Origin of the sequence: uncultured Roseovarius sp. (assembly GCF_947489715.1) — a bacterium.
Lineage (GTDB): Bacteria > Pseudomonadota > Alphaproteobacteria > Rhodobacterales > Rhodobacteraceae > Roseovarius.
The window spans coordinates 224651-282321 of record NZ_CANLER010000003.1; the positions used below are offsets into that span (position 1 = coordinate 224651).

Sequence of the window (57671 nt, forward strand, 5' to 3'; positions counted from 1 at the left end):
CAATATCAAGCGGGCGCGGCATTTGATCGAGTCCTTTTCAGAACTTCATATAGGCCTTCCGCAAGGAAACCAGCGGGTGACGGTCGGACATCTGAAACTTGATCAGAAATTCCCGGGCAATCATGTCGCGGTCCTGTTGGTTGTCAGGCAGATCATAGGATTCGGGCACGCGGACCCAGCCGTTATTGTTACGGTCAAAGACGGCGGCAGCGCCCTCTTCATAGCCCATATGAACGTCTTCCAGCCAGTTCAGATCGTCCCATCCCATGGTTTCCATGTATTTGGTCAGGAAGGGGGTGATCCGGTCATAGTCGGGCACAAGGTTCACATCATAGCGATACCCGATATGCTGACCGATTTCTTTTTCGCGTTCAGACGCAAGCCCGTCCGCATCTTTCAGGAACTGATCGACATCCTTGATTTCGGAGCCGCGGTACTGTGTTCCAGCCATTTTCAATTCTCCTTTCCGGGGGTGCCGGGGTGAACCCCGGCCTACGGTTTGGGTAGGGCGGGGTTCACCCCGCCGCGCCCTTACAGGTGGTGATAATCTTCGACGCCGACCGTGTGGCTGGTGCCCGCAAGGGGAACACCCGCCATCGCCGAGGCTTCCATCGTGAGTGCGGCGAGATCCTCGGGCTCCAACGAGTGGAGATAGGTCTTGCCGCAGGCACGGGCAAAAAGCTGTGCCTCGATGGTGAGCGTGTGCAGGAAGTTATACACACGTTCCGCCGCCGCATCCGGGTCGAGACGCTTGCGCAGTTCCGGGTCTTGCGTGGCCACGCCAACCGGGCAACGGCCCGTGTGACAGTGATAGCAATAGCCGGGCTCTGCCAGGATCTCTTCCTGATAGTTGGCTTCGGGGATGTCCTTGTTGCAGTTCAGCGCCATCATCACCGAGTGGCCGATCGCAATCGCGTCTGCACCCAGGGCAATCGCCTTGGCCACGTCGGCACCGTTCCGGATACCGCCCGCATAGACCAGGCTGATTTCGCCACGCTTGCCAAGATCGTCAATCGCCTTGCGCGCCTGACGGATCGCGGCCATGCCCGGTACACCGGTATCTTCGGTCGCAAGGTGCGGACCAGCACCGGTGCCGCCTTCCATGCCGTCGATATAGATGCTGTCCGGGTCACATTTCACCGCCATCCGAACGTCGTCATAGACACGGCTTGCGCCCAGCTTCAGCTGGATCGGGATCTGCCAGTCCGTCGCTTCACGGATTTCCTGGATTTTCAGCGCCAGATCGTCCGGTCCCAGCCAGTCGGGGTGACGGGCAGGTGAACGCTGGTCGATACCGGCAGGAAGTGACCGCATCTCGGCAACCTGGTCGGTCACTTTCTGACCCATCAGGTGACCGCCAAGGCCAACTTTACAGCCCTGACCGATGAAGAACTCGCATCCATCCGCCAGGATCAGGTGGTTCGGGTTGAAGCCATAGCGCGACTGAATGCACTGGTAGAACCACTTGGAGCTATAGCGACGCTCATCCGGGATCATGCCGCCCTCGCCCGAGCACGTCGCCGTACCGGCCATGGTCGCACCACGCGCCAGCGCGGTTTTCGCCTCATAGGACAGCGCCCCGAAAGACATGCCTGTCACATAGACCGGGATATCCAGTACCAGCGGGTTCTTGGCGCGCGGGCCAATCACCGTTTGGGTCTCGCATTTCTCGCGGTAGCCTTCGATCACGAAACGCGTCAGCGTGCCGGGCAGGAAGGTCAGGTCATCCCAGTGCGGGATTTTCTTGAACAGAGAGAACCCCCGCATCCGGTAGCGGCCAAGTTCGGACTTGATGTGGATGTCATCCATCACCGCAGGCGGGAAGATGAAGCTGTCACCGATACGGTTGGTATCGCGCGCCAGCGGTTTTTTCTTGGGCAGATCGCCGTCAGCCATTGTTTTATTCCTTTCGCTAGCTTTAGAGAATGAGCTTCTTCTCGTTGGGTTCCAGGTTGTCGTAATTCCAGAGCATTTTGCCCGCGACGACCTTGGTGAAATGATCAACGCCCTTGTCCGGCATCATCCCGTACTGCGTCAGCTTGCGCGTCAGCCAGGCCTTGTCGAGATCGGTCAGTTCCGCCTCGACCGCGTCCACACCATAGGATTTGGTTTCGCCACCGACAAAGATCGTGCCGTCATACATACTGTCGCCCAGGTTCTTGCCCGCATTGCCACAGATGATCATCCGCCCACGCTGCATCATGAAGCCCGTCAGCGCGCCGACATCACCACCAACGATGATCGTGCCGCCCTTCTGGTCGATGCCCGTCCGCGAACCTACCGAGCCACGGCACACCAGATCGCCACCGCGCATCGCGGCGCCAAAGGTGGAACCGGCGTTTTTCTCAACCAGCACGGTGCCCGACATCATGTTCTCGCCGCAGGACCAGCCCACGCGACCCGTGATGCGCACATTCGGCCCGTCGATCAGACCCACGCCGAAATATCCGGTCGAGCCTTCGATGATCAGGTTGAGCTTGCTCAGGATGCCCACGCCAAGCGAGTGCTTGCCGCGCGGGTTTTGCAGAACGATGGTACCGTAGCCTTCGGCCATTTTGGCGCGAATGGCCTGGTTGACCTCGGTATTGGTCATATCGTCAGTGTCAATCTCGGTACGCTTGTTGAAATCGACATCCGGCGCCCAAGGGTAGGTAAACCGCTCTTCGGCATCGGGGTCAAACTCGACATAAAGCGATTTGCCCGTCAGCTGTTCGGTGCGCATGCCCAGGGCGGTCACCCGCTCTTCCTGGGTCATGTTCTTGAGTTCTGCGTCGCTTACGCTTGCCATACCCGGACCTCCTCGTCGTAGGGATCAGTTGTGTCGATTTCTTGCGGCAGGATTGCGCGGATCGCCACCTCTTCCGAGGCCATCGCGATCAGGTCGTCCGATTCGTAGAGAACCAGCGGTTTGGCGGCCATCGTATCCTTGGCCATGCCCAGCTGATCCTTGGTCGCGACCAAATAGGTGAACACGCCATCGATCTCTTGGATGGACTGGCGCAGGCTGTCTTCTAGCGACACGCCATTGGCCAGGTTATGCGCAGTATAGACCGCCAGCAGTTCGCTGTCGCAGTTCGACATGAACCGGTGGCCCTTGCGTTCCATCTCGCGGCGCATGATCCAGTAGTTGGTGATCTGGCCGTTATGGACAACGCTGACATCATTATAGGGGAACGCCCAGTAGGGGTGCGCCGATTTGATGTCCACGTCGGATTCCGTTGCCATCCGGGTGTGACCGATGCCATGCGTGCCGTTGAAATCGTTCAGGCCATAAGCCTCGGCCACGACCGACGCATCGCCCAAGTCCTTGATCAACTCAAGACCGTTGCCCATCGACAGGATCTCGACACCCTCGGTTTCCTCGATATGGCTCGCCATCTCGCCGGTGTCGCCACTATGGGTCAGCACGTAGCGCAGCGAATACTCGCGCGGAGCTTCTTTGGTCTTGATCTTGGCACCATGCTCTTCGAGAATGGTTTCAACCTCGGTAATCCGGTCAGCGATGACCTGATGGATACCGCGACCGCGTTCCATATCCTCGGCTTCGGCCACTTTGAGGCGCATCACATAATCGCCCTCAACGGGCTCGCCATAGACCGCGTAACCGGTACTGTCCGGTCCCCGGTGCTTGAGGGCCTGGAGCATGGCGGTCATTTCAAACCCGACATTGGCGCTCTTGCCCTTGTGTATCAATCCAGCAATTCCACACATCTGGATATGCCTCCTTAGGTTGGCTAGGAAAATTCAGAAAAGGCGGCAGGCATAGGGCACCTGCCGCCAGTTTTTGGAATGCCTCAGGGAAGACATTCCATATACGTGTCGTTGTCCCAATCGGTGACGGTCGCCATGAAGCGGGCGTATTCGTCATATTTGTACTCATGGAACAGACGGTACATTTCACCTGGCAGACCGCGTTGGACCACCTCACTATTTTCAAGATGATCAAGGGCTTCACCCAGCGACATCGGCAGCTTCTTGACCTGCTTACCGGCCTTGATCGCCTCGTAGATGTTGCGCTCTTCGGGCTCACCCGGATCCAGCTTGTTGTCGATGCCGTCATCCATGGCCGCCAGCAGGGTCGATCCCATCAGATACGGGTTCACCATGGAGTCGACCGAGCGGTATTCGAACCGTCCGGGGGCCGACACACGCAGACCGGTTGTCCGGTTCTGGAAACCCCAGTCGGCAAAGATCGGCGCCCAGAAGCCCGTATCCCAAAGCCGGCGATAAGAGTTCACGGTCGAAGACCCGATCGCCGTCAGCGCCTGCAGGTGGTGGACCACGCCGCCGATCGCCTCAAGCCCTTCTTTGCCGGGCATCTGCGGATCGTCGTCGTCAGGCATAAAGGTGTTCTCACCACCACGCACATACATGTAGTTCTCGCGCATACCCGGCAGATCATCCGGATCATTGCCGCATTTGACGAATTCATCCTCACCACCGCGCCACAGGCTCATGTTGTGGTGACAGCCTGACGCCGACACACCCATGAACGGCTTGGTCATGAAGCAGGCAAAAATCCCTTCTTCACGCGCCACCTGGGCACAGATCTGGCGATAGGTGGTCAGACGGTCCGCGTTGCGCAGAACATCGTCGAACATCCAGTTCAGTTCCAGCTGACCGGGGGCATCCTCGTGGTCGCCCTGGATCATGTCCAGACCCATCTGGCGGGCATATTTGATCACCTTCATCGACACCGGACGCAAGGATTCAAACTGGTCGATGTGATAGCAGTAAGGCTTCGAATAGCCGTCCTTGGGCTTGCCGTTCTCGTCGAACTTCAGCCACATCATTTCCGGCTCCGTGCCGATCCGCAGCGACCGACCGTGCTTTTCCTTGAACTGGTCATGCATGCGGCGCAGGTTGCCGCGACCATCCGAGGTCAGATATCCACCCGGATTTTCCTTTTCCTCGCGGTTGCGGAAGAGCGTGCAGTAAAAACGACCGATTTGCGGCGCCCAGGGCAGCTGCATGAAGGTTTCAGGCTCGGGGATACCGACCAGTTCGGCGGCTTCCGGACCGTAGCCCAGATAGTTGCCGGCGCGGTCAGTGAACAGGTTCACCGTGGCGCCATAGACCAACTGGAAGCCCTTCTTGGCGATGGATTCCCAGTGATCGGCGGGAATACCTTTGCCCATGATCTTGCCGGTCACGGATACGAATTGCAGATAGAGATATTCGATGCCCTTGGCATCAATCATCTCTCGCACTTGTTTGATCTTTTCGGCGCGGCCGGGGGCTTCGACGAATTTTTCGAGATCTGTTGCCACTGTTTTAGTCTCCCTGAGGTTGCCGCCTTGGCCGGGTCTTGTGCCCGGCTTCGGTGGGGTGGTTCAGCCCGGTCGTTTCGGGCCGTTCAAGACCGGGCTCACATCACCAAAGGCGGACCGGTCAAATTGAATTGGTTTAAGAAAGTGCGGGTGATTGGTCGGGGTCGCGTCAATATTGGCGGATTGCACGTGACGGGTGAAAACCTGGATGGAAAAGATCCGGGCAGCGCTGCGGCTATCTCTCGAAGATGCGCCAAGCTTCCATGCAACGAGCCCACGGTGTATACCGGTATCAGTGATCACGAAATCAGCTTGATCTCTAAGCGTCATCTGAACAGGCTCCCTGGGTCTTTGATAGGTGGCTTGATGTGCAAATCGAGGCGGTGCAGCAGTTGTTAACGAAATCCTTCCCTTTGCCAAGCCAAAAGTCAACCACTTTTGGTCCAATGATTGCAAAAAGGCCAATAAACGCCCTTAATTGGTATATATTTGGTTCATCTATAGGGTGCTGCAAATGAACGCGCCACTTGATCAGAAATTAGGCGCCTCGGACATTGCCGCCCTGCTAAGGCGCGAAATTTCCAAGGGAATTCTGCAACTTCACGACAGGTTGCCCCCCGAAAGGGTATTGGCAGACACCTATGGCACGGCCCGCGGCACGGTCCGAAAGGCGCTCAATCTGCTCGAGCAAGAGGGCTATGTCGAGATCCGCGCAGGCAGCGGTACATATGTGGTTCACATGCCAACCGATTCGTATTCTGACGCGATTGATAACGCGACGCCGCTGGAATTGATGGACACGCGATTCGCGCTCGAACCGCATATCTGCCGGCTTGCCGTGCTGCATGGACGACGCGCCGATTTCGACAAGATGGAAGCACTGTGCGTCCGGATGGAGGCGCTGGCCGACGACCCGGTTTCCTTCTCCGAGGTCGATACCGAGTTTCACCGGGCGCTGACGAACTCCACCCGCAACGGGCTGCTGATCTGGATCATCGACCAGATCGCCCATGTCCGCAGCCAGGATGACTGGACCCGGATGCGGCATCTGACGCTGGATGCCCGCACGATCAACCAGTACAACGCCCAGCACCGGCAGATCCTGAACGCGATCCGCACCCGAGAGCCCGAGCGCGCCGCGAATATCATGAAGGAACATCTGGAAACCGCGCGCCTGTCCCTGACCCGCGCGGCGGAAACCTGAGGCACGGAATCTGCGACCCCGCGTAGCTTGGGTGAAACCCACGCACCGCGCCCCGTTCGGCCCCCCGCTCCCGCTGGAACACCGCGCGCCCTGTTAACCACGCCCGCGCCGGTATCAAATACCGACGTAATACCGACGTTTTACCGACACGATACAGACAGCGGTTTTCCCTTGTTAACCAGCCTCTTACGGGGTGATTCGCGGCCCCCGGCCCGGATCACCGCCCAGATCGTTTCTGATTTGACAGGATTTGGGGCGCTGGCGCTCTAATGCGTTTTGGCAGTCATCTGCAACCAGTTCATGTAAAGCCGTTCCGCCATGTCGTTGAACGCGCCCATGCGGGCTGAACAATCCTGGTCGAATTTCTCGACCGCGCCCTTGCCCATGGCCTTTTCCAAGGCCCCCGCATAGGCGGGAATATCGGCCCAGTTGCGCACGGTATCGCCCTCAAGCTCCACATGAAATTGCATCGACACGGCGCGGGTGCCCCACTTCATCGCCTGCACCGGACAGGCCGGTGAGGTCGCCAGGCATTGCGCGCCCGCAGGCATCTGTTTGACCTCGGCCGAATGCCATTGCAGCGTCTCGAATTTTTCCGGCAGCCCGTCGAACAGCACGCCCGTGGCCCCCGCTTCGGTCAACTGCACTTCCATCACGCCGATCTCTGGCGTTTCCGAAGGGCCGACACTGCCGCCCAGCGCCTCGGCCAGGAGTTGATGGCCCAGGCAGAGGCCCAAAAACGGCAGGCCCATTTCCTCTACCGCCTTGCGAATGAACGCTTTTTCGTCTTTCAACCAGGGGTGTTCATCCTCTTGCCAGACATCCATCGGTCCGCCCATGACCCAAAGCGCGTCATAGCCTTCAAGGTCCGGCAGGGCCTCGCCCTCGTCCAGTTCAACGGCGTCCCAGGTATGGCCGTCCTCTTTCAGGAAATCGCGAAAGATACCCGGGTGCTCGACGCTCTCATGTTGCAAAACCAGTATGTGCATGGGGCCCTCCATTTTTCGCCGACCCTAAGCCGCAATCGGCGCGCGGCGCAAGTTCTGTCACCGACTTGCCGAGGGCGGTTGCCTGAAATGCAGCGTGTAGGCGCGCGAGAAATGCGAGGAGTTGGCAAAGCCCGTCGCCAGCGCGATCTCGGTCAGCGAAAGCGGCGAATGTCTGAGTAAACTCTGCGCCTTATCCAGGCGCAGCTCGCGGTAATATCCCATCGTTGACCGGCCCAGTTTTTCGCGGAAAAGCCGGTTCAGCTGGCGCGGCGATATGCCCGCCGCCCCGGCCAGATCATCCAGCGAAATCGTCTCGGCCACGTGGCTTTCCATCGCGTCCACCGCATCAAGAATCGCCGCGTTGGTCGATCCGACCCGTTCCACCAACCCCCCCCGCTGCGGCCCGATCGAAGGCCGGATTTCAGTATGCATAAACCAGTCACTGACCAGCCGCGCAAAAGGCGCACCGTGATGACGGGCAATCAGCGCGTGCATCAGATCAAGCGGCGCCGTGCCGCCCGCACAAGTCACCCGGTCACGGTCGATCACATAAAGGCTGCGTTCGACCATCAGATGCGGTGAAATTTCTGCCAGCGCCTCGGCATGTTCCCAATGCACGGTCATGCGCCGCCCATTCATCAGCCCGGCGCGCGCCAAGATCAGCGGCCCACCCGATACGCCTCCCAACCGCGTGCCACTGCGCGCCATGCGAACAAGCCAGGGAATGATCGGGCGTTCATTGTAATATGCCGGGTTGCCACCGGCGACGATGAAAAGATAGTCAAGCTTGAGGTCGTCACCGATGGTTGCCTGCGGCATCACCATCGCCGCGCCGGAACTGGGAACGGGGTCCTGGGTGACGCCAATATTCACCACATCATAGAGCGTGCGGCGCCCTAGCAAATTGGCAGCACGCATCGGTTCAACCGTTGATGAATAGGACAAGAGCGCGAATCCCTTCAGCGCCAGAACGCCAATACGGCGGGTTTCAGCTATTGTACCAATTGTGTCCATTTTAGAAATCTAACCGTCTATTTCAGAGAAGTCGATTCGGAAGTTAACGGCGATGCTATTCCGATTGGAGTTTCGGGGATCTGTCACCAATGCGCTATTCAGCCTTCAAGATATTCACCCAGGGCCTGACCGGCAACAAGGGCTGGAAACCGGTCTGGCGCGAGCCTGATCCGAAGCCGGAATATGATGTGATCATTGTCGGCGCGGGCGGGCACGGCCTGTCGACAGCGTACTATCTGGCCAAGGAATACGGCATCACCAACGTGGCGGTTCTGGAAAAAGGCTGGCTGGGTTCAGGCAATATCGGACGGAACACTACGATCATCCGCTCGAATTACATGCTGCCGGGGAATGAACCCTTCTACGAAATGTCCATGAAGTTGTGGGAAAACCTGGAGCAGGATTTCAACTACAACGCCATGATCAGCCAGCGGTCGATCCTGAACCTGATCCATTCCGACGCGCAGCGCGATGCCTTCATCCGGCGCGGCAATGCGATGTACCTGGCCGGGGCCGACGCCGAATACGCCAGCGCCGAACAGCTGCGCCAGGAGCTGCCGTTCCTGGATTTCGACAATGCGCGTTTCCCAATCAAGGGCGGGCTTTACCAGCGGCGCGGTGGCACGGTGCGCCACGATGCGGTCGCCTGGGGCTATGCGCGCGGCGCCGACAGCCGCGGCGTCGACATCATCCAGAATTGCGAAGTTACCGGGTTCGACATCCAAAACGGCACCTGTCGCGGCGTCGAAACCAGCCGGGGGCCAATCCGGGCCAAGAAGGTCGCGGTCTGTGTCGCCGGATCGTCGGGGCGGGTGATGGCCAAGGCGGGCATGCGCCTGCCGATCGAAAGCCACGTTTTGCAGGCCTTCGTCACCGAAGGGCTGAAGCCGGTTATTCCCGGCGTCATCACCTTTGGCGCGGGTCACTTTTACGTCAGCCAGTCCGACAAGGGTGGGCTGGTCTTTGGTGGCGATATCGACGGCTACAACACCTACGCGCAGCGCGGCAATCTACCTGTGGTCGAGGATGTGGCCGAGGGCGGCATGGCGATCATGCCGATCATCGGACGCGCTCGCCTGCTGCGCAGTTGGGGCGGCATCATGGACATGTCGATGGACGGATCGCCCTTTATCGACAAGACCGATATTGGCGGGCTCTATTTCAACGGCGGCTGGTGTTACGGCGGCTTCAAGGCAACGCCGGCCAGCGGATTCTGCTACGCACACTTGCTTGCCAAGGACACGCCGCATCCGGTGGCAACCGAGATGCGCCTGGACCGGTTCAAGCGCGGCCATATCATCGACGAAAAAGGTCAGGGCAATCAGCCCAACCTGCATTGATCGGAGGGACAGGACATGATCATCAACCATCCGCTGCTTGGCCCCCGCGACGCCGCTGAGTTTATCTATCTGGGCGATGCAAGCCTGATCGACAGACCCGATTGGCAGGACGAAGATGCCGACGAAAAATTCTATGAATACGGGTATTTGCGCGACAACCCCGCCGGTGAACACCAAGAGCTTTGGTATCACGAACAGGGGGATCGTTCGTGGCTCCTGGTCACGCGCAACACGCTGACCCATGAGATTTCCAAGGTGGAGCTGGCCCGCGACATGGCCCGTGCGCGGGGGCGCAGCAAATGACACAAGTGAACCGATTGACAGGCGGCCAGGTCGACCGCTCTCAGACGCTGAACTTCACTTTCAACGGCAAGGCGATGCAGGGCCATCCCGGCGACACGCTGGCCTCGGCGCTTCTGGCCAACGGTCAGCGTCTGGTGGGACGGTCGTTCAAATATCACCGCCCGCGCGGCATTCTGACCAGCGGCTCGGAAGAACCGAACGCACTGGTGCAATTGCGCAGCGGCGCCCATCAGGAGCCGAACACCCGCGCCACGGTGACCGAGCTGTTCGACGGGTTGACCGCCACCAGCCAGAACCATCGCGGATCGCTCGAACATGACTTGATGGCGGTGACCGATCTGATGGCGCCGTTCCTCAGCGCGGGCTTCTACTACAAGACATTCATGTGGCCCAAGGCGTTCTGGGAAAAACTGTATGAACCGGCAATCCGCAAATCCGCCGGTCTCGGTCGACTGTCGATGCAGGACGATCCCGACAGCTATGACAAAGGCTTTTTGCATTGCGATCTGCTGGTCATCGGTGCGGGTCCTGCGGGCCTTAGCGCGGCACTGGCTGCCGGACGCAGCGGCGCACGCGTCATTCTGGCGGATGAGGATTTCGCCCCCGGCGGACGCCTGAATGCCGAGACGCTGGAAGTCGACGGGATGAGCGGCGCGGACTGGGCCGCCGCGGCAATCGCCGAACTAAGCGCCATGGACAACGTGCGCCTGATGACCCGCACAACCGTTTATGGTGCCTACGACCACGGCATCTATGGCGCGCTGGAACGCCGCACCGACCACCTTGCCACATCCGATGGCAAGCCCCGGCAAGTGCTGTGGCGGATCTACTCGAAACGTGCAGTTCTGGCGGCAGGCTCGACCGAACGCCCGATCGCCTTTGGCAACAACGACCGCCCCGGCATCATGCTTGCGGGCGCGGTGCGGACCTATGTGAACCGCTACGGCGTGACACCCGGCCAGCAGGTTGCGGTCTTCACCAATAACGATGACGGCTGGCGCACCGCCGCCGATCTGGCTGCTAATGGCGTCGCGGTGACCAACATCATCGACACCCGCGACGCGCCCGCGGTCTGCGACGTGCCCGGTGCGCGGCACATCCGCAACGCGGCGGTGATGGACACGGTGGGCCGTAAGGGCCTGAAATCGGTCACACTGACCAGCGGTCAGGTCATCCCTGCGGATTGTCTGGCTGTCTCGGGCGGATGGAACCCGAACGTGCACCTGACCTGCCACCAACGTGGCCGCCCGACCTGGCGTGAAGATATCCACGCCTTCGTGCCCGGCGGCGATCTACCCCCCGGCATGGCCGTGGCCGGTGCCGCGAACGGATCGCTGACCCTTGCCGCCGCGCTGGCCGAAGGCCGGAACGTGGCCAATGCGCAGATCAAGGATCTGGGCTTCACCGCCTCTCGCAAGGCCGCCCCCAAGGCCGAGGATGAACCAAGCGACGGCATGGCAATCTGGCATATTCCGGAAAGCAAGAATCGCGCCTGGGTCGATCAGCAAAACGATGTGACCGTTAAGGACATCAAGCAAAGCTACCGCGAAGGCTTCCGCTCGGTCGAGCATCTGAAACGTTACACCACGCTGGGCATGGCCACCGATCAGGGCAAGACCGCCAACATCCCGGCGCTGGCGATCATGGCCGAATGCACCGGCAAATCGCTTCAGGATACCGGCACAACGATCTTCCGTCCGCCTTATACGCCGATACCCATGGGCGCCTTGGCGGGACGGGCGCGCGGCAAGGATTTCCGCCCCTTCCGCCTGACGCCAAGCCACGACTGGGCCTCGAAAAACGGCGCCACTTTTGTCGAAGTGGGCAATTGGCTGCGGGCGCAGTGGTTTGCCCGCCCCGGCGAACAAGGCTGGCGCGACAGCGTCGACCGCGAGGTCGAGATGACCCGCGGCTCGGTCGGCATCTGCGATGTGACCACGCTGGGCAAGATCGACATCCAGGGCAAGGACGCCGCTGATTTCCTCAACTTCGTCTACGCCAACGCCTTTGGCAAACTGCCCGTCGGCAAGGTCCGGTATGGCCTGATGCTGCGCGAGGATGGTATCTGTTATGACGATGGCACCACCGCGCGGATGAGCGAGAACCATTTCGTGATGACCACCACCACCGCCAACGCGGTGCTGGTCTTCCGCCGGATGGAATTTGTTCGCCAGTGCCTCTGCCCGGACATGGACGTGCATCTGATTTCGACCACTGATGGCTGGGCACAGTTCGCCGTAGCCGGACCCAACGCGCGCAACCTCCTGCGCAAGGTGGTGGACGAGGCGCATGACATCTCGAACGAAGGGTTCCCCTTCATGGCCTGTGGCGAGGTCACGGTTTGCGGCGGCACGCCTGCCCGGCTGTTCCGGATCTCCTTCTCAGGCGAGCTGGCCTACGAGGTCGCCGTGCCCGCGCGCTACGGTAACTCGATGATCGAAGCGCTGATGAAAGCGGGAGAGGAGTTTGATGCCGTGCCCTACGGGACCGAGGCGCTTGGCGTCATGCGGATCGAAAAGGGACACGCGGCGGGCAACGAACTGAACGGGCAGACAACCGCGCTGAACCTTGGGCTCGGCGGCATGGTTTCGTCCAAGAAGGACTGCATCGGCAAGACGCTGGCTGCCCGTCCCGAGATGAACCGCGACGATGCGATCCGCCTGGTCGGCTTCCGGCCCGTGGATCGGAGTGTGAAACTGATCGCCGGGTCGCATTTCATCAACAAGGGTGACGATGCGACCATGGCCAACGATCAGGGCTGGATGACCTCGGTCGCCTATTCGCCCAGCCTGGGGCATTCAATCGGGCTTGGTTTCATCAAGGAAGGCCATAACCGCAAGGGCGAGATCGTCCGCGCCGTCAGCCCGATCCACGACACCGAGATGGAGGTCGAGATCGTCTCGGCGCATTTCATCGACCCCGAAGGAGAACGTCTCCGTGCTTGAGTTCAATCTTGTCTCCGCCCCGCCGCTGGCGGGCTACGATCAACGCTTCGACGGCGTGAACCTCACGGCGCCCACAGATCTGGCGATCGTCTCGCTAGCCCTGCCGCTTGGCGGCGAAGCCGCAGCCGAAAAATCCGTGAAAGCCGCCTATGGCGCGGCCTTGCCCGGTATCGGCAAATCGGCGCTGTCCAAGGATGGCAGCGCACGGCTGGTACGCCTATCGCCGGACGCGGCATTCGTGATCTTCACCCATACGACGCCCGATGCCGAGCCCTTCGTGGCGAAGAAAATCAAAGGCGCGGCCTACACAACCGACCAGACGGATGTGTGGACCGGGCTTGAAATTGCTGGCCCCCGCGCCCGCACCGCACTGGAACGCATCTGCCCGATCGACCTGCATCCCGCCAGTTTCGCAACCGGCGACGCGGCCCGCACCACGATGGAACATCTGGGCACGCTGATTATCCGCACCGGCGATGACGCCTTTCTGCTGCTGTCGGGCAGCTCTTCGGCCAAATCGTTCCTGCACGCCATTGAAACCTCGATCCACAACACCGCTTAACCGCTTGAACCCAATCCCCACGATGCCGGAGAAGGAAATTCGCGATGTATCTTGAAACTCTGGAAACAACACGATCCCCTACTCCTGCCGTGATGCATTGCCGTCGCAGCCTGTCGGGCGATTTTGTGTTCCTGTCACAGGATGACCGTGTGGCCTATGCCGCCGAGGCCTGTATCGACGTATTGCGCTCGGCCAATCGTCTGACTGGCGAGGACGGCTATAGCTGGACGCATTACACCGGCGAAGAATGCCTTGAGGATGGCCCGATCTGTGGACCTGATCAGACCCTGGTACTGGTGGGTGGCGTTGAAAACCCGTGGCGCCCGTCCGAAGAATACCTGCGTGATCTGCGCGCCTGTATTCGCAATGCGGCACGTGTCTGCGTGGTTGGATCAGCCGTTTTCGTACCGCTGACCGCCGGTGTTCTGGGCACCAAGCAGTTATCGGTGCATCCGAATTTCCGACCCGGCGTACGCGAGACCGGCCGCATGCTGGAATTGTCTGAAAGTGCGACCTGCCATCACAAGGCACTAAGCAGCGCGGTCAGCCCAACCGCGGCAATCCGCATGATGGTCGAACTGGTCGGCGCGCGCGACGGTGAGTTCACCCGCGCCACGCTGGCGAAATATCTGGGCCTCAGCGATCCCGACGAAGACACCGGAATGGCTGAACATTGGCGTTACAAGCGTCTGGCGCAGGGCAACCTGGTGATCAGCGAAGCGCTGAAGATCATGCAGGACCACCTGGAAGACACGCTGAGCGTGGGCCAGATTGCCGATATCCTGGACGTATCGCCACGCAAGCTGGAACGCGGTTTCCGCGATCTGCTGGATCAGACGCCGCTGAAGGTTTACCGCGACCTGCGGCTGGACCGGGCGCGCAGCCTGCTGGCGCAGACATCCCTGCCGCTTAACGAAGTTTCGGTCGCCTGCGGGTTTTCCAATGTCACGCTGATGAAAAAATGGTTCATCGAAAAATACGGAGAGCTTCCCGGACAGGTCCGTCAGCACGCCTTTGGTGGCATGCTTCGCGCGTGATTTGACCCTGATGGGCCGGCTTGCCATGCTGTAGCTTATGATACGTGGCTTACTTCTTGATCTGGCGGGCGTGCTCTATGATGGTGGGCGGGCGATCGACGGCTCGGTCGACGCCATTGCACGGCTTGTTGACGCGGGATTGCCCATTCGCGTCATTACCAATTCCACCCGCAAACCAAGACGACTGTTGTTGCAGCGCCTGGCAGAAATGGGCTTTGAGATCGACGCCGATCAGCTTTTTACCCCTGCCAGTGCCGCGCGCGCCGTTCTGGCGGAAAGCGGGCGGGCCGCACATTTACTGATTCATCCCGATCTGGTCGAGGATTTCGCCGATATACCCCAAAGCGGGGCAGAAATATCAGTCGTTGTCGGGGATGCGGCAGAATATTTCACGTATGACGCAATGAATGCTGCCTTTCGCGCCCTGGACGCCGGCGCAAACCTGCTGGCACTGGCCAATAACCGCAGCTTCAGCGATGCCGACGGGGCGCTCAGCATCGACATGGGTGCCTATGTAGCGGCGCTCGAATATGCCAGTGGTCAGACCGCGACCGTGCTGGGCAAGCCCGCTCCGGGATTTTTCAAAGCAGCTCTTGCAAGCATGGGTATTTCAGCCGCCGAAGCGGTGATGATCGGTGACGATGCCGAAGCGGATGTGGCCGGCGCCCTTTCTGCCGGTTTCGGTCAGGCGATTCTGGTTCGAACTGGCAAATATCGCGACGGTGATGAGAGCAACGTGACCCCTGCCCCCGATTTCATTGCCGCTGATCTGGTTGAAGCGGTTGAGCGGGTTTTAGCGGGCAGGAGTTGACGGCAGATCGCCATATCTCAAAATAAAACCCCCGGAAAGTTACCTGTCCCGGGGTTTTGTTTTATCTTTACAAGGTGTTACCCGGCATGCCGCGTCTCATCCCGGAAATCGGTTTCTTCGGTCACGGTAAAGCGTCCGCCCTTGATTTTCTGAATCTTACCCTCGCGCAGAAGCTGGCCAAAAGAGCGCAGACCGTCCTCACGGGCGAAATTCTCTTTCTCCACCTCTTGGATCTTATGCATCAGCATCGGCCGCGAGAATTGTTCCCGGCCTTCAACATCCGAAATGTAGGCTGCCGCAGCCTCCAACAGGTCAGGCAGTTGGGTTGCGCCCATCTGGCGGGCATAATCGCTGAAATTGCTACCACTTTCGACACCGGTGTTTTTAGTGTCTTCGACCAATTCCGTCGCCGAGACACGGCGCGGGCGGATCGGCGCGCGTTCCATGTCAACGCGCTGCTCGGCAACCAGTTTCAACGGTGCCGGTCGTCCTTCGACCGGGCGTTGTGAACGGGTCCCCTCGCTGGCACTGGGACGACGCGGGCGCACCACGCTGGCAAGATCGCTGCGATAGGGTGTATCGTCGACGTTCTTTTGCAGATCCGCGCCGGCCTTCTTTTCGGCCCGGGTGGCGGCAACCGCCGCACGCAGATGCTGAATAGCGCTGCGACGCTGATTGGATTCTGGCTTTTCAAGCTGGCTATCGGCTTCGTCAAAAATCCGTTCGATATCGGACTGATCGCCCGCGCTTTCCAGTTTGTGCCGACCGTCGCGTGAAGCTGCATGATGCTCTATCTCTTCTGAAGCATCATCGGAATTTTCCTCAGCAACATCAGGAGCATGCATCTCTTCTTCATCTGCAACTGCCAGGTCAGCTTCAACCTCGGCAAGCGCACGCTGCAAATCTTCTTCCTGTTCAGGGCTCAGGACCTGCTCAGCATCCGCCATCTCAACATCGGCATCACCGTCCGTGTCATCGTCGGCCCATGCCGTTTCGACAAAGTCTTCGGCCTGGTCATCTTCCGACAGACCATCAGCGATGGCGGCATCGAAATCTTCGCGAGTGACCTTGAGCACACGGGCATTCAACTGCGCGCGTGTCTCATCATCGTCGCTCATCTCCGACACGTTCTCCGCGTCATCCGAGATTTCAACCGTTTCATCCTCGACCATTGCATCCGGCAAATCGAAATCAACCATTTCTTCGGCGACTTCGTTTTGCGTTTCGATTTCGGTCAGGTCTTCTGCTTCAGATGTTTCTCCGTCGGTAATCGAATCCGCCAGCAATTGCGACAGCGTGTCTTCGAAATCGTCTTCGTCGTCTGTCGCGGTCGCCGCAGCCTTCGAGCTGGCTTCTTCCTCATCAATCTGTTGCGCACGTTTGCTGGCCAGCGATGCAAGCAATTCCACATCGGACATGCCGGTCTCGACAGGCTCAGCCTGCTCAATCTCAGCCGCGTCATCTTCGGCCAGGGCGGCATCCAATTCAGCAGCGGCTTCGTTCAGGAAATCCTGTGCATGCTCGTCTTCGCTGTAATCGTCCTGCTCGTAAGGCTGATCTTTCTGCGACACGACCGAACGAATTCGGCTCAGCCGGTCTGCAACAGAATCGGCATCTGGCACCGAGACCGGAGCGTCCACCATCTCGGTTTCGTAATGATCTGCTACGTCAGGCTCTGGTGAATTCTCAAAGAATGCCTCAGCCGTTTCGACATAGTCATCGATTGCAGCTTCGTCTTCCACGGCAATCTCGGCGGCGAAATTTTCGGCGGCGGCCTCAACCGCAACCTCTTCTTCGACAGCCTCTGATAGCTCTTCGTCGATAAACTGCTCAACCGGGGTATCATCTTCAGAGTGAATTTCTTCGGTGACGGTCTCTTCAACCGACGCGTCCGATGTCGCTTCAACCGTCTCAGCAGGCTCTTGCGCGATCGGTTCTTCCGGCATTTCTTCGACAACCGTTTCAGCGGCCTGCTCTTCCGCAACAAACGATTCAGTCTGCGCTGTAACAACGGGGGCTTCCAAAAGATCGTCCGCCGCAGGCGTGTCTTCAACCGTTGCGACAGGCTCTTCTTCAATGGCTTCTTCGGCCGCTTCAATGACCTCTTCGGCCACGTCTTCGTCGGCAGGCGCTACTTCGGATGCAACCTCGGTCGTTTCCGCAGGCACGCCCACTTCTTCTGTGGTGGCTTCCTCGACAGGTGCCTCTTCGGACGAAACATCCTCGTCCTGCAACGCCGCGGAAATTGCGGGGGCAAGCTCCTCGACATCATTCTCAGATGTATCAGCAGCCACATCATCGGCAGCATCAACCACCTCTTCAGGCTGGGTTTCTTCTACGCTGGGCGCCTCTGCCTCAGCGTGTTGATCCTCAGCGGCCATATCCGTTGCTGCGACAGCAGCCAGCGCGGCTGGTGCGTCGCCTGCGCGCAGGACGATCTTGCCCTGCTCTTCGTGCGCCTCAACCCGGCGGGCGATTTCGCGTTCCGCGATCCGCGCCAGCATGTCGGCATCCGGTGTCGGCGGTTCGGCCCCGAAGTAACGATCATCCGCAGCCAGATCGCGGAAATATTCTGCAATCGCCTTCATCGTATCGAATGAGTCATCAAACCCTTCCAGCGTACACGAGAAGGTTCCGTAAGAGACCGTTAGAATTTTACTTGTATTAACCATTTTAATCGCTCGCTTTGCTTTGCCTGCAAAGTCCGTGTTTACCATGCCCGAGAGGACGAAAGACGCCCGATTCTTGGAACTTTAACGTACCATTTTGTGGCGAGAATGTGTTCTCTTCCATAACTTGACGTTAATCCGGGGAAAAAATGATCGTTCAACAATCCCAGTCTGTGACGCTAATTGGTGGCGCAAAGGTAGACAATCAAAGGCTTAGACGCGCTTTGGCACTGGCGCCACACCTGGTTGCGGCAGATGGTGGCGCAGATACCGCGCTGCTCGAAGGCCTGATGCCGGATGCCGTAATTGGCGATTTTGATTCGATGAGCGAATCAGCCAGGGACTGCATCCCATCCGACCGTCTGCATGAGATTTCCGAGCAGGACAGCACCGATTTCGATAAATGCCTGAGCAACATCCATGCCCCGCTGATCATCGGTGTGGGTTTTTCCGGGGCGCGCCAGGATCATCAACTGGCCGCGTATAATACACTGGTGCGGCATCCCGATCAGCGCTGCATTCTTCTGGGCCGTGACGAGCTGGTGTTTCTTTGCCCGCCGTCGCTGCGTTTGGATTTGCCTGTCGGGACGCGAGTATCACTGTTTCCGATGGGTGCGGTCGAGGGTGTGTCAGACGGGTTGAAATGGCCCATCGCCGGGCTGAACTTTGCGCCGGACGGGCGCGTCGGCACATCGAACCTATCAACCGGCACTGTACATCTGAACCTGACCGCGCCAAAAATGCTGGTCATTTTGCCAGCGATGGCGTTGGAAGCGGTCGCCGAAGCCCTGCAACAGGTTGTCGGCAGTTGGGCGTGACAGGCATATCAAAGCTCTTGATGATTATTCTCTACCCCAATTGGCATCAAAGCCCACACAGATCGGACGCAAGGTAGAAGATAGCGATGCGCGATCACCGTGAACGACATCCAGATCCGCAAACAAGCGTTCGGGCATCAACAAGCTGCGTTAACTAAACGGCCAGCTATCGGGCACTTTGTCGGGGCCTTTGTTATCTTCCAGAATCTTCCGATAATTCTCCATCGAATGATCCATACCGAAATTGGCTTCGGGCGGTTCAAGGAATTTGGCTTGACCCAAATGGCTGAAATTCGGCGCCATCGCGCATACCGTGTCATCCACCCGGCAGACCGACAGGCATTTGCCATCGTGTTGCACCCGCCGACTGCCTTTCTTGGGCCGGGGCGAGGCAAAACCGATACCGTGCACATTATAGCTTTTCGACAGGATCTGCGTGGCCGCTGCGCCCAAAGAGTGACCGATGATCAGACGCGGCCGGCGGTTCCCCAACCAGTTGAACACCATACGGGAATAAACCAGAAAGCCCTGATGCCAGCGCGTACCACTGGCACCACGTTCTGTTGTGCTATCCGCCAATCGAAATTTCTTGTGCCCCACATTGAAGACCCTCAGATTGAAATGCACGAAATCCAATACGGAATTGCTGCCGGGCAGAAGCAGGATACCGTTGTCGGTCAAATGCGCCTGCACCCCCGATTTATCCAGACTATCAACAACCCGGGGTGACTTTAGCTCACTGACTTTGTAACTCGCCTGCGCCAAGGTGGCGGCGTCGCGCATCCTGATCCGTGTCATTGGAAAATCCTCCTGAAAATATACAGGCAGTTTTCCACGGTCATGCCGCGCTGCAAAGTCATTTAAACCTGACCCTGCGCGGCAGTGCCTAAGGAGCGGGCGTTGGCCGGCGCTGCAGGGCGCGTTCGCGCACAAAGACATAAAGGCCCGAGCCCACGATCAGGGCAATCCCGACAAAGGTCAGCGCATCGGGCAGATCGCCGAATATGTAGAAACCAAAGAAGGTGGCGCCGACGATCTCGATATATTGCAGCGGTGCCAGAACCGAGGCGGGTGCCAGCGACAGCGCGAAACTGATGCAGACATGGCTGATTGTGGCGACAATCCCGAGCGCCGCCAGCAGTTTCAATTCGCGTGCCTCCGGCCAGACCGGATCAAGCGGGCCGACGCCACTGCCATTAAACGCCCAGAGCACCGGCACAGCGATTACCAACGCCGCCAGACCGGTATATACCTGCAATGTGATCGGGTGCATCTGCGTTGCCATACGGCGTGTCAGGATCATGTAGAAGGCAAAACAAAGCGCCGTGACCAGCGGCAGAAACGCCACGCCGCCAAGCTCCTGAAAACTGGGCTGAATGATCAAAAGCGCCCCGCCAAAGCCCACGGCACAGGCAATATAGCGGCGCGGGCCGACCTGTTCGCCCAACAGCCATCCGCCCAGCAACGTCAGGATGAACGGTTCGACAAAAAAGATCGCGATGGCATCGGCAATCGGCATGTAGCGCACGGCAGTAAAGAAAAACGCGGTGGCCACCATCAACAGAACCGATCGCGCCAGATGCAATCCGATCTCGGCCCGTCCGGGCCGGTGCATCCATCCCATCAGCGCCGCCAACGGCAACAAAAGCGCGCTTTGAACCGCAAACCGTGTGGCCGCGATCTGCCCCACGGCGACCGCATCACCGATCAGCTTGGCAAAACTGTCCATAAGCGGGGCAATCAATGAAAACCCCACCATCAGAAGAATGCCGAATAAGGTGCGATCCTTGCCCATGACGCGACGCTAGGGGCGCATCATGAAATTGGCAATCCGCCTTCGGCCAGAAGACGTCAGAAACAGTCAGCAGGCGTCAGCGCGCGGTTGGGCGCCTTGCATCCATCGCCAGTCTCTCAAAGGGATCGGGGCGACCGGCAAATGCCTTGGGTTCGCGCTCGGCAGGGACAAGCTTTGCCATGAAAAGCTGGATTTTCTCGCCCATGCCCAATTTCTGCTCGGTATCATCCGGGGTGAAAAGCGTGGCCGACTGAAACGCGTCCTTGCGTCTCGGCGCCCGGGTAACAGGGCGTGTCTTGGCAGCACCATCATCCGTTTCACCGGATTTATGACGCCGACCGGGCAGCGCAAATTTGAAACCACGTTTTGGTTCTTTCGGCTCAGGTGCGGCAGTCGCATCAACTGCGGCAGCCGCGTCATCGCTTTCATCCTTGGCCTTACGCCCAAGCCCCGGCAGGGACAGCTTGAAGCCGCGCTTGGGTGCCTCAGCCTCGGACGTCTGCTCCACCGGCGCTACCAACGCTGGCTCGTCCTGGAAACTCGTCGCGTTTTGCACGTCAGCCATAACCTCTTCATCGCTCTTTTTGGCGCCCGGCAACCCAAGACCCAAACGCGCTAGCCCGCCGGTGATCACATTCTTGGTTTTCCGGACGGCAAACATCTGCAAGGCAACAATCGCGGCAATCGCGGCATAGATCAGCGCATAGGTAAATTGACCGGTATAGATCAGGAAACCGGCCACCCCGATTAGCGACAGTGCCTTTACCGACAGCGGAATTCTGTTCCAAAGCTTGTCTTCGACTGTTTCGCGAGCGGGGGCGGGCTCTGCCTCGGGCTGCGCAGGTGCATCGGCATACGCCATCACGGGCGCGGTATGTTCTGGCGCGGCGGGTGCGTCCTCTGAATTTGCCAGCCGCTTCTTGCGACGACGCAACGCGAATTTGATCAGGCCGATCAGGGCCACGGCAAGACCAACACCGCGAATGATGTTGCGCATGTCATCCGCAGACACCGTGGGCGTCAGCCCGGCAACCCGGCCATCCAGAAACGGTTCGATATAGATGAAATCATCGGATTGGATAAGGCTCTGTTCGGCAAACGCATCACTGACAAGCGACGACAGATCCGAACTGTTCCTGGCCTGCCCGTTAAACGTGATGACGCTGACAAACCCGTCCTCGCCAATCCCGATCTCCGAGTTTTTGTCGAAATATTCGTTGATGAACTTGTCTTTTTCCGCCTGCGACAGAACCAGCGCACTCCGCGCCACCTTACTGCCTTCCGGGTCGGACGCATCAAACAGCACATACATGAAGCGCGTCGTATCGGGGCCTTTGCGCTTTTTCGTCAGTTCGTAATTATAGCTGGGGTCAATCACACCCTGAACCGATATTTCATCGGCGAGACCAACATCATCGCTGCGCGAAAACTCAGCCAGACTGACAGTTTCCGGCGGCGACCCGGCAAGGGCGCGCTTCATCTCCTGGTTTTGGGCCAGCGTGTCGCGGTGGCTCAGTTCACCCAGATAGAACAGGCCCCCAGCGGCGGCCAGAAACACCCAAAAGGGCATCTGAAATACTGCAAAAATCAAACGCATGATGCGGATTTCCTGATTCAATTCAAACTTGAATCAAGGATCATCCAAATTTCCGGGCAAAAATTTGGCGCCCCCGTGGAAATTTCACGGAACCGCTAGAATAATCAGCAGTTTGGCACGTTTACGGCCAATCCACCCAGCGACGTTTCCTTGTATTTTTCGCTCATATCCGCACCAGTTTGGCGCATTGTTTCGATACAGGCATCCAATGGCACCAGATGCGTGCCATCCCCGCGCAGCGCCAGCGACGCCGCCGAGACAGCCTTGATCGCCCCCAGACCGTTGCGTTCGATGCACGGCACCTGCACCAATCCTTTGACCGGATCGCAGGTCATGCCCAGATGATGTTCCAGCGCGATCTCGGCCGCGTTTTCGATCTGTGCGGGCGTGCCCCCCAGGACGGCTGCCAATCCGGCTGCCCCCATAGCAGATGCGCTGCCCACTTCGGCCTGGCAACCTGCTTCGGCGCCGCTGATCGAGGCGTTGAACTTGACCAGCCCGCCAATCGCAGCAGCGGTCAGCAGGAAATCCTCGATCTGCGTCTCGCTGGCCCCCGGCACATGCTCAAGCCAGTATTTGATGACCGAAGGCACGACACCCGCCGCGCCATTGGTGGGCGCTGTCACCACCTGCCCGCCAGCCGCGTTTTCCTCGTTGACGGCCATGGCGTAGACACTCATCCAGTCATTGATCTTGTGCGGCGCATTCAGATTGGTGCCACGTTCGGCAATCAGCGCATCCCGGATACCCTTGGCACGGCGTTTGACATTCAGACCGCCGGGCAGGATCCCTTCGGCATTCATCCCGCGCTCGATGCAGTCGTTCATCACCTGCCAGATTTGCGCCACGCCCGATTTCAGGCTTTCCGGCCCGCCGCGCGCATGTTCGTTGGCCTTTTTCATCTCGGCAATGCTCTTGCCGCTGGTTTCAGCCATTTCCAGCATTTCAGCGGCAGATTTGAACGGATAAGGCACCGGATCGCCTTCGTCGGTATTCCGCCCCGCCGCCAACTCTCCCTCGGTCATCACGAACCCGCCGCCGATGGAATAATAGGTCTCCTGCAGGATCACATCGCCCTGCTTGTCGGTGGCCATCAGGATCATGCCATTGGCGTGGCCGGGCAGGTTGGGGCCGAAATCAAACTGCAGGTCTTCTTTGGGGTTAAACGCTAAGACCGGCAGACCGTCGGGCGAGACGGTATGGGTCTCGCGGATCTGGTCCAGCGTCGCTTCAGCTTTGTCATTGTCATAGGTTTCGGGCACATATCCGGCCAGGCCCAGAATGGTTGCCCGGTCACTGGCATGGCCCACGCCGGTAAACGCCAGCGAGCCGTGCAATGATCCCTTGACGCCGTGGCATTCAAACGGGGCCGCGCGCATCTTGTCCAGAAACCGCGCTGCCGCCACCATCGGCCCCATGGTATGGGACGAGGACGGGCCAATGCCCACTTTGAACATATCGAAGACAGACAGGAACATCAGGTGGCACTCCCTTCCGGTGGCCTAGCGTATTGCGGGGCGGTAAAGGGCGTCGGCCCAAGACCCTCGGCATCTATGGCAGATTGCACACTCCCGCAAGGCTCAAGACGCGCCGCCATTGCCTTTAAATGCGGCCAGTTACCGATCGAAAACCACCCTGACCCCTCTTGCGGGTATAGCACCATCCAACGCATCAGGCACGCCACATAGAAATCCAGGACCGAAGGGGACGTTGCGCCGAACCAACCGGGCTGCTGCGCCGCCATCTCTTCGAGGGCGTCCAGATGCTGCGGCAACACTCCCTGCATATGGCAGCGCAAGGCGCGCTGAAGCTGCGTATCCGGGCCGATATACTGATCCGGATAAAAGGTCATACGCATCGCGACATGCACGGTATTGGCGGTGAAAAACAGCCATTTCAGGAACGGCGCGCGTTCGGGAGTACCCACCAGCGGTGCAAGCGCCCCATGCCGATCCGCCAGCCAAAGCAGGATCGCGCCGGTTTCGAAAACCGGCCCGTCAGGCGTTTCCAGAACCGGGATCAGGCCCTGCGGGTTCAGCCGCAGATAATCGGGCGACTTATGGGCGCGTTGCTTACGATCAACCAGCACGGTCTTATAGGGCTGCCCCAGTTCCTCCAGCACCAACCGGATGATCAAAGAGGCGTTGTCGGGGGCGTAATGCAGGCGGTAACGAGTTGTCATGGCCTCAATCTACTTCAGGCCGGAACTCCGACGCGCCAGGAAACGACAGTTTTCAACCAAAAAGGCTTGTCCGCATTGCGGGCTTTGCTTTCATACGTAATAGTTGCACCAATGTCTGATTTTACAACTTATTAGTGATCAGTATTGTCCCTATTGGCCTTTTTTTGAGTGTTTTAGCAAAGACATGAAAGTCTGACAGGTTCGGCGGGTACCTCGTAGGATTCTCATTTTTTATGAAAGGAATAGTATTTTGCGGTTCTTCACTGATGCCAACGGCAATTTCAACTGGGCAGCAATCGGTGGCATTTGTGCGACCATTGGTTCAGTCTTGGCACTTTTGGCTTTCTTTACGTCCGACAAAACCGCGGATGCAACGGCTAAAAATATTGAAACGGTGATCGGCGACTACGTGATTGGCGATAAAGTCGAAGGGATTACACTTGAGCAGTATGAAAGCGGTCTAAAACGTCGGGAAGAAGAGATACTGGCGCGGCTTGATTCCGGTGACATCACCGGTCAAGACGCAGCGGGATTACGAGACGCCCTGCAACAGATTGATGCGCGTCAATCAGACCTGCAAAAGTCTTATGCCGAAGTCGCTTTGCTCACCGCCGATATTCGGGCCTTTTACGAAAGCGTCGCTGACAAGGAGCTTTTGAACGAGGCTGTGCTTGAGATCTTTGATGGTAACAGCGCAGGCGCCGCAACGAAGGCTATTGCTGCAGGAATACCTGTCGAAGGAGTAGGGACTATTGAGAATCTTTCAACTATCTTTCAGCCAGTGCGAACCCGCGCAGATTTCTTGCAGCACGTAGCAGGATACGAGTTATTTGCTAGCGACGACACGTTCCGGAAAACCGTTCTTGGCAAGGACGGATCAGTAAATAGTTACTGGTCGATCAATCGCGACACGACTGGAAGCTGGGCTTGGATCGACGGCGCTTATTGCCAAGAAATCATCCATAAGGGTAGCTTCGTTGCACAAACCTGTTCCCAGGTATTTGTGACCAACTCAGCCGTTAAGTTTATCGACCCAGACGGCTCAACCAACATTTTGTCAAAGCATGATTGAGCAGCCGTGGCTTTAACTCTGGTTTGCACATAGTCACTGTCTGATAGCCAATCGATGCGTTATCGATGCTCGCATTGATGTTGGTAAGCTTGAGCTTATGAATTGTGATCAATGTGATGGAGAGTAATTCCGTTGGCTTCCGCAGTAAATTTCAGAAAGAATTGCGATGCAACTTGATGGATATCTCGCTTCTGAAACCTATCCGAAGCGATCATTGCGGACTTTGAATGCGTCTGTCACCTTGCTCCAAAAGCGCGAAGGATTTTCTGGTGGGCAGCGAAGGCATTGCTAATACGGGGCAGTATACGATGACAAAAGCATTCAGCACGCACGCTTGCTGATTGGTAACTCCTTGATCATGCTAAATGAAAGTACTGACGAATACCCAGCCAATATTTCCCAGATGCACATATATATGGAAGATGCGGACAGCGCCTACCAATTGGCGTTGCAATTGGGTGCTACTAGTTTGATGAAGCCAAACAATCGTCCGCATGGGGATCGAATGGCCGGTATCAAAGACCCATGTGGCAATATCTGGTGGATAGCGACGCCTCGCCCGTAAAGGGAACTTCAAGCCAATCGTAACTGTAGGTTTGGGCTCTCTCCAGACCTCTGCCACCTCGGTGACAGCCCACCAGGTTTCAACCGCAGTTATCCCATTGGGAAAAACCACCCAATAGCCCAAATCTGCAATCCGACGAATTGCCCTCGCACCCCGTTGCCAAAGCCCCTATAACCGCTGCCAAACATCGGGGAGTCGCTGCCATGTCCGGAGAATTGTCGCCCATCGACAAGGCCAAGTTCGTTGCCGCCAAACGGGCGGTCGATTTTGTCGAAGACGGGATGCGCGTGGGCCTCGGCACCGGCAGCACTGCCGCCTGGATGGTCCGCTGCCTGGGCGAGATGGTGCGCGACGACGGGTTGAACATCCGCGGCGTACCCACCTCCACCCGCACCGCCGATCTGGCCCGCGAAGTCGGGATCGAGGTGATCAGCCTTGATGAGGCCAAGTGGCTGGATGTCACCATCGACGGCGCGGATGAATTCGACGCCAACCTGAACCTGATCAAGGGCGGCGGTGGCGCGCTATTGCAGGAAAAGATCGTGGCCACCGCCTCCGATCAAATGATCGTGATTGCCGATGTCGGCAAAGAGGTCGAATCCCTCGGTGCGTTCCCCCTGCCGGTCGAGGTCATTCCCTTTGGCTGGCAGACCACCAAATCCCTGATCGAAGAGCTGCTGATCAGCATGGATGTACTGGGACGCGACACCACCCTGCGGATGAATGGCGAAAGCCCGTTCGTCACCGACGAGGGCAATTACATCCTTGACCTGCACCTGGGCCGGATCGGCAACGCACAGCAACTCTCGCTGGCGATGAACCAGATGCCAGGGGTGGTTGAAAACGGGCTTTTCATTGATATCTGCGATGTGGTCGTTTTGGGCTACGGCGATGGCCGGGTCGAAACGCGCGACATCAACCAGGGCACGGTGGAAGAGGATCGTCTGGATTTCCTGGAATCCGACAATCTGTTCACCGATATGCTCGACTAACGCAGGGTTCCGGAATGGCTTTTGACTATGATCTCTTTGTAATCGGCGGTGGCTCTGGCGGGGTTCGTGCCGCGCGCGTGGCAGCACAGGGCGGCGCCAAGGTGGCACTGGCCGAAGAGGACCGCTATGGCGGCACCTGCGTGATCCGTGGCTGCGTGCCCAAGAAACTGATGGTCTTCGCCTCGGAATTCGCCAGCACCCCGACCGAGGCGCAAGCCTATGGCTGGGACATGTCGCTGGGCGATTTCGATTGGCAGAAATTCTCAGGCAAACTGAACGAAGAACTTGACCGGCTTGAAGGTGTCTATCGCAACCTGTTGAAAAACAGCGGTGTCGAAAGCTTTGACGCCCGCGCGCGCCTGAAAGATGCGCATACGGTTGAACTCAGCACTGGCGAAAGCGTAACCGCCAAGCACATCCTGATCGCCACCGGCGGCCATCCGGTACGCCCGGACATGCCCAACGCCCATCTGGGCATGGTCTCGGACGATATTTTCCACCTCAAGAAGCTGCCCAAATCGGTGCTGATCATCGGCGGCGGCTACATTGCCTGCGAATTTGCCGGTATCCTCAACGGCCTTGGGGTCGAGGTCACGCAATACTATCGCGGTGCGCAAATCCTGCGGGGCTTTGATGACGAAGCCCGCGGACTAATCGCGGAATCGATGCGCGAAAACGGGATCAACCTGCATCTGGGCACCAATATCCTGGAAATGGCCCCGGCCTCTGCCGACCACTCCGCCAGCCATGCGGGCACCGCATCGGATGCGGCGATGGGGGCGTCGGCAGGTGATGCCGCCGACCTGCTGCCCGGCGCCGGCGCCAGGGGCGAACCGGTCTGGGTCAAGGCCACCAACGGCGCGGAAAACGTCTTTGATGCGGTCTTTTTTGCCACTGGGCGCGATCCCAACACCGCCGATATGGGCCTCGAGGAGGTCGGTGTCGAAATCGGTCGCCGGGGTGAGATCGTGGTTGACGAATACAGCCAGACCGCGGTGCCCTCGATCTACGCCATCGGCGATGTAACCAACCGCGTGGCGTTGACACCGGTTGCCATCCGCGAGGGCATGGCCTTTGTCGACACCGTCTTCAATGGCACCCCCACACCGGTTGATCACGATCTGATCCCCTCTGCCGTTTTCACCCAGCCCGAACTGGGAACCGTCGGCATGAGCGAGGAAGAAGCCCGCGAACAGGAGCCGGTCGAAGTCTACTGCACCTCGTTCCGGCCGATGCGGACCGCCTTTGCGGGCAAACCCGACAGGGTATTGTTCAAACTGATCGTGTCCGAGAAAACCCGCAAAGTGCTGGGCTGCCACATCGTGGCCCCAAGCGCGGGCGAGATGATCCAACTTGCGGGCATTGCCGTAAAGATGGGCGCCACCAAGGAAGATTTTGACAGGACAGTCGCGGTGCATCCAACCATGTCCGAAGAAATCGTGACGATGAAGACGCCGATGCGAACGGCTTGAATTTTTGCCTTTACGGCACAGGTTAGATACACCGCCGTGGACGGCGGCATGAGAAAGGGAAGATGATACATGGCTGGACATTCTGGCGGCCCCTGGGGCGGCGGCGGAAACTCAGGCAACGGCGGCGGCGGTGATGATGACCGCGGCGGCAATCGGGGCGGCAGACGCCCCCCTGAAGGCCAGGGAAATATTCCTGAAATCGAACAGCTTGTGAAAAAGGGCCAGGATCAGCTGCGTGTGCTGATGGGTGGTCGTGGTGGCGGCGGCGGCAACGGCGCTGGCGGCGGGGACGGCCCGGGCATCGGCAAGGGCACATTCTTCATCGGTGCCCTGGTGGCCGTCGGCCTCTGGGGCGCGGCCAGCTTCTACACGGTCAAACCCGAAGAACAGTCGATCGAACTGTTCCTGGGCAAGTTTTCCGGCATCGGCACCGAGGGTCTGAACTTTGCCCCCTGGCCGGTTATCACCGCCGAGGTGTTCAACGTCACCACCAACCGGACCGAGGATATCGGCGTGCGCCGCTCGGGTCGCGACAATGACGGTCTGATGCTGACCACCGACGAAAATATCGTCGACATCGACTTTCAGGTGGTCTGGAACATCAAGGATGCCAAGAACTTCAAGTTTTCGTTGAAATATCCCAACGATTCCGTCCGTGCCATTTCCGAGGCCGCGATGCGGGAAGTGATCGCCCAGTCTGAACTGGCCCCGATCCTGAACCGAGACCGTGCCGCGATCGAAGCGAACGTCAAGGAGCTGATCCAGACAACGCTCGATAAGCGCGAAACCGGGATCAATATCATTCGTGTCAACTTCAACAAGGTGGACCCGCCCAGCCAGCGTGTCACTGTAACCGACCCCGAGGGCCGCACATCTTCGGTCTCGGTGATCGACGCCTTCCGCGACGTGCAGGCGGCGGAACAGGAACGCGACCGGGTGGAACGCCAGGCCGACGCTTATGCAAACCGAAAACTGGCCGAGGCACGCGGTGAATCCGCGCAATTGCTGGAAGCCGCCGAAGGGTACCGCGCACGCGTCGTCAACGACGCCGTGGGTGAGGCCAGCCGCTTTCTCGCGGTTCTGACCGAATACCAGGCCGCGCCCGAGGTGACCCGCAAACGTCTCTATCTCGAGACAATGGAAAAAGTGCTGGGGGATGTCGACAAGATCATCCTTGAAAACAACACCAATGGCGGTGGTCAGGGCGTTGTTCCTTACCTGCCCCTGAACGAGCTGCGCCGCAGCCAAGGAGCAAACTGATGGGAAAAATCAAATTCCTCTTCCCGATCCTCATTGTTGCCCTGGTCGCCGTCCTGTCGTCGATTTTCATCGTCGATGAACGTGAAAAAGCATTGGTGCTGCGCTTTGGTCAGATCAAACAGGTCCGGACCGAACCCGGCCTTGGCTTCAAGGTCCCGCTGCTCGATGAGGTCGTCACTTACGAAGACCGCATCCTGTCGCTGGAAACGCCGGTCATCGAAGTTACCCCCGCCGATGATCGCCGGCTTGAGGTTGACGCCTTCGTTCTCTACCGCATCTCCAACGTGGTCCAGTTCCGTCAGGCTCTCGCGGCGGGCGGTGAACGCGAAGCGGCGATCCAGCTCAACGACATTCTCGACGGTCAGATCCGGGCGGTTCTGGGGTCACAGGGCGTGACATCCAACACCATCCTGTCGCCTGAACGGTCCGGGCTGATGAACCAGATCAGGAACCGCGCCGACAGCCGCGCCTCGGCGCTTGGCCTCGAAGTGGTCGATGTGCGCCTGCGCCAGACCAACCTGCCCGAGCAGAACTTTGACGCGACGCTGCAACGGATGATTGCCGAACGGGAACGCGAAGCGACCGATGAACGCGCACGGGGCCGCGAGGCTGCGCAGCGTGTGACCGCGACCGCCGACCGGACCTACGAGGAAATCCTGTCGGAAGCGCGCCGGGATGCCCGCATCATCGAGGGTGAGGCCGATGCCGAGCGCAACAAGATCTTTGCCGAGGCTTACGCACAGGACGCGGAATTCTTTGAATTCTACCGGTCGCTTGCCGCCTACGAGGAATCGCTGACAGGCAGCAACTCCAGCATGGTCCTGTCACCGGATAGCGAGTTCTTCAACTACCTGCGTTCGGATCAGGGTGCCGCGGCCAACCGGTCGCAAGCGGCGGAATGATCGAAACAACATTTCTGGCCCTCGGGCTGGTGCTGATTGTCGAGGGGCTGGTCTATGCACTGGCCCCTTCGCTTATTGACCAGTTGCTTGTCGCGCTGCGCGCCATGCCGGTGGAAAGCCGCCGGCTGGTCGGGCTGCTGGCCCTGGCGCTTGGGCTTGTCATGGTCTGGGTCGCCAAAACGCTTGGTGCCTGATAGAATCATAATAATTCGTTCACATGCACGTGACACTCTGTTGCGGACTTTGCGATCCTGCAATTGGCACCTACATGTAACGCAGAGATATCCGGCAGAAGTGACCGGAAACATTTGGTACACCGAAGGAGAACCCCGCGTGAAAGTTCAATCCGTTTCCATGTCTCGGCAGAATATCTATGGCCTGCGCGCCTTTTGGCTGACAACGCTGGCTTTTGCTATCCTGCTGGCCCAGGCAATCGCCGCTCAGGCCCGGCCCGACAGCTTTGCTGACCTGGCCGAGAAATTCAGCCCGGCGGTTGTGAATATCACCACTTCGACCGTGATGGCGCAGGGCACCGGCCCGTCCCCCATCGTGCCCGAAGGCTCCCCGTTCGAGGATTTCTTCCGCCAGTTCCGGGAACGCAACCAGGATGGCGACCGACCGCGCCGCACCTCGGCGCTTGGCTCGGGTTTCGTGATTTCCGAAGATGGCTTTGTTGTCACCAACAACCACGTGATCGAAAGCGCCGATGAGATCATCATCGAATTCTACTCGGGCAAAGAGCTTGAGGCGAAGGTGATCGGCACCGACCCCAAGACCGATATTGCGCTGCTGAAGGTCGAAACCGACGAGCCGCTTGCCTTTGTCAGCTTCGGCAACAGCGACATCGCCCGCGTGGGCGACTGGGTTGTTGCGATGGGCAATCCGCTGGGTCAGGGTTTCTCGGTCTCGGCCGGGATCGTTTCGGCCCGCAACCGCGCCCTGTCCGGCACCTATGACGATTACATCCAGACCGACGCCGCCATCAACCGCGGCAACTCTGGCGGGCCGCTCTTCAACCTTGATGGCGAAGTGATCGGCGTCAACACAGCGATCCTCAGCCCCAATGGCGGCTCGATCGGCATCGGCTTTTCGATGGCATCGAACGTTGTCACCAAGGTGGTCGATCAGCTGAAGGAATTCGGCGAAACCCGTCGTGGCTGGCTCGGTGTGCGCATTCAGGACGTGACCGATGACGTGGCCGAAGCCATCGGGCTTGAGAAAGTCGCCGGGGCGCTGGTCACGGATGTCCCCGAAGGCCCCGCCGCCGAATCCGGCATGCAGTCGGGCGATGTGATCATGTCCTTTGATGGCAAAGAGGTTGCCGATACCCGTGGCCTTGTGCGCCAGGTCGGCAATACCGAAGTTGGCAAAACCGTCCGCGTGGTCGTCTTCCGCGAGGGCAAGACACAGACGTTGAAAGTGACGCTTGGCCGCCGCGAAGCCGCCGAGGGTGCGATCCCCGCCGCGCAACCGGGTGGTGACGACGATGGCGGCAGCAAGGAAATGCAGACCGAGCTGCTGGGCCTTACAATCGGCCCGCTTGATGACGAGGCGCGCGGCGTGCTTGAACTTGACGCCGATGCCACCGGGCTTGTTGTCCGCGACGTCAATGAATTGTCCGAAGCCTATGAAAAGGGCCTGCGCGCCGGTGACCTGATCGTCGAGGCCGGGCAGGAAAAACTCAACAGCATCGCCGATCTGAATGACCGCATCACCGAGGCCAAGGATGCAGGCCGCAAGTCGATCCTTCTGCTGGTCCGCCGCGCCGGTGACCCGCGTTTCGTGGCCCTGTCGCTGGACGACACGAAAATGGACAAGAAAGAAGACGAGACCGAATAACCTCCAGCCTTCTCAGGAAGGCTTACCTCGTAGGGCGCTCCGGCAACGGGGCGCCCGTTTTGTTTTTGGGTCGCCGGAAACTGCGCCGGCCAGCATATCTCATTCAACACGCCTGAATTCAGTGACCATCGGATTGTCCCCACCCGGCGTCTTTGCATCGCGGCGGACCTCGCCGGGAAGCGCCTGGCAAATTTCCATCGGAAACTCTCCGGTGGTGACACCCATCGACATGATGGTCACCAATGTCGCGCCATCACACTCGTATCGCATGGCAATGTCACCGCTGCCGGGCGCGGTCATCTGAGGCCGCCTGTCGATGTCGGTTGTGAAAATCTGACCCGAATAGCCGCCCGTGTCCTGACAGGTGTTCAACTGATCCCCGGTGACAGACCACCGCCCGGTCGCCGGCTGCGCCTGACCCTCAATGCGGACGGGGTCGAATTCGCCGCTGCTCCCGCCACCGCCGGTATCCGTGATATCCATCCTGCGCCCCAACGGCGCGGACTGATACGTGCCATCGTCACGATAGGTGATGACCGCCTGTCCGGGGCCTCCGGTGCCGATAAGATTGCCCTGCGTCTTGTCGTAGATGATCCCGCACACGCCCTGCATCCATTCGATCGGTCCGCCGCTGATCATCTCCCAGGTTCCGACAATACAGGCATCGACCTGCTCAGACCCCTGACAAGCGGTGGATTGCGCTGCCGCCGGGCTTGCAAGACAAAGCCCTGCACATATTAGTTTACCGATCTGTTTCATGGCCCGTCCTCCTGATGAGAGTTGCTATTTGACGCCGATCCACCCCGTTTCCTGATTGACGACCATCACCACGGCATCCTCGACCCATTTCCCGGCCAGAATGTTTCGGACCGGAACCGTGATGGTCAGACCGGTGGCCGGGTCATAGGAGGCCTCTGCACGATCAATGAAAACCTGCCCGAAATAGGCGGGCCCGCCATCATCCCGGTAGACCGCCGTGCACCCCTGAAAATACCCCGCACCGGCCAGATCGCCGGGCTGTGGATGCAGCACGGCCAGCAGCACGCCATTTCTCAGGTTCTGATCCACGTAGACGTTGAAAATGGTCACCTTGCCATTGGCAAAGCTGCGTCCGAATTGCGCCGCGCCCTCCTCCAACGCCGCCCCCGCCGGTCCGCCATCACATATTTCAAACATCTGCGCCTGTGCCGGGGACAGCGATATCAACAGCGCCAGCAGGCTTTGCCACAACCGGTATTTCATCCGGACCTCCCGAATGCATTTCCCTAAAATTCTCGTTCCAGTTTAGCTGTAACAGCCATGATCTCAAAATCGCGACCAAGCAAAATGCCACCCGCCTGGCAGAATGCGCTCCGTGAAAAATAATTTCTTGAAATGGCTTAGCGGACCGCTACTTCTTCTCAGAGTTCAGTTTTTAGGGGGTTCCAATGTTAAAAACATCTCTTTCCGCTGCCGCTATCGTGGTTTCTCTGTCCGCAGGGGCAGCCCATGCCGTCACTGTAGATTTCAACAATATTGCCACGGGCTTTTACGCCGCAGGCACCGATTTCTCGGGGATCACCTTTGACAGCGGTATCCAACTCAGGACATTCCAACAGGGTGCAGGCGGCCCCGGTATGGATGGCAACATCGCCCGACAATTCGGCGGCACACCGTTCCGTCAGGGTGAATCGATCGGTGGCGCGTTCAATGGCTTCACCGTCTCGTCGCTCAGCCTCGTGGCCGGGGATTCGGGCGGTGACATCGACATCATCAACTTTCAGGCCTTCGACAGCCTTGGCAATCTGGTGGATGAAACCGGTGCGATAAACAGCCGGTCAAGCATTCTGCTGTCGCTTTCGGGCACCGGCATCGCCAGCTTTTTCCTTGATATCGAAGACGTGCCGCAGAACTTCAACGGCTCAAGCAATTTCGACAACATCACCTTCGCGAAAGAGGCCGCCGTGGTGCCTCTTCCGGCCAGCCTGCCATTGCTCGGCGCAGGCCTTGTCGCGATGGGTGTTGTAGGCCGCAGGCGCAAGAAAACCTGACACGCCTGCTTCCGCGCGCCCGGCAAAACGATGGCCGATCAGATCAGATGATCTCGACAGGACGCTCTGGCAACAGGGCGTCCTGATTTTCTGGTCGTCCCCAAGCAGTTTTCAGCTGACCGGAACGCCCATAAACTCAGACAAGGTTCCCTTCAAACCCTCCCATTCGGTGAATTCGTGATCACCCTGCCCAAGATCGTATTCGTGCCCCTTCAGCACCACGTGCCGCAGCACCTGTGACGCAAAATAATCGTAACTGCCAGTCCGGACCGCCCCCGCGACAAGGGCCTCGGAACCCGGCGTAAAGCCGGTGCGCATCTTCATCTCGGTGACAAATTCTTGCGCCTCGTCCAGCGTATCAGGAAAGGCCGCCATCAGGCTGACAGAGATCAGCAAGGTTTCCAACGCTTCCAATTGTTCCTGCTGTGCCGCCAGAAACACCTCGAACGGCTTTGGATGGCGCCGTTCATGCACGGATGCGGCAAGAATGACTTTGTCGACACCGTCAAAGGATACCGGCACCGTCTTATCCGCCGCATCGACAAGCTCCACCTCGTGGCCCGCCGCGCGAATCTCATCCGCAAGAAATCGTACAATCTTGCCGGTCTGTCCCTCGATCGTCGCAAATATGATCAGAACCTTCATCTATGTCCTCCTCAATTGTCTTTCCGAAAAGACGCTCCTAGCCTCTATCCCGCCGTTTCGCGCGCCGAATACCATCTTGAACCGCTTGCCCGGCTGCTTTGATACGTCTCACCCAACCGGGCCATATTGGCCCTGAACACGGGGTAAATCGCATATGATGCTATGACATGCCGAACAGCGCGGCCTTGCTCTAAGTCAAGGCGGAAATCTGTATCGGGGTTTCAGCCGCTACCCGTCATGCGCCACGCGGCTGTCCTCGGGCGCCTCATCACGCTCGAACATGCCGTAGTCGCGGATCACATGCGCCACCCGCAGCCGGTAATCGGCAAACACGCCGCCCCGGCCCTTTTCCTGCGCCCGGCGGTGCTTTTCCAGGTTGCGCCAGCGCGCCACCGCCGCCTCATCCTCCCAGAACGAAATCGACAGCAATTTCGATGGGTCCATCAGGCTCTGAAACCGCTCGACACTGATAAACCCGTCAATCTGCTTGGCCAGGGGCTTCATCGCAGCGGCAATATCCAGATACTGATCCTTGTGCCCTTCGGCGGGGTGTACTTCGAAAATGATCGCGATCATTGCGGGTCTCCATGCGGTGTGCTGACCAGCTTCAGGAATGTCCTGTCCTCGCGCAACAGAAACTTCTCGGATTGCGCAAAGGCATAATTCTCCTGCCCCAGCGAATCCGCGGCCAGCCGCGCGCGATAGGCCTCATACTCGGCCAGCGACGGGATATTGTAGATGCCATAGGCCAGCGTGCTGCTACCCTCATGCGGGGCGTAATAGCCGATCAGGTCGGCCCCGTTGCGCGGAATCGCCTGCCCCCAATTGCGCGCATAGTGTTCGAACCGGTCCTTCTTGGTCGGGTCGATGTGATAGCGGATAATACATGTCAGCATGATGCCCTCTTTCGTTGTACTGACCCAGCCTAGCCCATTGCTGCACGCGAATGCTTCGGCTATGATCGAACTATGAAAGACAGCCCCGATATCTCGCGCATCGCGTCGCTGATCGGCGATCCGGCCCGCGCCAATATCCTGACCGCATTGATGAGCGGTAAGGCCCTGACCGCGACCGAACTGGCGGGTGAGGCGGGCGTGACCCTGCAAACCACCTCGGCCCATCTGGCGAAACTGGACGGTGGCGGGCTGATCCGGCCGCGCAAGGAAGGCCGGCACAAGTATTTCACTCTTGCGTCCGAGGATGTGGCCCAAGTGCTTGAGGCGCTGATGGGCCTTGCCGCCGGGTCTGGTCATCTGCGCCATCGCCCCGGCCCCCGCGACCCGGAGTTGCGACAGGCCCGGGTATGCTACAACCATCTGGCCGGGGACATGGGCACCCGCGCCTATGACAGCATGACAGCGTGCGACTTCCTGCAACATTCCACCAAGGGGCTCACGCTGACCGACGCGGGGCATGGCTTTGTCACCGGGCTTGGCATCGACCTTGAGGCGCTGCCGCCCTCGCGCGCGCCGCTCTGTCGCGATTGCCTTGACTGGTCCGAACGACGCTCGCATCTGGCCGGTCGTCTGGGCCGCGCCCTGCTCAGCCACATGCAGGCGGCGGGATGGGCGTCGCGTCTGGACGGGACGCGGGTCGTGCGTTTCTCACCGCAGGGCCTGACCGCGTTCGACCGGGCCTTTCCAATTCCCTAAGGTACCGTGACGCAGGCCGCGGCGGTTTACACAATCCGCGTACACAATTGCAACTGTGTAAACTCTGGCAGCGCCGGGCGATCAGGCCAGATTGCATGCGCCATAAGTCCAGTCTAGACTGTCACCATGGCCATATCCGTTGAAACCTTTTTCCTCGATCCCGACGCGCAGGGCACATTGCAGGCGCGCATTCAGCAGATGATTGCCCAGGGCATCCTGTCTGGCCGCTTCCGCAAAGGTGAGAAATTGCCCTCCTCCCGCAAGCTGGCCGATCATCTGGGGGTCAGCCGCATCACCGTGACGCTGGCCTATACGGAATTGCAGGCCAATGATTACCTCGCGGCCCGCGATCGCTCGGGCTATTATGTGTCTGATAATGCACCGGAACCGCCCGAGTTCTCGGCACTTCATCCGCAACAGGACAAGATCGACTGGTCCCGCGCTCTGGGGCGTCGTTTTACCGGCGGCACCACGCCGGACAAACCGCAGGATTGGTCACGATACCGCTATCCTTTCATTTACGGGCAGGCCGATCCGACACTTTTTGACCATGCCAACTGGCGCCAATGCGCGCTTCAGGCTCTGGGTCAGAAGGACTTTCAGGCGATGACGACCGATTATTACGATCAGGACGATTCCCAATTGATCGAGTTCGTCGCCCGCCACACCCTTCCGCGTCGGGGGATTTTGGCGGAACCCTCTGAAATCCTTGTCACAATGGGCGCTCAGAACGCGCTATGGCTAACCGCGCAGGTGCTGCTGACCCAACGCCGCACGGCGGTAATCGAAGACCCCTGTTATCACGCCCAACGCGATATTCTAACGCAATCGCGCTGTCATCTTGAGCCGATACAGGTGGATCGCGATGGCCTGCCACCCGACGCGTTACCCCGATATGCAGACGTGATCTTTACCACCCCCAGCCACCAATGCCCCACCAACGCCACCATGCCTCTGGCCCGGCGCAAACAGCTTCTGGCCAAGGCCGCCGAGATGGATGCGCTGATCGTCGAGGATGATTACGAGTTCGAAATGTCGTTCCTGCGCTCGCCCCTGCCCGCCCTCAAATCGCTCGATACCGATGGGCGGGTGATCTATGTCGGCAGCTTCTCCAAGTCGATATTTCCGGGACTCCGATTGGGGTATCTTGTTGGTTCCAAAGCGTTTATCCGTGAAGTTCGCGCCCTGCGCACCAGCGTGCTGCGACACCCGCCCGGCCATATCCAGCGGACGGCGGCCTATTTTCTGTCGCTCGGCCATTATGACAGTTTGATCCGAAAAATGGGCCAGGCCTATGCCAAGCGTCGCAATGTGATGGAGCAGGCACTGGCCGATCACGGGCTGGGCATTGCCGGGCAAGGTGTGTTCGGCGGTTCCTCCATCTGGATGCGCGCGTCGGACCATGTCGACACCGGTGAGTTGGACAAGCGCTTGCGGGCCAATAGAGTCCTCATCGAACCGGGTGTACCGTTCTTTCATGGCGACACGCCGCCGCACAATTTCTACCGTTTGGCCTATTCATCGATTCCGGTTTCCCGCATTCCTGAAGGCATCGCTATTCTGGCACGGGAATTGGAAAAAGCGTAATTTTCGGACACCAATCTTCCGGAAACCTCTGGAATCTATGATAAACAAGGAAAATAAGGCCTTTGGTTCTATTGGCCAATATCAAGGGCCTTGCTATTTGTTATGTTTTTTGAGATGTTTGGTCTCAATACTATAAATTTCTGGTAATACCAGAGTCACCCAACTGGCCCTAACACAGCGCTGACCACAAGGTTAGTTTCGCGCCAGATTTTCCTGCAACAAGACAATTGCGCAATGAGCGAGGACCGCCCCATGAAAATGACAACCGAAGAAGCCTTCGTCAAAACCCTGCAAATGCACGGTATTGAACATGCTTTCGGCATCATCGGCTCGGCAATGATGCCGATTTCTGACATCTTCGGCGAAGCCGGAATCAACTTCTGGGACTGCGCCCACGAAGGTTCCGGCGGCATGATGGCCGATGGCTACACCCGGGCAACCGGCAAGATGTCGATGATGATTGCCCAGAATGGCCCCGGCATCGCGAACTTCGTGACCGCCGTGAAAACTGCCTACTGGAACCACACACCCGTTCTTCTGGTCACCCCGCAGGCCGCCAACAAGACCATTGGTCAGGGTGGCTTCCAGGAAATCGAACAGATGAACATGTTCGCTGACTGTGTTGCCTACCAGGAAGAAGTCCGCGACCCGTCGCGCATGGCCGAAGTTCTGAACCGCGTGATCATCAATGCCAAACGCGCCTCGGCGCCTGCGCAGATCAACATTCCGCGCGACTACTGGACCCAGGTGATCGACATTGACCTGCCCGAGATCGTTGAATTCGAACGCCCCAGCGGCGGCGAAGACGCACTGGCCCGTGCAGCGGAACTGCTGTCGAACGCCAAATTCCCGGTCATCCTGAACGGTGCTGGCGTGGTTCTGGGTAATGCCATCGGCGACTCGATGGCTCTGGCCGAGCGTCTGGACGCCCCGGTCTGCGTTGGCTACCAGCACAACGACGCCTTCCCCGGCTCGCACCCGCTCTTTGCCGGTCCTCTGGGCTATAACGGCTCGAAAGCCGGGATGGAGCTGATCTCCAAGGCCGACGTCGTTCTGGCACTGGGCACCCGTCTGAACCCGTTCTCGACCCTGCCCGGTTACGGCATCGACTACTGGCCGACCGACGCCAAGATCATACAGGTTGACATCAACCCCGATCGCATCGGCCTGACCAAGAAAGTCACCGTCGGCATCGTCGGAGACGCCAAGAAAGTTGCCAACTCGATCCTCACCAAACTGTCGGACACCGCCGGTGACGATGGCCGCGACGACCGTAAGGCGCTGATTGCCAAAACCAAATCGGCTTGGGCGCAGGAACTGACCTCGCTCGATCACGAGCAGGACGATCCCGGCACAACCTGGAACGAACGCGCCCGCGCCGCCAAGCCGGACTGGCTAAGCCCCCGTAAAGCATGGCGTGCCATCCAGGCCGCACTGCCGAAAGATGCGATCATCAGCTCGGACATCGGCAACAACTGCGCCATCGGCAACGCCTATCCGTCGTTTGAAGCTGGCCGTAAATACCTGGCGCCCGGCCTCTTTGGTCCCTGTGGTTATGGTCTGCCCGCCGTTGTCGGCGCCAAGATCGGCTGCCCTGATACGCCGGTTGTCGGTTTCTCGGGTGACGGTGCCTTCGGCATCGCGGTCACCGAGCTGACAGCAATCGGTCGCGGCGAATGGCCTGCGGTTACGCAGATCGTGTTCCGCAACTACCAGTGGGGCGCTGAAAAGCGGAACTCGACCCTGTGGTATGCTGACAACTTCGTCGGCACCGAGCTGGACGAGCAGGTTTCCTATGCCGGCATCGCGCAGGCGTGCGGTCTGCAAGGCGTCGTTGCCCGCACCTCGGAAGAACTGACCGCAGCCCTGGATCAGGCAATCAAAGATCAGAAAGCGGGTAAAACCACGCTGATCGAAGCCATGATCAACCAGGAGCTGGGCGATCCGTTCCGCCGCGACGCGATGAAAGCGCCGGTCAAAGTGGCCGGTATCAACAAAGCGGACATGCGTCCTCAGCAGGTCTGAGGCAGGGATAAGGCCGGAACACATGACACAGACACCAATTGATCTGCTGCTCTCCGAGCTTCCGGCCACCCGTCCGACCGTTGCCCTAAGCGAAGGCAGTGACCCCCGCGTTGTCGCGGGGGCGCTTGCCGCCCACCAAGCCGGGATTGTCGATGTGATCCTGGTGGGCAGCACCGATGCTGCCCGGGCCGAGCTTGCCCGTCAGGACGCAAGCGACGGCAATGGGGTTGCCATCCACGATCCCGCCACCTCCGACCTGACCCAAGATTTCGCCGCCGCCTTCTTTGACCTCCGAAAACACAAGGGAGTTGACGAAGAGGCCGCGCGCAAAGCCGTAGAAACACCGCTGGTCTACGCCGCCATGCTGGTCCGTCAGGGCCACGCGGCGGGCACCGTTGGCGGTGCCGTTGCCACCACGTCGGATGTTGTGCGTACCGCCATCCAGGTGATCGGCAAAGCGCCGGATGCGGCGATGGTATCCAGCTTTTTCCTGATGTACCCGCCCGCAAACGCCACCGCGCACGGCCGCGCCATGCTCTATTCCGACAGCGGGTTGGTGATTGATCCCAGCAGTGACGAGCTTGCCGCGATTGCCAGCGCCTCGGCCAATTCCTGTCGCGCGCTGATGCGCGAGGAACCGAAGATCGCGATGCTGTCATTCTCGACAAAGGGCAGCGCGAAACACGACCGTGTCACCAAGGTGACCGACGCGCTGACAAAATTGCGTGCAGACCGCCCCGACCTGCAAGCCGATGGTGAACTTCAGTTCGACGCCGCCTTCGTGCCCTCGGTCGGTGCCGCCAAAGCGCCGGGGTCAGACGTGGCCGGATTGGCCAATGTGATGATCTTCCCCAATCTTGATGCGGGGAATATCGGTTACAAACTCACGCAGCGTCTTGGCGGTTATTCTGCCATCGGCCCTATCTTGCAAGGCCTGGCAAAACCCGCCAACGACCTGTCACGCGGCTGCGTTGCCGATGACGTGACCCAAATGATCGCCGTCACTGTTCTACAATCAGTGGCCCATTGAACCCAGGCAGCGATGCTCTTGCCTAAAGCAGAGCTAATGCAACCCGTGATGATAGAAGGACGTGCCAGATCAATGGCGTCTGCATCCACTGAAACCATGCCTCTGCGCATTCGGATAGAAACCCGTTCCCGCGCGCTTTTCCCCGGCATCGTCATGTCGGTCATCGTAGCGGTGACAGCACAATTTCTGTCCGATCACTATGCCACACCGGCGATGTTGCTTGCACTGCTTCTGGGCATCGCCGTCAGCTTTTTGGGTGAAGAGGGCCGGACCGTGCCCGGCATTGCCTTTTCAGCACGCACCCTGCTGCGCATCGGTGTGGCCCTTCTGGGGGTACGCATCTCGATGTCGCTGATGTCGGGGCTGGGACTTGAACTTATTGCACTGGTCATTGCCGGTGTCGCAATCACCATCGGTTTTGGCCTCGCGGTGGCGCGAATCTTCGGCCACAAGTGGCGCTTTGCGTTTCTCACCGCCGGATCGGTCGCAATCTGCGGCGCTTCCGCCGCGATGGCAATCAGCGCGATCCTGCCCCGTGACGAACGCTCGGAAGAGCGGCTGATTTTCACCGTTGTAGGCGTCACTGTACTGTCGACCATCGCGATGATCGTCTATCCGATCATTGTTCGGACGCTCGGCATGGATGATATCTCGGCCGGCGTCTTCCTGGGTGGCACCATTCATGACGTGGCTCAGGTGGTGGGCGCGGGCTTTTCGATCTCTGAACAGGCAGGCGATACCGCCACACTGGTCAAGCTTTTCCGTGTGGCGATGCTGGCTCCGGTCGTGTTGATTGCCTCTCTGCTGATCCGCAGCTTTGCCGAACATGACAAGCTGAGCGAACGCCCGCCGCTGCTTCCCACCTTCGTGATCGGCTTTCTGGTGCTGGCAGCACTCAGTTCTTTCGGACTGATCCCGCCGGTGCTGGCAGATTTTCTCAGCCAGGCATCGCGCTGGCTGTTGCTGACGGCAATCGCCGCAGTCGGCATGAAAACAAATCTCCGACAGGTACTTTCGGTCGGTGGCGCCGCGATCGCCCTGATCGTGGTCGAGACAATTTTCATTGCAGCTTTCATACTTACAGGAATAAAGTTCTTGAATTGACGGGACGAGAGGAACAATAGCCAGATGACAATCCAGCAACCCAAAATCGACACGTCCCCGAAGGTCTCTGACGAGATCCGCAAGACGACCTGTTACATGTGCGCCTGCCGCTGCGGCATCAACGTTCATATGAAAGATGGAAAGGTTGCCTACATCGAAGGCAACCGGGATCATCCGGTCAACAAGGGTGTCCTCTGCGCCAAGGGCTCTGCCGGGATAATGCAGGTCAACGCGCCGTCGCGCCTGCGCGCGCCGCTGAAACGTGTGGGCCCGCGCGGCTCGGGCGAGTTCGAAGAGATCAGCTGGGACGAAGCCCTGCAAATCGCCGCTGACTGGCTGGAGCCTATTCGCCAGGAAAACCCCGAGAAACTGGCGTTCTTCACGGGCCGCGATCAAAGCCAGAGCTTCACCAGCTTCTGGGCGCAGAATTTCGGCACGCCGAACTATGCGGCGCATGGCGGCTTCTGCTCGGTCAACATGGCGGCGGCGGGCATCTACACGATGGGCGGCGCGTTCTGGGAGTTTGGCCAGCCCGACTGGGATCACACCAAGCTTTTCATGCTCTTTGGCGTGGCCGAGGATCACGACAGTAACCCGATCAAGATCGGCATCGGCAAGATCAAGGCGCGTGGTGCCCGGGTCATCGGCGTCAACCCGATCCGCTCGGGCTATAACGCCGTTGCAGATGATTGGGTTGGTATCACACCTGGCACCGATGGCCTCTTTATCCTGGCGCTCATTCACGAGCTGATGAAAGCGGGCAAGATCGACCTGGATTACCTGGCGCGCTACACCAATGCGCCGGTGCTGGTGAATGGCGATCCGAAGTCACCTGAATACGGCCTTTTCCTGCGTGACGATGATGGCAAACCGCTGGTCATCGACCGCAAGACCGGCAAGCTAACGGCTTTCGATAAGCCCGGCGTGCGCCCCGACCTGCACGCCACCCACCGCGCCGCGGGTGTCACCCACCGTCCAGTGATGCACCTGATGGCTGAACGCTATCTGGACAAGCAATACGCCCCCGAAGCCGTTGCCGAGGAATGCGGCATCAAAGCGGACAAGATCAAAACCATCGCCGCCGAACTGGCCCGCGTCGCGTTTGAAGAGGCGTTCGAGTTGGACCATGAATGGACCGACTTCCGCGGCGAAAAACACGCCAAGATGACAGGCCGCCCGGTCAGCTTCCACTCGATGCGCGGCGTCAGCGCCCATTCGAACGGGTTTCAGACCTGCCGCGCGCTGCATGTTCTGCAAATCATCCTTGGTACGGTCGAGGTACCCGGCGGTTTCCGCTTCAAACCGCCTTACCCCAAGCCGGTTTCGGCGCACCCGAAACCCCATGTCGGTGTCAACGCCGGCGCGCCGCTCAACGGCCCGCATCTGGGCTTTGTTCAGGGGCCTGACGATCTGGCGCTCAAAGAAGATGGCTCTGCCGCGCGTATCGACAAGGCGTTCACATGGGAAAACCCGATGTCCAGCCACGGGCTGATGCATATGGTGATCTCGAACGCACATGCGGGCGATCCCTACAAGATCGACACGCTGTTTATGTATATGGCGAACATGTCCTGGAACTCTTCGATGAACACCAAAGGTGTCATGGAGATGCTGACCGACACGGATGAGAACGGCGATTACGTGATCCCGCGCATCATCTATTCCGACGCCTATTCCTCCGAAATGGTCGCCTATTCCGACCTGATCCTGCCTGATACCACCTATCTTGAGCGGCATGATTGTATTTCGCTTCTGGACCGCCCGATTTGCGAAGCAGACGCTGCAGCAGATGCAATACGCTGGCCGGTGATCGAACCGGATCGCGATGTGCGCGGTTTCCAGACTGCGCTGGTGCAACTGGCGAACAAGATGAAACTGCCGGGCTTCACAAACGAGGATGGCAGCGCCAAGTACGAAGATTACGCCGACTACATGGTCAACCACGAACGCCGCCCCGGCATCGGCCCTCTCGCAGGGTGGCGCATGGGTAAAAGTGGGCTGACCCATGGTCGCGGCGCCCCGAACGAAGCGCAGCTCAACAGTTACATTGCCAATGGCGGATTCTTCGTCAAACACATCCCGGATGCGTCGGCCTATTACAAACCCTGGAACAAGGACTATCAGGACTGGGCGGTCGAGATGGGGATCTATGACAGCCCGCAACCCTATGTCTTCGATCTCTATGTCGAGACGATGCGCAAGTTCCAACTGGCCGCCGAAGGTCACGGTGACAGACAGCCACCTGACCATCTACGCGAACGGATCAAGCAGACAATGGACCCACTGCCGATCTGGTACGCGCCGTTCGAAGACGACAACGTCGATACGTCCGAATTCCCGGTCCATGCACTGACACAGCGCCCGATGGCGATGTATCATAGCTGGGGTACGCAAAATGCCTGGCTGCGTCAGATCCATGGTCGCAACCCGCTTTACGTGCCCACCAAGATCTGGGAGGCCAACGGCTTTGCCGAGGGCGACTGGGCACGCGTGACCTCCGCCCACGGTGAGATTACAGTGCCCGTGGCGCATATGGCCGCACTCAACGAAAACACCATCTGGACATGGAATGCGATCGGCAAGCGCAAGGGTGCCTGGGCGCTTGGTGAAGACGCGTCCGAGGCCACCAAGGGTTTCCTGCTCAACCACCTGATCCACGAATTGCAGCCACCCAAGGGTGACGGGCTCCGGTGGTCAAACTCCGATCCGATCACCGGTCAGGCCGCGTGGTTCGACTTGCGGGTCAAGGTTGAAAAGGCCGACGCGCCACCGGAAAGCCAACCCGGTTTCGATCCAATAAAATCCCCGGTGGCCCAAGGCCCGAATGAGCTCACATGGAAGGTAGGCAAATGACAACCCTTCCTGAAACAACCAACCGCAAGCTGGGCCTTGTCATCGACCTTGATACCTGCGTCGGCTGTCATGCCTGTGTCATTTCGTGCAAGGGGTGGAATACCGAAAACTACGGCGCACCGCTGAGCGACCAGAACGCCTATGACGGCGCCGCCTCGGGCACGTTCCTCAACCGCGTGCACAGCTACGAGGTGCAGCCGCTGGCCACCTCAGAGATGCCGCACCCGGCGGCGCAGCTCATTCACTTCCCGAAGTCGTGCCTGCATTGCGAGGACGCGCCTTGCGTCACCGTCTGTCCTACTGGCGCCAGCTACAAGCGGGTCGAGGACGGCATCGTGCTGGTGAACGAAACGGATTGCATCGGCTGCGGCCTATGCGCCTGGGCCTGCCCCTACGGTGCGCGCGAACTGGATGCCGCCGAAGGTGTGATGAAGAAATGCACGCTCTGTGTCGACCGCATCTATAACGAGAACCTGCCCGAGGTGGACCGTGTGCCCGCCTGTGTGCGCACCTGCCCCGCCGGTGCCCGGCATTTCGGTGATTTCGCCGATCCGGAAAGCAATGTCAGCAAGCTAAGTGCCGAACGTGGCGGCATGAGCCTGATGCCAGAACAAGAAACGAAACCCGTCAACAGATACCTGCCACCGCGCCCCAAGGACCAGATGGACCAACCCGAGCAGATAGACATTCTGGCCCCTTTCCTTGAGCCAATCGTTGAGGAACCCAAAGGTTTCCTCGGCTGGCTCGACAAAGCTTTGGAGAAGATCTGAGATGCATCCCGCCCCTTCTGTTATCGTCTTCACCACCCTTTCGGGCCTGGGCTTTGGCCTTCTCTTCTGGCTGGGCTTTGGCCTGCCCGACGTCTCCGGCTGGGTCGCCTTCGTGTTTTTTGCCATTGCTTTTGGTTTGGCTGTCGGTGGGCTTCTGGCCTCGACCTTTCACCTGGGCCACCCGGAACGGGCAATCAAAGCCTTCAGTCAATGGCGCAGCAGTTGGCTCAGCCGTGAAGGCGTGGCCGCCGTCGGTGCGCTTGTCACAATGGGCATATACGCCGCCGCGTTGATCTTCCTGGACGTGAAATTGGCACCTTTGGGCTGGATCGGGGCACTTCTCAGCCTCGCCACGGTCTATGCCACCTCGATGATCTATGCCCAGCTCAAGACCGTGCCGCGCTGGAAAACCAGCCTGACGCCAGCATTGCTTGTATCCATCTCACTTGCGGGCGGTGCGCTTCTGGCCGGCCAGGTCACATTTGCCATGATCCTTCTGCCGATTGCAGCGGTCATTCAGGTGATCTGGTGGGTCCGCGGCGATGGCGCCCTTTCAGAGAGCGGCACCGACATGGCCAGCGCCACAGGCCTAGGCAATATCGGACAGGTCCGCGCGTTCGAGCCGCCCCATACCGGCACCAATTACCTGCTGCGCGAATTCGCCTTTCAGGTCGGTCGCAAACACTCGATGAAGCTTCGCGCTATCGCATTGGGGCTTGGCTTCATCCTGCCCCTGCTGCTACTTTTCGTGCCGTTCGGTCACGTTCTTGCCTTTCTCGCAATCCTGCTGCACCTCATCGGCATTGCCGCTTCGCGCTGGTTGTTCTTTGCCGAGGCCGAGCATGTTGTGGGCCTCTATTACGGCAAGCGGTAACGTCACCGACACGGGCGCAAATTTTTGGCTGCCAATCTGTCACGGATTGGCAGCCTTTTTTACCCACACGCCGCGCTGCCAGCTAAATCGACACTAAAATGAATGCGTTGTCGGACGGCGGTAACCGGTCCTGATGGCGGCCTCGGGCCTTTACAATTGTCCAACGCTGACCTCATCTGATCTGGTTGTTAACAAATCAGATGCCGATGACCACAACCACCGTTCAACGATCCAACCTGGCTGGTGCGCTTTGCGCACTGATCGCAGCCATGTGCTTTTCGCTGAATGATGTCGGCATTAAATTCCTCAGCGACCAATATGCACTACACCAGATTGTCCTGTGCCGCGCACTTGTGGGGCTGGTCACATTCCTGGCGGTCATCATGCCCCTCTCCGGCGGTTTTCAGGTGGTCCGCACCAAGCGGATCGGCTGGCATCTTGTGCGCGGGATTTGCGTGGTACTGGCGAACTCTTTCCTGTTTCTGGGGCTGGCGGCGATGCCGATTGCAGATGCAGTGGCCGTGTTTTTCGTTTCACCCCTGCTGATTGCGCTGATGTCCATCGTCTTTCTGGGTGAAACTGTCGGCCCTCGCCGCTGGGCGGCTATTGTCGTGGGTTTCTTGGGCGTCATGGTGATCGTCAAACCGGGAACGTCAGCATTCCAGATCGCCTCGCTCTTTCCCATAACGGCGGCCTGCCTTTATGGCGTCATGCACATCGTGGCGCGGCGCATCGGCAAGACCGAAAGCGCGGCAACTATGACCTTCTATATCCTGATCAGTTTCATCTTTGTCAGCGGATTTGTCGGGCTGAGTGTTGGCGACGGGCGCTATGCCGGTCAGGGCCACCCTTCCTACGAATTCCTGCTGCGCGCCTGGGGCCCGATAGACCTTGCCGATGTGCCAATCCTGGTCATGCTGGGTGTCAGCGGCGTTATGGGCGGTTTCCTGATCAGCCAGGCCTACCGTATTTCCGAGGCTGCCTTTGCAGCGCCGTTCGAATATGTGTCGATGCCGATGGCAATCATCTGGGGTATCACCGTTTTCGGCACCTTCCCCGACCCCACCGCATGGATCGGGATTGCGCTGATCCTCGGATCGGGCTTGTATCTGGTCTGGCGCGAAACCATCAAGGGGCGCACCCAAAGCATGAGGCGATAAAGATGAGCCAGATTGAAGCCGTGGTGTTCGATATCGGCAACGTGCTGATCGAATGGCAGCCCGAACGTCATTACGACCGGCTGGTCGGTCCTGCCCGCCGGCAGGCGTTTTTCGAAGCGTTCGATTTCCACGGGCTGATGAACCGCATTGACGAAGGCGCACCCTTTGGTCCCACCATCACCGCCACGGCTGAAGCCCATCCCGATTGGGCGACCGAGCTTTGTATTCTGCGCGACAATTGGGGCGATCTGGCGCAACCTGAAATCTCACATTCCGTGCGTCTGATGCGGGCACTGAAAGCGCGGGGTGTTCCTGTCTTCATCCTCAGCAATTTTGGCGCCGAGAATTTCCCCGAAAGCGAGGCGCAATTCCCATTCCTGCGCGAATTTGACCGCCACTATATCTCGGGCCGGATGGGCATGCGCAAACCCGATCCCGCGATCTACCGCGCCGTCGAAGAAGATAGCGGCGTTGCCCCGAACACCCTGCTTTTCGCCGATGACCGGCACGAGAATATCGACGCCGCCCGCGCCCGCGGCTGGAACGTACATCTATTCGAGACCCCAACCGGCTGGGCCAACTGTCTGGTCGATGCCGGGTTATTGTCGCGCGAGGAAGCCCTATGAACATTCCCTTCATTCCATTTGACGAGGGGGAGGCCAACCTGAACTGGCTGACGCTCTGCGATGCGCTTGCAAACGGGCACAAATTTCCCAAGGCCAGGATTGACGACACCTTCCTTTATCGCGATCCTGACACGCTGCTTAGCCGATCAGCGTGGATCGACGGGATGGGCGTAGCGGTAAAATCGGTCACGGTTTTCCCCCGGAATCCCGAAACTGGCAAACCGCTGATCCACGGCGCGGTCACGCTTTTTTCCGATACGGACGGTACGGTTGCGGCGGTTCTGGACGGCCAGCTGGTAACCAAATGGAAAACCGCCGGAGACAGCCTGCTTGCCGAGACACGGCTCGCCCGACCCGACAGTGAAAACATCCTGATCGTTGGGGCAGGTACCGTTGGTCGCTCCCTTTGGCAGGCGTATTCAGCCGCCTTCCCCAAGGCAAAATTCACGATCTGGAACCGCACGGCCGAGAAAGCCCGGCAGATGGCTGCCGACTGTCCCGGAATGCGGGTCGCAACCGATCTTGAGGATGCGGTTCGCGGCGCCGACATCGTGACCAGCGCCACCATGTCGACCGAACCTCTGCTAAAGGGTGACTGGTTTCAACCTGGTCAGCATATCGACCTCATCGGCGCGTATCGCCCTGATATGCGCGAGGTTGACGACAACGCCCTCAAACGGGCACGCGTTTTCTGTGACAGCTATGACACCACCCTCGATCACATCGGTGAATTCAAAATCCCCATCGCAAACGGTGTGATCCGCCGGGAAAACGTGCTGGCCGATTATTATACCCCCGAGGCTTTCAAACGCCAAACCGACGACGAAATCACGCTTTTCAAGAACGGGGGCGGGGCGCATCTGGACCTGATGACCAGCCGGTACATCCTTGATGCCTGGGACGGTGCATCATGATCTGGGGTCTGCTTGCTATCCTGGCGGTGATCATTGCAACGCCATTCGTGGCCGAGGCACGACGCCCCCGGATGGACCGGGCCACGCGGGCCAATGCGCCCGGTGAATTTGCCAACCTGTCACGCGGGATCACACATTACCACTGGATCGGGCCATCGGATGGCCCTGTAGCGGTCTGTGTGCATGGGTTGACCACGCCATCCTTTGTCTGGGAACCGATTGCCAACGGGCTGGCAGATCAGGGGTTTCGGGTACTGCTCTATGATCTTTACGGGCGAGGCTTTTCAGATCGGCCCAAGGGCCCGCAAGATGCCGATTTCTTCGTCACTCAGTTGCACGATCTGCTTCAGGATCAGAGGGTCGATGGCGGTATCACCCTGCTGGGCTATTCAATGGGCGGGGCGATCGTGCCCGCCTTCGCGGCGCGCCACCCCGAAATGCTGCGGCAACTGGTTCTGCTGGCTCCGGCAGGCATGGGTCACGACCTTGGCCCGATCGCGCGGCTGGTGACCAATCACAACTGGTTGGGGACATGGCTTATGATGGCATTCTATGGCCGGTCCTACCGTCAGGCGCTTGACGCCGAACGTGACCTGCCAACGGCGATTGACGGTATCGTCGATCTGCAAATGGCCGAGCTGGATTACCGTGGTTTCCGCCCGGCTGTTCTGTCGTCAATGCGCGAAATGCTGGACATGGAGTTGAAGGCAGAGCATCGCAAGATCGGAAAAACAGGCCCACCGGTACTGGTGATCTGGGGGCGCGAGGATGAGGTGATCCCGATCTCGGGCCTGGACAAGTTGGCAGAATGGAACCCCGCTGCACAACAAGAGGTGATCGACGACGCGGGCCACGCACTGGCATATACCCATAACGATCAGGTTCTGGAAGCCATGCGCAGCGTTACCGACAAGCGCGACTAAACCGGGCCAGCGTTACAACGACAGCCCGGTCAAATCCTGTTGTTTCCCGTCAAAATAAGGCGCAACTGCTTTTCGGTTTCGATGATGGCGAAAAATGCGATACCGACAACGACGATAAGTATGCCATCTGCCAGTGGCACCGCCCGCGTACCAAGGATTGCCTGCGCAAAGGGAAGATAGGTCACTGCGAATTGCGCGACGGTAGCGACAATGACACTTACCCATACCGCCGGCGTCCCCCTGAACGCACTCAGGCTCAAGGACGTTCCAAAGATGTTCCTGATGTAAAACAAGTGAAAGATCTCCAGCACAACCAGCATGTTCATCGACATGGTTTGCGCCAATAACAGCGGGTAACCTTTGTCGAGCGCATAGGCGAAAATACCAAAAACCGCCGCGAGAAAAAGCGCTGTCACGAACACGACATGCCACACCAACCCGCCGGTCAACAGCCCGGCACCTCGCGGGCGTGGTGGACGGCTCATGGTCTTGCTCTCGGGCGGTTCATAGGCCAGTGCAAGGCCAAGAGTGACCGCCGTGATCATGTTTACCCAAAGCACCTGAACTGGCGAAACCGGAAGCGCAAATCCAAGAAGCAGTGCCGCCGCAATTGTTCCTGCTTCACCCGCGCTGGTGGGCAGCACCCAACTGACAACTTTTCTGATATTGTCCCAGACCGTTCTACCTTCGCGCACCGCCGCCGTGATCGAGGCGAAGTTGTCGTCCGCCAGTACCAATTCAGCCGCTTCCTTGGTTGCCTCGGTCCCGGTGATCCCCATGGCAACACCGATATCCGCACGTTTGAGCGCGGGCGCATCGTTCACGCCGTCGCCGGTCATCGCAACAATCAGATCATGGGTCTGCAAGGCCGTCACAAGGCGCAGTTTGTGCGCGGGCGAGGTGCGCGCAAAGATATTCGTGCCCAGCACAGCAACGGCAAGAACGGCGTCATCCATCCGCTCAATCTCAGCTCCAGTCAGGATTGCATCTGGGTTTTTCAACCCGATCTGCCGGCCGATTGCGGCGGCGGTCCCGGCATGGTCACCCGTAATCATCTTGACGTCTATCCCGGCACGGTGGCACTCGGCGACGGCGGCAATTGACTCGGCGCGGGGTGGGTCGATCAACCCAACAAGTCCCACAAAGGATAGCGTCTCCGCAAGTTCGGTCTTCAGGGTATCGGACGACGCATTCGTCCGTTGCGCAAAGGCCAAAACCCGTTGCCCTGATGCGGCGATACGATCGGCCTCGGCCTGCCAGAATGCGATGTCCAGCGGGGCGCATCCGGTGCCTGCGACCTGATCGACACACATCTCAAGTACCTGTTCCGGCGCGCCTTTGACCAGGATCAGAGGGCTCCCCTCGCCGGCTTCGACCAAGACGGCCATATAGCGGCGCTCTGCATCAAAAGGGATCTCCGCCCGGCGCGTCCACCCGTCGCTGACTTGCTGGGCCTTGGCGGCAAAAGACAGAAGGGCCCCCTCCATCGGATCGCCGTCCACGTGCCAGGTGCCATCCGCCACATGCAACGCCGCGTCGTTGCACAAACGGGCAGCACGCGCGAGATCTTTCAGCGCGTGACCATCCGCAGACCCGCCGCTCTCGTTCTGAAATCCCCCTTCGGGGCTGTACCCGTTGCCGGTAACAACGACGCGTCCTTCGGGTACCACGGCCGTAGTTACCATCATCTCGTTGCGGGTCAGCGTTCCGGTCTTGTCGGTACAGATCACCGAAACCGCACCGATCGTCTCGATCGCTGGCAGGCGTCGGACGATAGCGTGACGCTTTGCCATCGCCTGCACTCCAACCGCCAGAGCGATGGTCATCACGGCGGGCAACGCTTCGGGGATTGCTGCGACGGCAAAGCTCACGACAGCCATAAACATCGCATCGAATTCAATGTGCCGGATAAAGTAGCCAAAGGCTAACAGCCCGCCCGAAATCAACAGGATAAGCACGGTCAACCAACGGGCAAACTTGTCCATTTGGACGACCAGCGGCGTTTTCAACGTCTCGACACCGCCCAACATACCGCTGATCTGTCCAATCTCTGACGCAGCGCCCGTCGCCACAACAAGCCCGCGACCGGTGCCCGATGTAACCAAGGTACCGCTGAAGGCCATCGCCGTGCGGTCCCCCAGAACGACCTCTGCCGCAACCGGTTCGACGCCTTTTTCGACCGGCATTGATTCACCGGTCAGTATCGCTTCCTGAATGCGCAGCCCGTTGACCTCAGACAGGCGCAAATCGGCGGCGACACGGTCCCCCGCTTCAAGCAAAACGATATCACCCGGAACAAGGTCCGCCGCATCAACACTGACCCGCTGGCCTGACCGCAAGACCGATGCATGCGGGGCCAACATCTGTCTGATCGCGATCATCGCGTTCTCGGCGCGACCTTCCTGAACAAATCCCATGACCGCATTGACCAGCACCACCGCCAAAATCACCCAGGTGTCGATCATATGCCCAAGCATCGCGGTAATCGCGGCGCCACCAATCAACACATAGATCAGAACATTATGAAATTGCAGCAGGAACCGCACCAAAGCCGGACGGCGGGATGTTTCTGGCAACAAGTTTGGCCCATGCTCGGCACGCCGCAACTCAACGTCACTTGGGGTTAGTCCCGTTTCTGGTGATCCAAGCGCCGCTGAACAATCGGCGACACTCTTCGCATGCGGGTCAGAGATCACAACAGTCATGATTTTCCTGTAGTCAACTGGATCAGACAAACGCGGATATGGCACTGCTCGGTCGATGCCCCGACACGCCGGTCAGGCACATATGATCATTTGCCAAGCGCCAGCGGTTACCTCGTGCAGAAAGCAGGGCGCGCCGGGGCGGGCCTTGCAAGCAGAACAGATAACCGCCAGATCAGGTTCAGCGGATTTTCGGAGGCCCGAGCGCCAAAGCTTCAGACCGGTTCAGATTTTGCTGATTTAACGGCCTTTTCGGCAGTCTTCTTTGCCGCCTCTGCGATCTCAAGCTCGCTTTGCGATACATAGTTGGCGCAGCGCGTGATCATGTTGAGCCATTCATGGGCGTCTTCGACCATCCTTTCCATCGAATGCCGCTGCCAATCAGCAATGGTTTGCATTGCGTCGCCTGGCGCGCCTTTTTCACCGGTGGTCGATTTACGCGCAGCAAGCATGGCGGTGCGCGTGGCCTCGTGACGGCGCTCGAACCAATGGCGGGTATAGGCCTCGGCTTCGTTCAGAATGTTTTCCTGCGTGTTCCAGAACTGTTCAACCTGGGGTGCGATCATCGGACTGGGCGAGAGGGCACTTTGCAAAGACTTCACTACATCCGAATAGAACTCAGGCATTTCTGTCGTCGGATTTTTCTTGGCCATCAGAGTATCTCCTTATTTGGCATGAGGTCTTGATCCGATTCTGACAGAAAGCGCGCACTACGACTTTAAGAGAGATCAAAGTGGGACTGGCTGATTGTGCATTTTCCATCCCGGGCATTCATCGGTGGTGTTCGAATTGATCTCAAACCACCCCGGCAATCTGATTTGCATCAATGCCCGGATCAGAAAATCGGGGTAGTTGGAAATGCGCCCTATTCGATGCTCAGCAGAGAAGCCCAATGTCACAGCACGCGATCGCAACCCAGCCTAAAGACAAGACTGTTCCGGCACCGCAAACTCGGTCGGAGGCCCCGACCTCCTCTTGGAGCACCCGTAAGGATCGGAGAGAAAACAACATGCTTCAGAGCTACGACAAGGCTCTGCGCGCCATCGCGTCGCATTACACCGCCGGCGTTTCACCCATTGCACTGGCCTCGGCCTATGCGGATTGGGCGCTGCATCTGGCGACCGCACCTGGCAAACAGCTGGACTTGTGCGAAAAATCTTTCAAAAAAGCGCTGCGCCTGTCCGATCATTTTGCCCATTGCGTCGGGCCGGATCACGCTGACAAACCGTGCATTCACCCCCTGCCGCAAGACAAACGGTTTCAGGGCGAGGCATGGCAGAAATGGCCCTATAACCTGATCTACCAATCCTTCCTGCTCAATCAACAATGGTGGCACAACGCCACGACCGGTGTGCGCGGTGTCACGAAACAGCACGAGGACATGGTCGAATTTGCCGCCCGCCAGATACTCGACATTTTCTCGCCCTCGAACTTCGCGCTGACCAATCCCGAAGTCCGTGACAAGACCATCGCGGAAGGCGGCAAGAACCTGCTGCGTGGCTGGCAGAATTTTGTCGACGACTGGAGCAGGCTTGCCAGCGGCCAAAAACCGGAGGGAACCGATGAGTTTCACGTCGGTGCGAACATCGCCGTAAGCCCGGGCAAGGTTATTTTTCGCAATCGCCTGATCGAGTTGATCCAATACGCGCCTACCACCAAAAAGGTACGCCCCGAACCGATTCTGATCGTGCCCGCGTGGATCATGAAATACTATATCCTTGATCTCAGTCCTGAAAATTCACTGGTGCGATATCTGAGGGACCAGGGATACACAATCTTCATGATCTCGTGGAAAAACCCCGATGCTGATGATCGTGATCTGGGGATGGAGGATTACCGCACGCTGGGTGTCATGGCCGCCCTTGAAGCGGTGGATCAGATTACCGACGGGACCAGTGTGCACGCAATGGGTTATTGCCTTGGTGGTACATTGCTGGCGATTGCTGCGGCAGCAATGGTACGAGACAACGACAAGAGATTGAAAAGCCTGACCTTTCTGGCCACTCAAACGGATTTTACCGAGGCCGGGGAACTGATGATGTTCATTAACGAAAGCCAGCTCAGCTTTCTGGAGGACATGATGTGGGAGCAGGGGTATCTGGACACGCACCAGATGGCGGGCACGTTTCAACTTCTTCGATCGAACGATCTGATCTGGTCTCGCATCGTGCACGACTACCTGATGGGCAAACGGTCAGGCACAAGCGACCTGATGGCCTGGAACGCCGACACGACCCGCATGCCCTTCAGGATGCATTCGGAATACCTGCGGCAACTCTTCCTGAACAATGAATTTGCCGAAGGGCGATATATGGTCGGCGACCGGCCCGTTGCGATTTCGGACATAAGGGTACCCGTTTTCCTTGTCGGCACCGAGCGCGATCATGTGGCCCCTTGGCAATCGGTCTATAAATTTCATCTGCTGTCGGATACCGAGGTGACGTTTCTGCTGACAAGCGGCGGGCACAACGCCGGCATCGTGTCAGAACCCGGGCATCCCCGTCGCCGATACAGGATGGCCACACGCGCGCATGATGATTGCTATGTTGGCCCGAACATCTGGTTCGAGGAGACGCCCGTGACCGACGGATCATGGTGGCCCGCGTTGATAGATTGGCTGAATGAACGCTCGGGCGCGCCAGTAACGCCCCCTGCAATGGCAGCGCCCAAAGAAGGCCTGCCGCCGATTTGCGACGCCCCCGGTACTTATGTGTTTCAGCAATAGTTTACGGTCATAGGGTCACGGCTGAGTTGGTACACCCGAGCCTCAAGCGGTGCGTGCCCAAAGAAAATATGAACGGTTAACTGGTGCAAAGGCGTTTCAGATAAGCTCCTTGAGATGGCTCACAACGCTGCGCGCCAAGGCCGAAAGGTCATAGCCCCCCTCCAGCATCGACAGAACGCGCCCCTCACAATGCTCAACCGCGATCGCGTGAAGCTCCCGCGTGATCCAGGCATAGTCATGCTCCGTCAGAGAAAGTGACGACATGTCGTCCAGCGCATGCGCATCGAATCCTGCCGAAATAAACAGGAATTGCGGGCGAAACCTGTGTAATGCAGGAAGCCAATGTTCTGAAATTGCAGCGCGAAAGGCCGGCCCGTCAGATCCGGCACTCAGCGGCACGTCAACCAGATTGGGCGTGTCGGAATCATGCCCGGTAAAGGGGTAGAACGGATGCTGGAAGCTTGAACAGAAAAGCACCCTGGGGTCATCCTTGAAAATCTCTTCCGTTCCATTGCCATGATGCACGTCGAAATCGACGATGGCGACCCGCTCAAACCCGTAGACATCCATCGCATGGGCGGCGGCAACGGCAATATTATCGAACAGGCAAAACCCCATGGCCTTGTCACGCTCGGCGTGATGGCCCGGCGGGCGGACCTCGCAGAACACCGGGCAAGCCTCCCCTTTCATGATCAGTTCAACACCCATCACCCCGGCCCCGGCGGCACGTTCCGCAGCCGCCAGGGTGCCGGGCGACATCACCGTGTCGCCATCGATCTCGACCGATCCTTCGGTGGGGGCCATGGCATAGACCCGCGCGATGTAATCCGGATCGTGCACACGCGCCAATGCCGCCCGGTCCGCTATCGGCGCGTCGTATCGGCGGATGACGAAATCCAACCCGGACATGATCAATTGATTGTCGATCGCATCCAGTCTCTCGCGGCATTCCGGGTGCAAGGGACCCGCGTCATGGTTCAGACAGTCGGCATGGGAGATTACGGCAAGCATCACACGTCCCCTCCTGTCGCTGAAGGTCGGATCATAATTGCCGCTCCACTTGAACGATCTCGTTCTCGCCTGCGGGCTTGCGGATTGTGAACCCAAGATCCTCCATCAGATCCAGCATCGGCTGGTTACGCGCCAGCACGGCCCCTTCGATGGATGTCAGACCATGATCCCGCGCGGCCTGCATCAGGGATTTCATCAGCTTCGTGCCGATCCCCTGATGTTGCAGCTTGTCAGACACCACGATGGCAAATTCGCAACTGCTGTTGTCGTCATTGATGTAATAACGCGCGACCCCGTGCTGATGCAGCTTGCCATCTTCATTGGCCACCGCGACCAGCGCCATTTCACGGGCGTAATCTATTTGAGTGAACTGCGACAGCATCGTGGGCGACAGCTCGTTCA

General features: G+C 58.9%; 54 protein-coding genes (2 of these 54 running past the window's edge). 30 read left to right on the forward strand and 24 right to left on the reverse strand.

Features of this window, described 5'->3' with window-relative positions; translation table 11 throughout:
* The 7 genes from Q1B27_RS10675 to Q1B27_RS10705 form a co-directional block, all read right to left on the reverse strand.
* Positions 1-22, reverse strand: the 5' portion of a protein-coding gene (locus tag Q1B27_RS10675; RefSeq protein ID WP_299847290.1) for a carbon-nitrogen hydrolase family protein. 827 nt of this gene lie to the left of the window's left edge; 22 of the gene's 849 nt are visible here — the first part of the coding sequence; it begins with the start codon at positions 20-22; the stop codon falls past the left edge of the window.
* A 15-nt stretch (positions 23-37) separates the two neighbouring features.
* On the reverse strand, positions 38-451 hold the full coding sequence (locus Q1B27_RS10680) for a hypothetical protein (protein WP_299847292.1): 414 nt from the start codon (positions 449-451) through the stop codon (positions 38-40).
* A gap of 80 nt (positions 452-531) precedes the next feature.
* Positions 532-1896: an FMN-binding glutamate synthase family protein gene (locus Q1B27_RS10685; protein WP_299847293.1), complete on the reverse strand. Its 1365-nt coding sequence runs from the start codon at positions 1894-1896 to the stop codon at positions 532-534.
* Between the two features lie 22 nt (positions 1897-1918).
* Positions 1919-2788 (reverse strand): GXGXG motif-containing protein, encoded by an 870-nt coding sequence (locus Q1B27_RS10690; RefSeq protein WP_299847294.1) that lies wholly within the window; start codon positions 2786-2788, stop codon positions 1919-1921.
* On the reverse strand, positions 2776-3711 hold the full coding sequence (locus Q1B27_RS10695; RefSeq protein ID WP_299847296.1) for a glutamine amidotransferase: 936 nt from the start codon (positions 3709-3711) through the stop codon (positions 2776-2778). Before Q1B27_RS10695 ends, Q1B27_RS10690 begins: the two co-directional genes overlap by 13 nt.
* Before the next feature lie 83 nt (positions 3712-3794).
* A complete protein-coding gene (locus tag Q1B27_RS10700; RefSeq protein ID WP_299847297.1) occupies positions 3795-5270 on the reverse strand; it encodes a glutamine synthetase in 1476 nt (491 codons plus the stop codon).
* A 63-nt stretch (positions 5271-5333) separates the two neighbouring features.
* A complete protein-coding gene (locus tag Q1B27_RS10705; protein WP_299847299.1) occupies positions 5334-5735 on the reverse strand; it encodes a hypothetical protein in 402 nt (133 codons plus the stop codon).
* A 49-nt stretch (positions 5736-5784) separates the two neighbouring features.
* Here Q1B27_RS10705 and Q1B27_RS10710 point away from each other — a divergent pair, with 49 nt between their 5' ends.
* A complete protein-coding gene (locus Q1B27_RS10710) occupies positions 5785-6474 on the forward strand; it encodes a FadR/GntR family transcriptional regulator (RefSeq protein WP_299847301.1) in 690 nt (229 codons plus the stop codon).
* A 266-nt stretch (positions 6475-6740) separates the two neighbouring features.
* On the opposite strand, the gene Q1B27_RS10715 is transcribed toward Q1B27_RS10710, so the two are convergent.
* Positions 6741-7463, reverse strand: a complete 723-nt coding sequence (locus Q1B27_RS10715) for a type 1 glutamine amidotransferase (protein WP_299847303.1) — start codon at positions 7461-7463, stop codon at positions 6741-6743.
* A 57-nt stretch (positions 7464-7520) separates the two neighbouring features.
* Positions 7521-8477 carry a GlxA family transcriptional regulator gene (locus tag Q1B27_RS10720; RefSeq protein WP_299847305.1) on the reverse strand — a complete coding sequence of 319 codons (957 nt, stop codon included), beginning with the start codon at positions 8475-8477 and terminating at the stop codon, positions 7521-7523.
* Between the two features lie 89 nt (positions 8478-8566).
* Here Q1B27_RS10720 and Q1B27_RS10725 point away from each other — a divergent pair, with 89 nt between their 5' ends.
* The 6 genes from Q1B27_RS10725 to Q1B27_RS10750 are packed head-to-tail and all read left to right on the forward strand — an operon-like array spanning position 8567 to position 15475.
* Positions 8567-9817, forward strand: coding sequence for a sarcosine oxidase subunit beta family protein (locus Q1B27_RS10725; RefSeq protein WP_299847307.1), 1251 nt, complete (start codon positions 8567-8569; stop codon positions 9815-9817).
* A gap of 15 nt (positions 9818-9832) precedes the next feature.
* A complete protein-coding gene (locus tag Q1B27_RS10730) occupies positions 9833-10120 on the forward strand; it encodes a sarcosine oxidase subunit delta (protein WP_299847309.1) in 288 nt (95 codons plus the stop codon).
* The gene (locus Q1B27_RS10735) at positions 10117-13065 is read left to right on the forward strand and encodes a sarcosine oxidase subunit alpha family protein (protein ID WP_299847311.1); all 2949 of its coding nucleotides are present in this window, start codon (positions 10117-10119) and stop codon (positions 13063-13065) included. The genes Q1B27_RS10730 and Q1B27_RS10735 overlap by 4 nt, the downstream gene beginning before the upstream one ends.
* Entirely contained in the window at positions 13058-13627 is a 570-nt protein-coding gene (locus Q1B27_RS10740) for a sarcosine oxidase subunit gamma (RefSeq protein ID WP_299847313.1), read from the forward strand. The genes Q1B27_RS10735 and Q1B27_RS10740 overlap by 8 nt, the downstream gene beginning before the upstream one ends.
* A gap of 44 nt (positions 13628-13671) precedes the next feature.
* Positions 13672-14664: a helix-turn-helix domain-containing protein gene (locus tag Q1B27_RS10745; RefSeq protein ID WP_299847314.1), complete on the forward strand. Its 993-nt coding sequence runs from the start codon at positions 13672-13674 to the stop codon at positions 14662-14664.
* 37 nt (positions 14665-14701) lie between these two features.
* The gene (locus Q1B27_RS10750) at positions 14702-15475 is read left to right on the forward strand and encodes a TIGR01458 family HAD-type hydrolase (protein WP_299847315.1); all 774 of its coding nucleotides are present in this window, start codon (positions 14702-14704) and stop codon (positions 15473-15475) included.
* Between the two features lie 77 nt (positions 15476-15552).
* Here the strand turns inward: Q1B27_RS10750 and Q1B27_RS10755 are convergent, their stop codons facing one another.
* Entirely contained in the window at positions 15553-18147 is a 2595-nt protein-coding gene (locus Q1B27_RS10755) for a hypothetical protein (protein ID WP_299847317.1), read from the reverse strand.
* Positions 18148-18293: 146 nt separating this feature from the next.
* Between Q1B27_RS10755 and Q1B27_RS10760 the strand changes: the two genes are divergently transcribed.
* Positions 18294-18962 carry a thiamine diphosphokinase gene (locus Q1B27_RS10760; protein ID WP_299847319.1) on the forward strand — a complete coding sequence of 223 codons (669 nt, stop codon included), beginning with the start codon at positions 18294-18296 and terminating at the stop codon, positions 18960-18962.
* A gap of 150 nt (positions 18963-19112) precedes the next feature.
* On the opposite strand, the gene Q1B27_RS10765 is transcribed toward Q1B27_RS10760, so the two are convergent.
* The 5 genes from Q1B27_RS10765 to Q1B27_RS10785 form a co-directional block, all read right to left on the reverse strand.
* Positions 19113-19760, reverse strand: a complete 648-nt coding sequence (locus tag Q1B27_RS10765) for a hypothetical protein (RefSeq protein ID WP_299847321.1) — start codon at positions 19758-19760, stop codon at positions 19113-19115.
* A gap of 88 nt (positions 19761-19848) precedes the next feature.
* The gene (locus Q1B27_RS10770; RefSeq protein WP_299847323.1) at positions 19849-20757 is read right to left on the reverse strand and encodes a DMT family transporter; all 909 of its coding nucleotides are present in this window, start codon (positions 20755-20757) and stop codon (positions 19849-19851) included.
* Positions 20758-20833: 76 nt separating this feature from the next.
* Positions 20834-22354 (reverse strand): hypothetical protein, encoded by a 1521-nt coding sequence (locus Q1B27_RS10775; RefSeq protein ID WP_299847325.1) that lies wholly within the window; start codon positions 22352-22354, stop codon positions 20834-20836.
* 104 nt (positions 22355-22458) lie between these two features.
* Positions 22459-23832: an L-serine ammonia-lyase gene (locus Q1B27_RS10780; RefSeq protein WP_299847327.1), complete on the reverse strand. Its 1374-nt coding sequence runs from the start codon at positions 23830-23832 to the stop codon at positions 22459-22461.
* Positions 23832-24536, reverse strand: a complete 705-nt coding sequence (locus Q1B27_RS10785) for a glutathione S-transferase family protein (protein WP_299847329.1) — start codon at positions 24534-24536, stop codon at positions 23832-23834. Before Q1B27_RS10785 ends, Q1B27_RS10780 begins: the two co-directional genes overlap by 1 nt.
* A 250-nt stretch (positions 24537-24786) precedes the next feature.
* On the opposite strand from Q1B27_RS10785, the gene Q1B27_RS10790 reads away from it, so the two are divergent.
* The 8 genes from Q1B27_RS10790 to Q1B27_RS10820 all read left to right on the forward strand — a co-directional run bounded on the left by Q1B27_RS10790 (position 24787) and on the right by Q1B27_RS10820 (position 32638).
* Positions 24787-25608 (forward strand): hypothetical protein, encoded by an 822-nt coding sequence (locus tag Q1B27_RS10790; protein WP_299847331.1) that lies wholly within the window; start codon positions 24787-24789, stop codon positions 25606-25608.
* 358 nt (positions 25609-25966) lie between these two features.
* The gene (locus Q1B27_RS24520) at positions 25967-26173 is read left to right on the forward strand and encodes a VOC family protein (RefSeq protein ID WP_367181351.1); all 207 of its coding nucleotides are present in this window, start codon (positions 25967-25969) and stop codon (positions 26171-26173) included.
* Positions 26174-26376: 203 nt separating this feature from the next.
* Positions 26377-27165, forward strand: a complete 789-nt coding sequence (rpiA, locus tag Q1B27_RS10795) for a ribose-5-phosphate isomerase RpiA (RefSeq protein ID WP_299847332.1) — start codon at positions 26377-26379, stop codon at positions 27163-27165.
* A 14-nt stretch (positions 27166-27179) separates the two neighbouring features.
* Positions 27180-28637, forward strand: a complete 1458-nt coding sequence (locus Q1B27_RS10800) for an FAD-dependent oxidoreductase (protein ID WP_299847333.1) — start codon at positions 27180-27182, stop codon at positions 28635-28637.
* A 69-nt stretch (positions 28638-28706) separates the two neighbouring features.
* On the forward strand, positions 28707-29897 hold the full coding sequence (hflK, locus tag Q1B27_RS10805) for an FtsH protease activity modulator HflK (protein WP_299847334.1): 1191 nt from the start codon (positions 28707-28709) through the stop codon (positions 29895-29897).
* A complete protein-coding gene (hflC, locus tag Q1B27_RS10810) occupies positions 29897-30799 on the forward strand; it encodes a protease modulator HflC (RefSeq protein WP_299847335.1) in 903 nt (300 codons plus the stop codon). The genes hflK and hflC overlap by 1 nt, the downstream gene beginning before the upstream one ends.
* Positions 30796-30993, forward strand: coding sequence for a DUF2065 family protein (locus Q1B27_RS10815; RefSeq protein WP_299847336.1), 198 nt, complete (start codon positions 30796-30798; stop codon positions 30991-30993). Before hflC ends, Q1B27_RS10815 begins: the two co-directional genes overlap by 4 nt.
* 160 nt (positions 30994-31153) lie before the next feature.
* Positions 31154-32638, forward strand: a complete 1485-nt coding sequence (locus tag Q1B27_RS10820) for a Do family serine endopeptidase (protein ID WP_299847678.1) — start codon at positions 31154-31156, stop codon at positions 32636-32638.
* Positions 32639-32737: 99 nt separating this feature from the next.
* Here Q1B27_RS10820 and Q1B27_RS10825 read toward each other — a convergent pair whose 3' ends face one another.
* Both Q1B27_RS10825 and Q1B27_RS10830 read right to left on the reverse strand, forming a co-directional pair.
* Complete coding sequence (locus tag Q1B27_RS10825; protein ID WP_299847338.1) at positions 32738-33397, reverse strand: hypothetical protein; 660 nt, start codon at positions 33395-33397, stop codon at positions 32738-32740.
* A gap of 24 nt (positions 33398-33421) precedes the next feature.
* Positions 33422-33880, reverse strand: a complete 459-nt coding sequence (locus tag Q1B27_RS10830; RefSeq protein WP_299847340.1) for a hypothetical protein — start codon at positions 33878-33880, stop codon at positions 33422-33424.
* A 185-nt stretch (positions 33881-34065) separates the two neighbouring features.
* On the opposite strand from Q1B27_RS10830, the gene Q1B27_RS10835 reads away from it, so the two are divergent.
* Complete coding sequence (locus tag Q1B27_RS10835) at positions 34066-34668, forward strand: VPLPA-CTERM sorting domain-containing protein (protein ID WP_299847342.1); 603 nt, start codon at positions 34066-34068, stop codon at positions 34666-34668.
* Positions 34669-34779: 111 nt separating this feature from the next.
* Here the strand turns inward: Q1B27_RS10835 and Q1B27_RS10840 are convergent, their stop codons facing one another.
* From Q1B27_RS10840 to Q1B27_RS10850, 3 genes are all read right to left on the reverse strand, one after another.
* Positions 34780-35313 (reverse strand): flavodoxin domain-containing protein, encoded by a 534-nt coding sequence (locus tag Q1B27_RS10840; RefSeq protein ID WP_299847344.1) that lies wholly within the window; start codon positions 35311-35313, stop codon positions 34780-34782.
* Positions 35314-35541: 228 nt separating this feature from the next.
* On the reverse strand, positions 35542-35889 hold the full coding sequence (locus Q1B27_RS10845; RefSeq protein WP_299847346.1) for an antibiotic biosynthesis monooxygenase: 348 nt from the start codon (positions 35887-35889) through the stop codon (positions 35542-35544).
* On the reverse strand, positions 35886-36209 hold the full coding sequence (locus Q1B27_RS10850) for an NIPSNAP family protein (RefSeq protein WP_299847348.1): 324 nt from the start codon (positions 36207-36209) through the stop codon (positions 35886-35888). The genes Q1B27_RS10845 and Q1B27_RS10850 overlap by 4 nt, the downstream gene beginning before the upstream one ends.
* Positions 36210-36281: 72 nt before the next feature.
* On the opposite strand from Q1B27_RS10850, the gene Q1B27_RS10855 reads away from it, so the two are divergent.
* From Q1B27_RS10855 to Q1B27_RS10910, 12 genes are all read left to right on the forward strand, one after another.
* Positions 36282-36965, forward strand: coding sequence for a helix-turn-helix transcriptional regulator (locus Q1B27_RS10855; RefSeq protein ID WP_299847350.1), 684 nt, complete (start codon positions 36282-36284; stop codon positions 36963-36965).
* A gap of 126 nt (positions 36966-37091) precedes the next feature.
* Positions 37092-38552: a PLP-dependent aminotransferase family protein gene (locus Q1B27_RS10860; RefSeq protein ID WP_299847352.1), complete on the forward strand. Its 1461-nt coding sequence runs from the start codon at positions 37092-37094 to the stop codon at positions 38550-38552.
* A 252-nt stretch (positions 38553-38804) separates the two neighbouring features.
* Positions 38805-40577 carry a sulfoacetaldehyde acetyltransferase gene (gene xsc, locus Q1B27_RS10865; RefSeq protein ID WP_299847354.1) on the forward strand — a complete coding sequence of 591 codons (1773 nt, stop codon included), beginning with the start codon at positions 38805-38807 and terminating at the stop codon, positions 40575-40577.
* A gap of 22 nt (positions 40578-40599) precedes the next feature.
* A complete protein-coding gene (gene pta, locus Q1B27_RS10870; protein ID WP_299847356.1) occupies positions 40600-41607 on the forward strand; it encodes a phosphate acetyltransferase in 1008 nt (335 codons plus the stop codon).
* A 96-nt stretch (positions 41608-41703) separates the two neighbouring features.
* On the forward strand, positions 41704-42711 hold the full coding sequence (locus tag Q1B27_RS10875) for a putative sulfate exporter family transporter (protein ID WP_299847680.1): 1008 nt from the start codon (positions 41704-41706) through the stop codon (positions 42709-42711).
* 24 nt (positions 42712-42735) lie between these two features.
* On the forward strand, positions 42736-45564 hold the full coding sequence (locus tag Q1B27_RS10880) for a molybdopterin oxidoreductase family protein (RefSeq protein ID WP_299847358.1): 2829 nt from the start codon (positions 42736-42738) through the stop codon (positions 45562-45564).
* Positions 45561-46334 carry a 4Fe-4S dicluster domain-containing protein gene (locus tag Q1B27_RS10885; RefSeq protein WP_299847360.1) on the forward strand — a complete coding sequence of 258 codons (774 nt, stop codon included), beginning with the start codon at positions 45561-45563 and terminating at the stop codon, positions 46332-46334. The genes Q1B27_RS10880 and Q1B27_RS10885 overlap by 4 nt, the downstream gene beginning before the upstream one ends.
* A 1-nt stretch (position 46335) precedes the next feature.
* Positions 46336-47208, forward strand: a complete 873-nt coding sequence (locus Q1B27_RS10890; RefSeq protein ID WP_299847362.1) for a DmsC/YnfH family molybdoenzyme membrane anchor subunit — start codon at positions 46336-46338, stop codon at positions 47206-47208.
* A 206-nt stretch (positions 47209-47414) separates the two neighbouring features.
* Positions 47415-48368: a DMT family transporter gene (locus tag Q1B27_RS10895; protein ID WP_299847365.1), complete on the forward strand. Its 954-nt coding sequence runs from the start codon at positions 47415-47417 to the stop codon at positions 48366-48368.
* A 2-nt stretch (positions 48369-48370) separates the two neighbouring features.
* Positions 48371-48994 carry an HAD family phosphatase gene (locus Q1B27_RS10900; RefSeq protein ID WP_299847366.1) on the forward strand — a complete coding sequence of 208 codons (624 nt, stop codon included), beginning with the start codon at positions 48371-48373 and terminating at the stop codon, positions 48992-48994.
* Positions 48991-49908, forward strand: a complete 918-nt coding sequence (locus Q1B27_RS10905) for an ornithine cyclodeaminase family protein (protein WP_299847368.1) — start codon at positions 48991-48993, stop codon at positions 49906-49908. Before Q1B27_RS10900 ends, Q1B27_RS10905 begins: the two co-directional genes overlap by 4 nt.
* A complete protein-coding gene (locus tag Q1B27_RS10910) occupies positions 49905-50831 on the forward strand; it encodes an alpha/beta fold hydrolase (RefSeq protein ID WP_299847370.1) in 927 nt (308 codons plus the stop codon). The genes Q1B27_RS10905 and Q1B27_RS10910 overlap by 4 nt, the downstream gene beginning before the upstream one ends.
* Positions 50832-50860: 29 nt before the next feature.
* On the opposite strand, the gene Q1B27_RS10915 is transcribed toward Q1B27_RS10910, so the two are convergent.
* Both Q1B27_RS10915 and Q1B27_RS10920 read right to left on the reverse strand, forming a co-directional pair.
* Positions 50861-53536, reverse strand: coding sequence for an HAD-IC family P-type ATPase (locus tag Q1B27_RS10915; protein ID WP_299847372.1), 2676 nt, complete (start codon positions 53534-53536; stop codon positions 50861-50863).
* Between the two features lie 212 nt (positions 53537-53748).
* Positions 53749-54186 carry a hypothetical protein gene (locus Q1B27_RS10920; RefSeq protein ID WP_299847375.1) on the reverse strand — a complete coding sequence of 146 codons (438 nt, stop codon included), beginning with the start codon at positions 54184-54186 and terminating at the stop codon, positions 53749-53751.
* A 356-nt stretch (positions 54187-54542) separates the two neighbouring features.
* Between Q1B27_RS10920 and Q1B27_RS10925 the strand changes: the two genes are divergently transcribed.
* Positions 54543-56258, forward strand: coding sequence for an alpha/beta fold hydrolase (locus Q1B27_RS10925; protein WP_299847377.1), 1716 nt, complete (start codon positions 54543-54545; stop codon positions 56256-56258).
* Positions 56259-56354: 96 nt separating this feature from the next.
* Here Q1B27_RS10925 and Q1B27_RS10930 read toward each other — a convergent pair whose 3' ends face one another.
* Positions 56355-57269, reverse strand: coding sequence for a histone deacetylase family protein (locus Q1B27_RS10930; protein ID WP_299847379.1), 915 nt, complete (start codon positions 57267-57269; stop codon positions 56355-56357).
* A 31-nt stretch (positions 57270-57300) separates the two neighbouring features.
* Positions 57301-57671, reverse strand: partial view of a bifunctional acetate--CoA ligase family protein/GNAT family N-acetyltransferase gene (locus tag Q1B27_RS10935; RefSeq protein WP_299847381.1) — the final stretch only. It continues 2311 nt past the right edge of the window; only the last 371 of its 2682 coding nucleotides appear in the window; the start codon falls outside the window, past its right edge; it ends in the stop codon at positions 57301-57303.

Excerpts from the sequence above, each read along its gene's own strand:
- Q1B27_RS10680 (WP_299847292.1), bottom strand. The coding sequence starts at position 451 with ATGGCTGGAACACAGTACCGCGGCTCCGAAATCAAGGATGTCGATCAG.
- Q1B27_RS10685 (WP_299847293.1), bottom strand. The coding sequence starts at position 1,896 with ATGGCTGACGGCGATCTGCCCAAGAAAAAACCGCTGGCGCGCGATACC.
- Q1B27_RS10690 (WP_299847294.1), bottom strand. The coding sequence starts at position 2,788 with ATGGCAAGCGTAAGCGACGCAGAACTCAAGAACATGACCCAGGAAGAG.
- Q1B27_RS10695 (WP_299847296.1), bottom strand. The coding sequence starts at position 3,711 with ATGTGTGGAATTGCTGGATTGATACACAAGGGCAAGAGCGCCAATGTC.
- Q1B27_RS10710 (WP_299847301.1), top strand. The coding sequence starts at position 5,785 with ATGAACGCGCCACTTGATCAGAAATTAGGCGCCTCGGACATTGCCGCC.
- Q1B27_RS10715 (WP_299847303.1), bottom strand. The coding sequence starts at position 7,463 with ATGCACATACTGGTTTTGCAACATGAGAGCGTCGAGCACCCGGGTATC.
- Q1B27_RS10720 (WP_299847305.1), bottom strand. The coding sequence starts at position 8,477 with ATGGACACAATTGGTACAATAGCTGAAACCCGCCGTATTGGCGTTCTG.
- Q1B27_RS10725 (WP_299847307.1), top strand. The coding sequence starts at position 8,567 with ATGCGCTATTCAGCCTTCAAGATATTCACCCAGGGCCTGACCGGCAAC.
- Q1B27_RS10730 (WP_299847309.1), top strand. The coding sequence starts at position 9,833 with ATGATCATCAACCATCCGCTGCTTGGCCCCCGCGACGCCGCTGAGTTT.
- Q1B27_RS10735 (WP_299847311.1), top strand. The coding sequence starts at position 10,117 with ATGACACAAGTGAACCGATTGACAGGCGGCCAGGTCGACCGCTCTCAG.
- Q1B27_RS10745 (WP_299847314.1), top strand. The coding sequence starts at position 13,672 with ATGTATCTTGAAACTCTGGAAACAACACGATCCCCTACTCCTGCCGTG.
- Q1B27_RS10750 (WP_299847315.1), top strand. The coding sequence starts at position 14,702 with ATGATACGTGGCTTACTTCTTGATCTGGCGGGCGTGCTCTATGATGGT.
- Q1B27_RS10755 (WP_299847317.1), bottom strand. The coding sequence starts at position 18,147 with ATGGTTAATACAAGTAAAATTCTAACGGTCTCTTACGGAACCTTCTCG.
- Q1B27_RS10760 (WP_299847319.1), top strand. The coding sequence starts at position 18,294 with ATGATCGTTCAACAATCCCAGTCTGTGACGCTAATTGGTGGCGCAAAG.
- Q1B27_RS10765 (WP_299847321.1), bottom strand. The coding sequence starts at position 19,760 with ATGACACGGATCAGGATGCGCGACGCCGCCACCTTGGCGCAGGCGAGT.
- Q1B27_RS10770 (WP_299847323.1), bottom strand. The coding sequence starts at position 20,757 with ATGGGCAAGGATCGCACCTTATTCGGCATTCTTCTGATGGTGGGGTTT.
- Q1B27_RS10775 (WP_299847325.1), bottom strand. The coding sequence starts at position 22,354 with ATGCGTTTGATTTTTGCAGTATTTCAGATGCCCTTTTGGGTGTTTCTG.
- Q1B27_RS10780 (WP_299847327.1), bottom strand. The coding sequence starts at position 23,832 with ATGTTCCTGTCTGTCTTCGATATGTTCAAAGTGGGCATTGGCCCGTCC.
- Q1B27_RS10785 (WP_299847329.1), bottom strand. The coding sequence starts at position 24,536 with ATGACAACTCGTTACCGCCTGCATTACGCCCCCGACAACGCCTCTTTG.
- Q1B27_RS24520 (WP_367181351.1), top strand. The coding sequence starts at position 25,967 with ATGCTAAATGAAAGTACTGACGAATACCCAGCCAATATTTCCCAGATG.
- rpiA (WP_299847332.1), top strand. The coding sequence starts at position 26,377 with ATGTCCGGAGAATTGTCGCCCATCGACAAGGCCAAGTTCGTTGCCGCC.
- Q1B27_RS10800 (WP_299847333.1), top strand. The coding sequence starts at position 27,180 with ATGGCTTTTGACTATGATCTCTTTGTAATCGGCGGTGGCTCTGGCGGG.
- hflK (WP_299847334.1), top strand. The coding sequence starts at position 28,707 with ATGGCTGGACATTCTGGCGGCCCCTGGGGCGGCGGCGGAAACTCAGGC.
- hflC (WP_299847335.1), top strand. The coding sequence starts at position 29,897 with ATGGGAAAAATCAAATTCCTCTTCCCGATCCTCATTGTTGCCCTGGTC.
- Q1B27_RS10815 (WP_299847336.1), top strand. The coding sequence starts at position 30,796 with ATGATCGAAACAACATTTCTGGCCCTCGGGCTGGTGCTGATTGTCGAG.
- Q1B27_RS10820 (WP_299847678.1), top strand. The coding sequence starts at position 31,154 with ATGTCTCGGCAGAATATCTATGGCCTGCGCGCCTTTTGGCTGACAACG.
- Q1B27_RS10825 (WP_299847338.1), bottom strand. The coding sequence starts at position 33,397 with ATGAAACAGATCGGTAAACTAATATGTGCAGGGCTTTGTCTTGCAAGC.
- Q1B27_RS10830 (WP_299847340.1), bottom strand. The coding sequence starts at position 33,880 with ATGAAATACCGGTTGTGGCAAAGCCTGCTGGCGCTGTTGATATCGCTG.
- Q1B27_RS10835 (WP_299847342.1), top strand. The coding sequence starts at position 34,066 with ATGTTAAAAACATCTCTTTCCGCTGCCGCTATCGTGGTTTCTCTGTCC.
- Q1B27_RS10840 (WP_299847344.1), bottom strand. The coding sequence starts at position 35,313 with ATGAAGGTTCTGATCATATTTGCGACGATCGAGGGACAGACCGGCAAG.
- Q1B27_RS10845 (WP_299847346.1), bottom strand. The coding sequence starts at position 35,889 with ATGATCGCGATCATTTTCGAAGTACACCCCGCCGAAGGGCACAAGGAT.
- Q1B27_RS10850 (WP_299847348.1), bottom strand. The coding sequence starts at position 36,209 with ATGCTGACATGTATTATCCGCTATCACATCGACCCGACCAAGAAGGAC.
- Q1B27_RS10855 (WP_299847350.1), top strand. The coding sequence starts at position 36,282 with ATGAAAGACAGCCCCGATATCTCGCGCATCGCGTCGCTGATCGGCGAT.
- Q1B27_RS10860 (WP_299847352.1), top strand. The coding sequence starts at position 37,092 with ATGGCCATATCCGTTGAAACCTTTTTCCTCGATCCCGACGCGCAGGGC.
- xsc (WP_299847354.1), top strand. The coding sequence starts at position 38,805 with ATGAAAATGACAACCGAAGAAGCCTTCGTCAAAACCCTGCAAATGCAC.
- pta (WP_299847356.1), top strand. The coding sequence starts at position 40,600 with ATGACACAGACACCAATTGATCTGCTGCTCTCCGAGCTTCCGGCCACC.
- Q1B27_RS10875 (WP_299847680.1), top strand. The coding sequence starts at position 41,704 with ATGCCTCTGCGCATTCGGATAGAAACCCGTTCCCGCGCGCTTTTCCCC.
- Q1B27_RS10880 (WP_299847358.1), top strand. The coding sequence starts at position 42,736 with ATGACAATCCAGCAACCCAAAATCGACACGTCCCCGAAGGTCTCTGAC.
- Q1B27_RS10885 (WP_299847360.1), top strand. The coding sequence starts at position 45,561 with ATGACAACCCTTCCTGAAACAACCAACCGCAAGCTGGGCCTTGTCATC.
- Q1B27_RS10890 (WP_299847362.1), top strand. The coding sequence starts at position 46,336 with ATGCATCCCGCCCCTTCTGTTATCGTCTTCACCACCCTTTCGGGCCTG.
- Q1B27_RS10895 (WP_299847365.1), top strand. The coding sequence starts at position 47,415 with ATGACCACAACCACCGTTCAACGATCCAACCTGGCTGGTGCGCTTTGC.
- Q1B27_RS10900 (WP_299847366.1), top strand. The coding sequence starts at position 48,371 with ATGAGCCAGATTGAAGCCGTGGTGTTCGATATCGGCAACGTGCTGATC.
- Q1B27_RS10905 (WP_299847368.1), top strand. The coding sequence starts at position 48,991 with ATGAACATTCCCTTCATTCCATTTGACGAGGGGGAGGCCAACCTGAAC.
- Q1B27_RS10910 (WP_299847370.1), top strand. The coding sequence starts at position 49,905 with ATGATCTGGGGTCTGCTTGCTATCCTGGCGGTGATCATTGCAACGCCA.
- Q1B27_RS10915 (WP_299847372.1), bottom strand. The coding sequence starts at position 53,536 with ATGACTGTTGTGATCTCTGACCCGCATGCGAAGAGTGTCGCCGATTGT.
- Q1B27_RS10920 (WP_299847375.1), bottom strand. The coding sequence starts at position 54,186 with ATGGCCAAGAAAAATCCGACGACAGAAATGCCTGAGTTCTATTCGGAT.
- Q1B27_RS10925 (WP_299847377.1), top strand. The coding sequence starts at position 54,543 with ATGCTTCAGAGCTACGACAAGGCTCTGCGCGCCATCGCGTCGCATTAC.
- Q1B27_RS10930 (WP_299847379.1), bottom strand. The coding sequence starts at position 57,269 with ATGCTTGCCGTAATCTCCCATGCCGACTGTCTGAACCATGACGCGGGT.